47 protein-coding genes and 2 riboswitches (1 of these 49 running past the window's edge) are annotated in these 44616 nt (G+C 40.7%); of the genes, 6 read left to right on the forward strand and 41 right to left on the reverse strand.

Going from position 1 to position 44616, the window contains the following annotated elements; translation table 11 throughout:
* The 3 genes from TT13_RS03000 to TT13_RS03010 all read right to left on the reverse strand — a co-directional run.
* Positions 1 to 1245: the 5' portion of an RsmF rRNA methyltransferase first C-terminal domain-containing protein gene (locus tag TT13_RS03000; RefSeq protein WP_027698614.1), read on the reverse strand. It extends 159 nt beyond the left edge of the window; 1245 of the gene's 1404 nt are visible here — the first part of the coding sequence; the start codon lies at positions 1243 to 1245; its stop codon lies beyond the left edge, outside the window.
* A 191-nt stretch (positions 1246 to 1436) separates the two neighbouring features.
* Positions 1437 to 2255 carry a Cof-type HAD-IIB family hydrolase gene (locus tag TT13_RS03005; protein ID WP_027698615.1) on the reverse strand — a complete coding sequence of 273 codons (819 nt, stop codon included), beginning with the start codon at positions 2253 to 2255 and terminating at the stop codon, positions 1437 to 1439.
* A gap of 19 nt (positions 2256 to 2274) precedes the next feature.
* Positions 2275 to 2844 carry a xanthine phosphoribosyltransferase gene (locus TT13_RS03010; protein WP_027698616.1) on the reverse strand — a complete coding sequence of 190 codons (570 nt, stop codon included), beginning with the start codon at positions 2842 to 2844 and terminating at the stop codon, positions 2275 to 2277.
* A 118-nt stretch (positions 2845 to 2962) separates the two neighbouring features.
* Positions 2963 to 3057: riboswitch (purine riboswitch) on the forward strand.
* 53 nt (positions 3058 to 3110) lie between these two features.
* Between TT13_RS03010 and TT13_RS03015 the strand changes: the two genes are divergently transcribed.
* Positions 3111 to 4427 (forward strand): nucleobase:cation symporter-2 family protein, encoded by a 1317-nt coding sequence (locus tag TT13_RS03015; protein ID WP_045476507.1) that lies wholly within the window; start codon positions 3111 to 3113, stop codon positions 4425 to 4427.
* Positions 4428 to 4553: 126 nt separating this feature from the next.
* On the opposite strand, the gene TT13_RS03020 is transcribed toward TT13_RS03015, so the two are convergent.
* Positions 4554 to 5540 (reverse strand): aldo/keto reductase, encoded by a 987-nt coding sequence (locus tag TT13_RS03020; protein ID WP_027698617.1) that lies wholly within the window; start codon positions 5538 to 5540, stop codon positions 4554 to 4556.
* Between the two features lie 29 nt (positions 5541 to 5569).
* Complete coding sequence (locus TT13_RS03025) at positions 5570 to 6541, reverse strand: ribose-phosphate diphosphokinase (RefSeq protein WP_027698618.1); 972 nt, start codon at positions 6539 to 6541, stop codon at positions 5570 to 5572.
* Between the two features lie 112 nt (positions 6542 to 6653).
* Positions 6654 to 6742: riboswitch (TPP riboswitch) on the forward strand.
* 93 nt (positions 6743 to 6835) lie between these two features.
* Between TT13_RS03025 and TT13_RS03030 the strand changes: the two genes are divergently transcribed.
* The 3 genes from TT13_RS03030 to TT13_RS03040 are packed head-to-tail and all read left to right on the forward strand — an operon-like array spanning position 6836 to position 9475.
* Entirely contained in the window at positions 6836 to 7396 is a 561-nt protein-coding gene (locus tag TT13_RS03030; protein WP_027698619.1) for an ECF transporter S component, read from the forward strand.
* Entirely contained in the window at positions 7396 to 8814 is a 1419-nt protein-coding gene (locus TT13_RS03035) for an ABC transporter ATP-binding protein (protein WP_027698620.1), read from the forward strand. Before TT13_RS03030 ends, TT13_RS03035 begins: the two co-directional genes overlap by 1 nt.
* Positions 8801 to 9475, forward strand: coding sequence for an energy-coupling factor transporter transmembrane component T family protein (locus TT13_RS03040; protein ID WP_027698621.1), 675 nt, complete (start codon positions 8801 to 8803; stop codon positions 9473 to 9475). Before TT13_RS03035 ends, TT13_RS03040 begins: the two co-directional genes overlap by 14 nt.
* A 46-nt stretch (positions 9476 to 9521) precedes the next feature.
* On the opposite strand, the gene abc-f is transcribed toward TT13_RS03040, so the two are convergent.
* From abc-f to TT13_RS03165, 25 genes are all read right to left on the reverse strand, one after another.
* Positions 9522 to 11018, reverse strand: a complete 1497-nt coding sequence (gene abc-f / locus TT13_RS03045) for a ribosomal protection-like ABC-F family protein (RefSeq protein WP_027698622.1) — start codon at positions 11016 to 11018, stop codon at positions 9522 to 9524.
* 255 nt (positions 11019 to 11273) lie between these two features.
* Positions 11274 to 13097, reverse strand: a complete 1824-nt coding sequence (locus TT13_RS03050; protein WP_027698623.1) for an ABC transporter ATP-binding protein — start codon at positions 13095 to 13097, stop codon at positions 11274 to 11276.
* Positions 13090 to 14835, reverse strand: coding sequence for an ABC transporter ATP-binding protein (locus TT13_RS03055; RefSeq protein WP_027698624.1), 1746 nt, complete (start codon positions 14833 to 14835; stop codon positions 13090 to 13092). The genes TT13_RS03050 and TT13_RS03055 overlap by 8 nt, the downstream gene beginning before the upstream one ends.
* 119 nt (positions 14836 to 14954) lie before the next feature.
* The gene (locus TT13_RS03060) at positions 14955 to 15578 is read right to left on the reverse strand and encodes an ECF transporter S component (protein WP_027698625.1); all 624 of its coding nucleotides are present in this window, start codon (positions 15576 to 15578) and stop codon (positions 14955 to 14957) included.
* A gap of 65 nt (positions 15579 to 15643) precedes the next feature.
* Complete coding sequence (locus TT13_RS03065; protein WP_027698626.1) at positions 15644 to 16468, reverse strand: homoserine kinase; 825 nt, start codon at positions 16466 to 16468, stop codon at positions 15644 to 15646.
* A gap of 236 nt (positions 16469 to 16704) precedes the next feature.
* Positions 16705 to 18036 (reverse strand): FAD-dependent oxidoreductase, encoded by a 1332-nt coding sequence (locus TT13_RS03070; protein ID WP_027698627.1) that lies wholly within the window; start codon positions 18034 to 18036, stop codon positions 16705 to 16707.
* Between the two features lie 383 nt (positions 18037 to 18419).
* The gene (locus TT13_RS03075) at positions 18420 to 19070 is read right to left on the reverse strand and encodes a Crp/Fnr family transcriptional regulator (protein ID WP_027698628.1); all 651 of its coding nucleotides are present in this window, start codon (positions 19068 to 19070) and stop codon (positions 18420 to 18422) included.
* Positions 19071 to 19190: 120 nt separating this feature from the next.
* The gene (gene ndk / locus TT13_RS03080; protein ID WP_045476509.1) at positions 19191 to 19613 is read right to left on the reverse strand and encodes a nucleoside-diphosphate kinase; all 423 of its coding nucleotides are present in this window, start codon (positions 19611 to 19613) and stop codon (positions 19191 to 19193) included.
* Between the two features lie 79 nt (positions 19614 to 19692).
* On the reverse strand, positions 19693 to 20487 hold the full coding sequence (locus TT13_RS03085) for a hypothetical protein (RefSeq protein WP_052348520.1): 795 nt from the start codon (positions 20485 to 20487) through the stop codon (positions 19693 to 19695).
* Between the two features lie 116 nt (positions 20488 to 20603).
* A complete protein-coding gene (locus tag TT13_RS03090; RefSeq protein WP_027698630.1) occupies positions 20604 to 21269 on the reverse strand; it encodes an ABC transporter ATP-binding protein in 666 nt (221 codons plus the stop codon).
* 14 nt (positions 21270 to 21283) lie between these two features.
* Positions 21284 to 22720, reverse strand: a complete 1437-nt coding sequence (locus TT13_RS03095; RefSeq protein ID WP_027698631.1) for an ABC transporter permease — start codon at positions 22718 to 22720, stop codon at positions 21284 to 21286.
* 156 nt (positions 22721 to 22876) lie between these two features.
* The gene (locus tag TT13_RS03100) at positions 22877 to 23326 is read right to left on the reverse strand and encodes a universal stress protein (protein ID WP_045476512.1); all 450 of its coding nucleotides are present in this window, start codon (positions 23324 to 23326) and stop codon (positions 22877 to 22879) included.
* Positions 23327 to 23435: 109 nt separating this feature from the next.
* On the reverse strand, positions 23436 to 23711 hold the full coding sequence (locus tag TT13_RS03105) for a hypothetical protein (protein ID WP_052348521.1): 276 nt from the start codon (positions 23709 to 23711) through the stop codon (positions 23436 to 23438).
* A gap of 296 nt (positions 23712 to 24007) precedes the next feature.
* Complete coding sequence (locus TT13_RS03110) at positions 24008 to 25297, reverse strand: replication-associated recombination protein A (RefSeq protein ID WP_027698634.1); 1290 nt, start codon at positions 25295 to 25297, stop codon at positions 24008 to 24010.
* Positions 25298 to 25308: 11 nt separating this feature from the next.
* Complete coding sequence (locus tag TT13_RS03115; protein ID WP_027698635.1) at positions 25309 to 25761, reverse strand: YueI family protein; 453 nt, start codon at positions 25759 to 25761, stop codon at positions 25309 to 25311.
* Positions 25762 to 25772: 11 nt separating this feature from the next.
* Entirely contained in the window at positions 25773 to 26465 is a 693-nt protein-coding gene (locus TT13_RS03120) for a 5'-methylthioadenosine/adenosylhomocysteine nucleosidase (protein ID WP_027698636.1), read from the reverse strand.
* A gap of 117 nt (positions 26466 to 26582) precedes the next feature.
* Positions 26583 to 26867 carry a hypothetical protein gene (locus TT13_RS03125; protein ID WP_045476514.1) on the reverse strand — a complete coding sequence of 95 codons (285 nt, stop codon included), beginning with the start codon at positions 26865 to 26867 and terminating at the stop codon, positions 26583 to 26585.
* An 18-nt stretch (positions 26868 to 26885) separates the two neighbouring features.
* The gene (locus tag TT13_RS03130; protein WP_027698638.1) at positions 26886 to 27440 is read right to left on the reverse strand and encodes an NUDIX hydrolase; all 555 of its coding nucleotides are present in this window, start codon (positions 27438 to 27440) and stop codon (positions 26886 to 26888) included.
* Complete coding sequence (locus tag TT13_RS03135) at positions 27430 to 27648, reverse strand: cold-shock protein (protein ID WP_027698639.1); 219 nt, start codon at positions 27646 to 27648, stop codon at positions 27430 to 27432. The genes TT13_RS03130 and TT13_RS03135 overlap by 11 nt, the downstream gene beginning before the upstream one ends.
* A gap of 20 nt (positions 27649 to 27668) precedes the next feature.
* Positions 27669 to 28028 (reverse strand): DUF3397 family protein, encoded by a 360-nt coding sequence (locus TT13_RS03140; protein ID WP_027698640.1) that lies wholly within the window; start codon positions 28026 to 28028, stop codon positions 27669 to 27671.
* A gap of 377 nt (positions 28029 to 28405) precedes the next feature.
* On the reverse strand, positions 28406 to 28624 hold the full coding sequence (locus tag TT13_RS03145; protein ID WP_027698641.1) for a hypothetical protein: 219 nt from the start codon (positions 28622 to 28624) through the stop codon (positions 28406 to 28408).
* A 288-nt stretch (positions 28625 to 28912) separates the two neighbouring features.
* The gene (locus TT13_RS03150) at positions 28913 to 29620 is read right to left on the reverse strand and encodes a glucosamine-6-phosphate deaminase (RefSeq protein WP_027698642.1); all 708 of its coding nucleotides are present in this window, start codon (positions 29618 to 29620) and stop codon (positions 28913 to 28915) included.
* Positions 29621 to 29761: 141 nt separating this feature from the next.
* Positions 29762 to 31723 (reverse strand): threonine--tRNA ligase, encoded by a 1962-nt coding sequence (thrS, locus tag TT13_RS03155; protein WP_027698643.1) that lies wholly within the window; start codon positions 31721 to 31723, stop codon positions 29762 to 29764.
* A 334-nt stretch (positions 31724 to 32057) separates the two neighbouring features.
* Positions 32058 to 32273 (reverse strand): hypothetical protein, encoded by a 216-nt coding sequence (locus TT13_RS03160; protein WP_027698644.1) that lies wholly within the window; start codon positions 32271 to 32273, stop codon positions 32058 to 32060.
* Positions 32270 to 33844, reverse strand: coding sequence for a peptide chain release factor 3 (locus tag TT13_RS03165; RefSeq protein WP_027698645.1), 1575 nt, complete (start codon positions 33842 to 33844; stop codon positions 32270 to 32272). The genes TT13_RS03160 and TT13_RS03165 overlap by 4 nt, the downstream gene beginning before the upstream one ends.
* Positions 33845 to 34071: 227 nt before the next feature.
* Between TT13_RS03165 and TT13_RS03170 the strand changes: the two genes are divergently transcribed.
* Both TT13_RS03170 and ntdP read left to right on the forward strand, forming a co-directional pair.
* Positions 34072 to 34872: a RecX family transcriptional regulator gene (locus TT13_RS03170; protein WP_027698646.1), complete on the forward strand. Its 801-nt coding sequence runs from the start codon at positions 34072 to 34074 to the stop codon at positions 34870 to 34872.
* 84 nt (positions 34873 to 34956) lie between these two features.
* The gene (ntdP, locus tag TT13_RS03175; protein WP_027698647.1) at positions 34957 to 35508 is read left to right on the forward strand and encodes a nucleoside tri-diphosphate phosphatase; all 552 of its coding nucleotides are present in this window, start codon (positions 34957 to 34959) and stop codon (positions 35506 to 35508) included.
* Positions 35509 to 35679: 171 nt separating this feature from the next.
* Here ntdP and phoU read toward each other — a convergent pair whose 3' ends face one another.
* From phoU to TT13_RS03225, 11 genes are all read right to left on the reverse strand, one after another.
* A complete protein-coding gene (gene phoU / locus TT13_RS03180; RefSeq protein ID WP_027698648.1) occupies positions 35680 to 36354 on the reverse strand; it encodes a phosphate signaling complex protein PhoU in 675 nt (224 codons plus the stop codon).
* Between the two features lie 31 nt (positions 36355 to 36385).
* A complete protein-coding gene (pstB, locus tag TT13_RS03185) occupies positions 36386 to 37144 on the reverse strand; it encodes a phosphate ABC transporter ATP-binding protein PstB (RefSeq protein WP_027698649.1) in 759 nt (252 codons plus the stop codon).
* Positions 37145 to 37152: 8 nt separating this feature from the next.
* Positions 37153 to 37980, reverse strand: coding sequence for a phosphate ABC transporter ATP-binding protein PstB (gene pstB / locus TT13_RS03190; protein WP_027698650.1), 828 nt, complete (start codon positions 37978 to 37980; stop codon positions 37153 to 37155).
* A 14-nt stretch (positions 37981 to 37994) separates the two neighbouring features.
* A complete protein-coding gene (gene pstA / locus TT13_RS03195) occupies positions 37995 to 38885 on the reverse strand; it encodes a phosphate ABC transporter permease PstA (RefSeq protein WP_027698651.1) in 891 nt (296 codons plus the stop codon).
* A gap of 2 nt (positions 38886 to 38887) precedes the next feature.
* Positions 38888 to 39805: a phosphate ABC transporter permease subunit PstC gene (gene pstC / locus TT13_RS03200; RefSeq protein ID WP_027698652.1), complete on the reverse strand. Its 918-nt coding sequence runs from the start codon at positions 39803 to 39805 to the stop codon at positions 38888 to 38890.
* A gap of 36 nt (positions 39806 to 39841) precedes the next feature.
* Entirely contained in the window at positions 39842 to 40723 is an 882-nt protein-coding gene (locus tag TT13_RS03205; protein ID WP_027698653.1) for a phosphate ABC transporter substrate-binding protein PstS family protein, read from the reverse strand.
* A gap of 197 nt (positions 40724 to 40920) precedes the next feature.
* A complete protein-coding gene (locus TT13_RS03210; protein ID WP_052348522.1) occupies positions 40921 to 41877 on the reverse strand; it encodes a lytic exoenzyme target recognition domain-containing protein in 957 nt (318 codons plus the stop codon).
* 428 nt (positions 41878 to 42305) lie between these two features.
* Positions 42306 to 42485: a hypothetical protein gene (locus TT13_RS03215; protein ID WP_027698654.1), complete on the reverse strand. Its 180-nt coding sequence runs from the start codon at positions 42483 to 42485 to the stop codon at positions 42306 to 42308.
* Between the two features lie 148 nt (positions 42486 to 42633).
* Complete coding sequence (locus TT13_RS11600; protein ID WP_278279334.1) at positions 42634 to 42756, reverse strand: hypothetical protein; 123 nt, start codon at positions 42754 to 42756, stop codon at positions 42634 to 42636.
* A gap of 431 nt (positions 42757 to 43187) precedes the next feature.
* The gene (locus TT13_RS03220; protein WP_052348523.1) at positions 43188 to 44210 is read right to left on the reverse strand and encodes a GH25 family lysozyme; all 1023 of its coding nucleotides are present in this window, start codon (positions 44208 to 44210) and stop codon (positions 43188 to 43190) included.
* A complete protein-coding gene (locus tag TT13_RS03225) occupies positions 44210 to 44512 on the reverse strand; it encodes a hypothetical protein (protein ID WP_052348524.1) in 303 nt (100 codons plus the stop codon). The genes TT13_RS03220 and TT13_RS03225 overlap by 1 nt, the downstream gene beginning before the upstream one ends.
* Positions 44513 to 44616: the final 104 nt, after the last annotated feature.

Raw genomic sequence — 44616 nt, forward strand, 5'->3', positions numbered from 1 at the left:
CTTGAAATCTTTTAGCATAAAGGTATCGCCATGCACATACTTTGCCCATTCATCTTGATCAACCGTATAACGGTTAGTAAAAGCATCCGGATGAAAAGCTAATGCCAAGGCCAATGAAGGTTCAAACCGATTTTTCTTGACAGTTCCCAAATGTAACCCAGCGCGTAGTACCTGTAACCCTTTTAATTCGGGGGTACCAACTGGCAAAGCATAAATTTGATCACCAAAGGCCAAGAGCACCGGCTCATCATAGTCTGGCATATTAACTGTCTTAAAGGCATCCCAAAGGCGCCGTTGTTCTTTGGTTAAATTACTTTGGGCTAACTTTGGTTCCTTAATGACGTTATCCGCATCAGGACTTAACCGTAGTTTTGCAACGAAGTGCCCTTCACCATCGAGATGTTGTGGAAATAACCGCGCAGTTCCTGCTAAGACTGGATTGCCATCCGCCCAAGCTGGACGACCGTCATCAATCTGCGCTGGTTTATCCAACGGGATTAATTGTAATGCTGGGTATTCATTTAACAACCAAGCAATAATTTGCTCATCCTCTTCTGGTGCAAAGGTACAAGTTGAATAAATCAACTCGCCACCTGGTTTTAGCATTTTCAAGGTTGCTTGCAAAATTTCTCTTTGCCGACTGGCATTTTCAGCTGGATAACCTGGATGCCAGTATTGAATTGCTGCTGGGTCCTTACGAAACATCCCTTCCCCAGAGCAAGGTGCATCTAGGATGATTTTATCAAAATAGGCGGGGAAATGTTTGGCTAATTCGGCTGGTGCATGATTAGTTACTAGTGCATTTCGAACCCCAAAACGCTCAACATTCTCACTGAGAATTTGCGCCCGTTTACGAAAAATTTCATTTGAAACTAATAAGCCCGCTTGTTGCATAAACGATGCCAGATGAGTTGTTTTTCCACCTGGAGCTGCCGCTAAATCTAAAACTCGTTCACCGGGTTTTGGCTGCGCCACTTCACCAACATATTGGGCAGATGGTTCTTGTGAATAAATCACCCCATTTGTATGATCAACTGAATGCCCATTAACCGCTCCCAAACGGCCAAACCGACTCCAAGGCACCGTTCCCGTCACCTGTGTATCATAGAGGGTTACGTTAGCTTTTAGTGGGTTAAGCCGAAAAGCCTTACTAATCGGTTTTTCATAGGCAGCCAAAAAAGCTGAATATTCTGAGCCTAATAACGCTTGATAGCGTTCTTTAAAAGCCGCTGGTAATTGCTCAATCATAGCCAACATACTCCTTATCTTAAATACATACTGCTATCAATTCTAGCATTCACCAGCCTTTAAAAAAAGCTTTTATCAAAAGAGAATTTAATCTAGTTAATTAGCCACAAAAAAAGGATAGTAAAATCATCTGATTTTACTATCCTTTCAGTGAGCTTACGCTTTACCAACCACCAATAGATACCGTCTTACAAGGCCAAAGCTTGTTCCAAATAACGGGCTAATCCATCGGCTTCATTGCTATATTCAGTAATATCATTAGCAATTTTTTTCAAAGCTGGATTACCATTAGCCATTACAATCCCATGCTTAGCATACTCAATCATTTCAAAATCATTCATTTCGTCGCCAAAAGCGTAGACATCATCGGGATCAATATCATAGTGCTTTCGTAAATACTCTAGGCCGGTCGTCTTTGATATACCGGCCGCCGACACTTCAACTACATGCTGGTCACCCCAGGTTTTTACCGTAATGGCTTCATTACCGTAACGCGCTTGCAAAAATGCTTGGGCGGCCTGCATCTGTACTGGATTTTCACCATGTAAAATAATTGCGTTGACATCTTCACGTAGATTCTGTTTATTCAGTTGATGTAATTGATCGCGGTCACTTGGAAAAAATGCTAACTCACCCACTGGCCTTAAGCCCGTTGTCGCAGACCAAGCATGGTTTTTATTTTCAGCCGCTAGTAAATCAATCCCTAGGTCGGCGGCTTGATCAAAAATATCAAAGGCAAGGTCATGATTAATTAATTTAGAATACTCATATTCCCAATTTTCATGGGGCTTATGACCCAAACCACCGTTGAAATTAATCATTGGTGATTTTAAGCCTATATAATCATAAATACCCGTTGCCAAACGCGCTGGGCGTCCAGTCACAATTGATACAATATGTCCAGCAGCTTGGGCGGCTTGCAGCACTGCCCGCGTCTTATCTGAAACTTCACCAGCATTATTTAAGGTTGTATAATCTAGGTCAATTCCAATTAACTTTCTTCTCATCTCTTACCACCCTAATATGCTATGCAAAGATTACTTTGCCATCTTTAAAATCGGCAATTTTTGCCAATGATTCTAACCGAATCCCACGTTCATCCAAGATTTCATGGCCTGGTTGGAAGGCCTTTTCAATCACAATTGCGGCACCGACAACGCTTGCTTGGGCGGCATCCATAATTGCTAATAGGCCATTCATCGCCTGCCCATTTGCCAAAAAGTCATCCACTAGCAAAATCCGCTCACCGGCACTCAAGAACTTCTTGTCGATAATGATATGGTTCGTTTCCTTCTTGGTAAAAGAATATACATCTGCCATATAATTTTCATCAGTCATTGTAATTGCTGCCTTCTTCTTAGCAAAGACCAATGGCACCCCTAGTTCAGCAGCAGCAAAAACCGCTGGTGCAATCCCCGAAGTTTCAACCGTTACAATTTTATCAATTCGATCATGATCAAATAGCCGCGCAATCTCTTTACCAATCGCTTGCATCAACACTGGATCAATCTGATGATTCAAAAAAGCATCTACTTTTAGAATATCAGTCCCCAATACGCGCCCCTCTGCAGCGATTCGATTTTCTAGCATTTTCATGTTTGCAGCCTCCGATAAAATTGTTTTTCATAGAATAGCACACATTTATCAACCGCCACAAATTTTTTTATTAAAAAATACCCTTGCAGTCCAAGTCCATTTACTAGTATAATACTCGGCATAATATAAACAGTTTCGTGATATATATCCGGAGAATGGCCGGACGTTTCTACCCCAGACCGATTTGGGACTATCGCCAAAACCACACAACCATTCTGTGTCGACAGAACTTGTGTGGTTTTTTTATTTTATTTTTGGAGGACAATGTGAACACAGTTAGCAAACCCAATTGGGGTCAATCATTAGTTTTAGGTATCCAACACGTTTTAGCTATGTATTCAGGTGGCGTTTTAGTGCCGCTTTTGATTGGGGCCGCCCTACACTTTTCTGCACAACAGATGGCCTTTTTAATTTCAGCCGATATTTTCATGACCGGAATTGGTACTTTGTTGCAATTAAAGCAAATGCGCTTTACGGGAATTGCAATGCCCGTCGTCCTTGGCTCAGCAATTCAGTCGGTTACTCCGTTAATTAACATTGGCTCAACCCTCGGTTTCGGGGCTATGTATGGAGCGACCATTGCAGCTGGAATCTTTGTCTTTTTAATTGCTGGTCTTTTTGCCCGGCTACGTGCCTTTTTCCCACCAGTCGTAACCGGCTCACTTATCACGATTATTGGCTTTGCCTTAATTCCTGTTGGTATCCAAAACCTTGGCGGTGGTGATTTAACTGCGAAAAACTTTGGTTCAGCAACTAACCTGCTTGTCGGCTTTGTTACCATAATCATCATTATGGCAATTACCCTCCTCGCTAAAGGCTTCTTAAAGTCAATCTCAATCTTACTCGGTATCATTTTAGGAACCCTCTTTGCGGCAAGTTTAGGCGGTGTTTCCCTAGCGGCCGTGGGTCAAGCTGATTGGTTACACTTGCCTACCCCATTTTTCTTAGCAAAGCCAACCTTTCATAGTTCCGCCATTATCACAATGATTATTGTCGCAATCACCTCAATGATTGAATCAACCGGCGTTTACTTTGCCTTAGCTGACCTAACCGGGCGCGATTTGAGTCAAAATGACTTGGCACGAGGCTACCGTTCAGAAGGTTTGGCGGTGATTCTTTCGGGGCTTTTCAACACCTTCCCCTACTCAACCTTTTCACAAAATGTCGGGGTTGTTCGTTTATCGGGGATGAAATCACGTCGCCCAATTTATTTTGCCGTCATTATCCTATTACTAATTGGCCTAATTCCTAAGTTTGGCGCCCTTGTTACTGTCATCCCCAGCTCTGTCCTAGGCGCTGCAATGTTAGTTCTATTTGGAACCATTGGTGTTCAAGGAATTACCATCCTTAAAAAAGTCGATTTGAATCAAGAACGTAATTTATTAATTGTGGCCCTTTCAATTGGTAGTGGGATTGGTGTAACCGTCTATCCACAAATCTTCCAACAGATGCCAACAGCCGTTAAGCTAGTGATAACTAATGCGGTTGTAATTACTTCAATTGTCGCCGTCCTATTAAATGCGCTTTTGCCAAAAACTAAGCCTAGCAATGATAAAATCGCTGGTCTTGCTGAAAATAACTAAATAATGCCCTGCAAAATTTAAAGGGGTGGCAATCAAAACACAGTTAAGTGTTTGATTGCCACCCCTTTTTCTTGCACTAAAGCTAAACAAAAAAACGACTGAAAAACTTCAGTCGCTTCTTTATCTTTAACCTAAGATTGCATCAATCTGACCAAGCTCGGCTTCAGTAAAGTCCATATTAGCTGTGAACTTGATGTTATCTAACAAATGTTCAACTGAAGTTGCCCCAGTAACAATTGAAGCGACGCGATTATCACGCAATAACCAAGCCATTGCCATTTGATTCAAGCTTTGACCACGTTGGGCTGCTAAATCATTTAGGCGATTAAGCTTGCGTACCGCAGCGGGAATATCGGCTTTAATGAAGTCATTTGAGCGATGTACGGCTATATCAGCCGGAATACCATCCAAATAACGATCAGTCAACAAGCCCTCAGCCAAGGGACCATAGGCAATCAAACTAGCATGATTCTCGCCTAAGGTATCTAACAAACCAGTGGTCTCAGCATCTCGGTTTAACATATTATATGAAACTTGATTACCAATAAATGGTGTGTGTAGTTCAGCAAAAATCTTAGCGATTGCTGCTGTTTGTTCAGTTGTATAGTTTGAAACTCCAACATAGAGTGCTTTGCCTTGGCGAACCAAGAGGTCCATTGCTTCAGCTGTTTCGCGTAAGTTAGTATTTGGATCCCAGCGATGAGCATAGAAAACATCGACATAATCCAAGTGCATCCGCCGCAATGACAAATCTAGGGCTGCAACCAAGGTCTTCTTACCAGAAAACTCCCCCAAAGGACCAGGCCACATGTGGTAACCAGCTTTAGTAGTAATGATTAATTCATCACGGTAAGGCTTCAAATCCTTCTCGTACACTGCCCCAAAGGTTTCCTCAGCCGTTCCATTTGAAGGCCCATAATTAGAAGCATTATCAAAAGAAAAAATTCCATTATCAAAAGCCTTTAAAATTACTTCACGCGAATTAGCCAAGGGCTTTTGGTCACCCAAGCCCCGCCATAGACCAAATGAAACAGCGGGTAAAATCAAACCACTATCCGCAACCCGTCGGTAAGGCATCTTTTCATAACGTTGTTCATCAGCTGCATAAACCATCTTTGCTTTTCCTCCACTAACTAGATAAATTAAATATTAATTTCAGGCCGTCGTGGGCTTTTAAATAGCCCCTCAATTGGTGTATTATCATGAATCCGTTGAATTGCCTCTGCAATCAATGGTGCAACCGTTAAGCGAGTCCACTTAGCAAATGGCTCAGTCTTAGGCCAGCCTAAAGAATTAGTTGTCACAATTGTTGAAAGATATTCATCATTTGCCAACCGCTCAGCTGCATCACCTGACATAACTGCATGGGTTGCGACCCCAATTACATCAGTCGCACCAGCATAGTGTAAAGCACGCGCTGAAACTTGCATCCGTTTACCCGTATCGATAATATCATCAATAATAATCGCCCGCTTACCACGAACGTCCCCGACAATCGTATCCGTCCCCTTTGGATTTTCAAGGGCAGCTCGGTCATTAATGACACCCCAAGGTGCATCCAAAAGCTCAGCAAATTTACGCGCACGACCGGCTCCGGTATGGTCAGCCGAGACAACCACAATATCCTTGGTCATCTTGCGTTCGAAAAAATAATCAGCCAGTAATGGTGCTGCTTGTAGATGGTCAACTGGAATATCAAAGAACCCTTGAATTTGTGCGGCGTGTAAATCAAGCGCAACCACACGATCAACTTGGTTCATCTCCAACATTGATGCAATCAACTTAGCGGTAATTGGCTCTCTAGAACGGGCTTTGCGGTCTTGTCGTGCATAACCATAGTAAGGTAAAACCACGTTAATGGTCTTAGCTGACGACCGGCGTAGTGCATCCACCAAAATCATGATTTCCATGAAAGCATCATTAATCGCCTCAGCAATTGGTGCAATGATATAAGCATCATCCCCGCGCACTGATTCTAAGACTCGTTCATAGACTTCGCCATCCGCAAACCGTTGAATGTCAATCGGTGTTAATGGCAAATCTAGATATTCAGCAATTTCTTCGGCTAAGCTATGATTAGCAGTCAAACCAAATAACTTAATTTCTGACTCCATGGAATCCTCCAAAAATTTTATTATCTCTATTCTACCGTAAATTACTTTCTGACGGAAACATTTATCTTACACTTGCGTAAGCTTACGCACTATTTTATACTAGCCATAACGAATATGTGAGCTGGGGTGCCCTATGGCTGAGACTTACCCATTGAACCTGATCTAGTTAACACTAGCGTAGGGAGCTTGGATTCATTAATACGGATGTATATGAGCCCACAAGAAACCAGCTAAGCGGTTTTTTGTGGGCTTTTTTCCCACCACAATTCGAAATATATTTAGGGGGTTTGCACCGTGCAAACAATTAATCAAAAGAAGGGTCGCTGGACTCTCAAACAAGTTATTTTCTTGGCTATCATTGCCATTTTCTTTGGCTTCATCTATGAGGCATGGTCTTTTGCCTATTACGCCTTGGCAGCTACCCCATTAAAAGCGGTGGCTAATGATGCCACCATTGGGGTTTGGCTAATGGCTGGACCGCTGGCTGGTGTCTTATTGCAACGGATTGGGGCTAGTACCCTAGGTGAACTTTTAGCTGCCACCATTGAAATGCTATTATTTTCAAGCTGGGGTGTCGGTGTTCTGATTTCTGGTTTGATTCAAGGAATTGGGTCTGAACTTGGTTTCACCCTCACCGGTTATAAAAATTGGGGACGCCTTGGTCTAACTCTATCAGTTATCACGAGTACTTTAGTTACTTTCTGTTACGACCTTTTTGCATCCGGTTATGCGCAATATTCACTAAGCTTTTTACTCGTTCTTTTCTGCGTTCGCTTAATTTCAATTGCCTTTTTCTCTGGTGTGCTTGTCTACTGGATTAAACTCCTTGTCGAAAAATCAGGATTAATTAAGTAATGGCCACATTAGACGTTAAAGACCTTAGCTTTCGTTACAGTGCTGACCAAACTGAACTACTTAAAAACATTAACTTTGCACCCCAGCCAGGTAGTTTCAATCTATTAATCGGACCTTCTGGTAGTGGTAAATCAACCCTTTTAAAGTTAATTACCGGACTATACCCCCAATTTGGCGGGCAAATTAGTCAAGGTAGCATTCTGCTTAATGGTCAAGCCGTCGGCCCCATTGTCCCTTTTGAAAGAGCAAAACACATTGCCTTACTCTTTCAAAATCCCTCCCGTCAGTTTGCTATGCAAACGCCCTTAGAACAGCTCACTTTTAGTCTAGAAAATCTGCAACTGCCAGCTGAGCAAATCTTACAACGGGTACAAGTTGCCTTAGAAGAACTTGGCCTTTGGGCTTTACGCAACCGTGATTTACAAACCCTCTCTGGTGGTGAACAGCAACGGGTTGCCCTGGCTAACATCTTAGCGCTTGATAGTGACATTATCGTCCTTGATGAACCTTTTGCTAATGTTGATCCAGCCAGCCGTTTAGCGCTTTTGGATCATCTAAAACGTTTGCAGGTGGTTAATAAAAAAACGATTATCTTATCAGATCACGATTTATCCGGCTATCTAAACATCGTTGATCAAGTCTATGCCCTGGATAATCATCAGCTTATCACCCAATCATTAGATGTTATCAAAGCTTTTAAAGGTGCCAATCTCAATTGGTCACAAACTAAACCAATGGCTGGTCCAAATCAAATGACCTGGCAGGAACTAACCTTAACCGTTGGTGACCGTCAATTACTCAAAGCTAATACTGGTCAACTCTCCCAAGGTAAGCTTGGTTTGCTAACCGGTGCCAATGGAATTGGTAAATCAACTTTTTTCAAGGCTTTAGCTCATTTGAAAAACTATACGGGTAAAATTTACTTTGACCAGCAAACTAGTGAGCACATTAAATTGCGCCTTTGGTCCAAAAAAGTTGCCCTACTTTTTCAAAATGCACAAGATCAGTTTATTAGTCTAACGGTGGCCCAAGAACTTGCGCTTGCCCGTAAGCATTCACAGGAACCGACCTATTGGACTCAAGTCCGTCTTGACGCAGCAGTTGATGCTTTAAACTTGACGCAGGTACTTGAACAATCGGTTTATCTTTTATCTGGTGGTCAGCAAAAAAAGTTGCAAAGTTTGCTCATGCTAATTACTGCCCCACCAGTCTTACTTTTTGATGAACCCTTAGCTGGCTTGGACTTTACTTCCAGTCAGGCGCTCTTGGCCCTCATCAAAGAAACGCTTAATCAGTTGACACTAACGGCCTTGATGATTTCACACCAACGAGCTGGTCTACAACCTTTCGTCGATTATGAATTATGCCTAGACCAGGCCCAAATTAGCTATGTTGGAGGCAACCATGATGCACTTTAGATTAAATCCAACCGTCTTATTAGCAACGATTTTAATTTTGGGTCTGATGATTACCTTTACGCAATCTACTTTTATTAACCTGGCATTAGTAGGGTTAGCCTTAGCTTATTTGGCTTTAAATCGGGTAGCGTTTAAAAAAGTTGTGTTGATTCTACTTTTTGTTCTTCCCCTGGCTTTTGGAACATGGTGGTCATTTATCCTTTATGGTACTGGTGATACTTGGCATAGTGCCTGGCTCTTCGCCACTCGTATCTATGCTTACGTGGCTTTGGGCTTAACATTAACTTTGACTTGGCCCGTCAAATTACTTTTATTTTCGCTAACCCAAAGCGCCCATCTTTCGCCGACCTTTGCCTACGGCCTTTTAGCCCCTTTTAATCTTTTACACAAACTTAGACAGCAAATTAAACTCATTTTCTATGCGGGTCAAGTTCGTGGGGTGCCTTATCATTTCTGGCAAGCGCGTTTATATTTAAAAATTATCGTTGTTGCCCTAGCTTGGTCGAATGATTTAGCTGAGGCCATGACTTCGCATGGCTTTTCAGAAGGCTTTGCTCGTACTAATGTTACTAAAATATCGTTACCCCGTTGGCAATGGCTTTGCCCCCTTGTCATAGCGGGACTGCTACTTTCTGTAGCTTTAATTTTACGGCCTTGGTAGGCAAAAAAAGCGTAGAACTGACTTCTACGCTTTTTTTGTGCATTCATCAATTATTTGGCGCTTCCAAGCTAACTTCCTTATCAGCAAGGGCTTGGATAAAGGCTGGATTATGCTCAATCAAAATCATTGTCACTGCATTTTCCTGCAATAAATTTATCAATTGCTCTTGATTCACTAAGTCTAGATAATTTAGAGGCTCATCCCAGATATAAAGTTGCGCTGGCTTACTAAGACTCGCGGCTAAGATAACTTTTCTTTGCTGACCAACACTCAACGTTTCAATTGGTTGTTGGAAATGTTGCCGCTCTAACCCTAATTTTCGTAAGTTGGTTAGCAACCGTTCATATTCAATCCCATTAGCTTGTGCGTAGCTCGCTAAATCACCTTTATTTTGACTAAACTGACTAACGACTGACAATTGGAGGTTTGATGCTAACTGATACTCCCCATCTGTAAAACCTTGAAATTTAGCTAGTAATAATGCTAATAAACTACTTTTACCAATACCGTTAGGTCCTGTTAGAGCAACAATTTCACCTGGCAAAACCTTGAAATTTAATGGTTTAAATAACGGCTGCCCTGCAACATAACCTAGAGTGAAGTTTGTGAACTCAGCGATGATTTTATGATGCGTTGTTAAAGACTCGATTTCCAACGCATCAACAGATTCAACGTTTTGTAATAGTTGTTCCTTTTTTCCAAGTTCTGTTTGCAAACGCTTTTCTAAATTCTTCGCTTTTTTCATAGTTCGGGCTGCCCGTGCGCCAATGTAACCATTATTTACAATTGCGCCAGACCCCTTAACATGGGGGTTACCGTATTTATCGGCCTCCCGATTATTTGCCCAATTTGTCTTTTCACGGGCCGTTGCTTTCAAACGACTAACATCCTTTTTTAAACGTTCGTTTTGTGCCTGTTCGTACTTATCCTGGCGCTCCTTTTCCGCCAAATAAGTTCCATAATTCCCCTGATAAAGTACTACCTGATTTTGTTCAATGGCCAAGATATGGTCACTAACTTGATCTAAAAAGCTTTGGTCATGGGATACCACAATATAACCACTTTTACCTTGTAAATACCTAGCAACCTGTTGGCGACTTGCTTGATCTAAATGATTCGTTGGTTCATCTAATAGTGGAAAGTTAGTTGATTCAATAAATAACAATGCCAACAAGCACTTCGTTTGTTCGCCACCAGATAAACTCGCAAAGGGCCGATTTAAAACACCAAGGTCAACGACTAATTTACTTAATTCTCGTTCAAGTTGCCATGGTTCAAAATCAGCTAAAGCGGCTAACACCTCACTGGTCAAGGCCTGCGGATTATCAATTGTTTGCGGGAAATACCTAAATGGCAACTTACTTGGTTGGATTGCTGGGTGCTTGATTGCACCTGTTAACAAATGTAATAAGGTTGTTTTTCCACGCCCGTTACGGCCAACCAAACCTAACCGCCAGCTATCATCCAGATTAATATCTGTATGCTCAAAAATAGTGTTTGCAGCATAGCTAAAACTCAAATCATTAATTGTAATTCTCGACATAAAAAACGCTCCTAGATTTACTCTAGCAGCGCACAAAAAAGCCCATTAGCGGGTGAAAAATGCGCACAACTAAAGAAAATACCTTCCGATTCACCCCTTAGGGAATGAATCAACTTGCAATTTTTCTTTAGCTTACTTGCGCAATGGCTTCCACCTCATTCATAAAATTTATATTAGTATAATAACTTATTGCGTCATCACCGTCAAGAAAGTCGTAAATGCCGTTCCACTTAGCCTTGTACCGCTTAAATTCAGCTATATGCTAGCCCATTGTGAGTTATACAGGTCAGCATAAGCCCCATTTGCGGCTAGCAAATCTGTATGCGTACCCCGCTCAACAATTGAACCATGGTTCATAACCAAGATTTGATCAGCATCGCGAATTGTCGAAAGACGGTGCGCTACAACAAAGCTTGTTCGACCCTTCAACAAGCGACCCATTGCAGCTTGAATCTGATGTTCAGTCTGTGTATCAACCGAACTAGTTGCTTCATCCAGGATTAGAATTTCAGGATTAGCAATGAAGGCCCGGGCAATCGTCAATAATTGCCGCTGGCCTTGTGAAATATTGCTACCCTCCTGATTCAAAACCGTTGCATAACCATCTGGTAGACTCATAATAAATTCATCGGCATAGGCCATTTTAGCAGCTTCAATTACCTCAGCATCACTGGCGGCTAAGTTACCGTAACGAATATTTTCCATAATCGTTCCCGCAAATAACCACGTTTCTTGCAAAACCATGGCAAAGTGGTCACGTAAATCATGCCGGCTAAGATTGCGAATATCTTCACCCTTTAAACGAATTACGCCGCCCGTTGGATCATAGAAACGTTCAAGTAAGTTGATAATTGTCGACTTACCAGCACCCGTTGGACCAACAATTGCAATGACTTGGCCAGCCTTAACTTGCATCGAATAATCTGTTAATAAAGGCTGATCAGTAACATAGTTAAAAGCAACATTCTCAAAACTAATAATTGCATCATCTTGGACCCGCTCGGCTCCCGTCTGATCCACCATTTCGGCTTCATCAAAAACTTGAAAAATTCTTTCAGCTGACGCAACCGTTGCTTGAATTGTATTAATCAGATTTGCAATTTGCGTAATTGGTTGAGCAAACTGATTTGAATATTGTAACATCGCCTGCACATCACCCAAACTAGTCGTCCCAGAGATGACCTTGATTCCACCAATCACCGCCATTGCCAAATAATCTAAATTATTCAAAAAGCGCATCGAAGGAAAAATGATGGTTGAAATAAATTGGGCCCGCCAAGCGGCATGATAAAATTGTTCATTTTGTTGTTCAAAACTATCAATCACGCGTTTTTCTTGATTAAAAGTCTTAACAACCGTGTGACCGGCAAAGGTTTCTTCAATTTGATTATTGAGTTCACCCAAGGCCGCTTGTTGCCGGCGAAAAAGCTTTTGTGAAAGTGGCGCAATTGTGCGAACTAAAATCAAAGACAATGGTACTGTGACAAAGGCCACCAACGATAGCACCAAGTTAATTGTAATCATGAAATAGATAACGCCGACAAAAGTTAAAATTGAAGTAATCAATTGAATCAAAGCTGAGCTCAGAGAACCCGCAATGTTATCCATATCATTAACCATTCGTGACATTAAATCACCATTATTATGTTCGTCATAATAACTAACCGGTAACTTGGTCAGTTTCAACTTAAATTCTTTACGCAAGGTATACACAGTACGTTGTGCAATCCGCGTCATAATCCATTGTTGGATTACTGAGCAAACGAAGGCCACTAGGTAGATTATGGCAACAACCAGTAAAATTTGCATTAACTTAGGATAGTCAATCGTTAGATGCCCCGTCCTAAAGCTATTTTTAACGCCAGTAAAAACAACATCAGTTGCACTACCCAAAATTTTAGGCGCGCGAACCGATAGAATTACAGCTGCCGCCGCCACAATGATTGAAAAAATGACCCCAAAACGATCACCTCGTAAATACCGGAATAATCGTAAAACAGTTGTCCAAAAATGAGTGGCTTTATCTGGCGTGCGACCTAGACCACCACGCCCACTCCGGCCACTTGTATAACTACGCATTCAGTCCCACCTCCTTTAAATCAGCTTCTGACAATTGACTGCGCATAATTGCACGATAGGCAGCATTATCATTTACCAAATCACGGTGCGAACCTAAACCAACGACCCGGCCATGTTCTAAAATTAGAATCTGGTCGGCATCAATTACCGTCGCAATTCGTTGTGCTACGATAACTTTAATCGCCTGCGCTAAGCGCTGCTCATGCTGAATTGCTTGGCGCAACTTAACATCTGTTTTAAAGTCCAAGGCAGAAAATGAATCATCAAAAATATAAACGTCCGCCTGCTTAATCAAAGTTCGCGCAATCGCTAGCCGCTGACGTTGACCGCCTGAGAAATTAGCTCCACCCTGTTCGACCTTCATATCAAGCCCACCTTGTTCTTGTACAAAATCATCAGCTTGCGCTAGCCTTAAAGCGGCCCACATTTGCTGATCATTTGCTTCTGGTTGACCAAATAACAAGTTTGAACGCACCGTACCAGAAAACAAGACGGCTTTTTGCTGGGTAATTGCGACTCGTTCATGTAATTCAGCCTGTGCTAAATCTTTATTATCAACGCCATCTAAACTAATCACTCCACTGGTAACATCAATTAAGCGCGGAATTAGATTAACCAAGGTTGATTTCCCGGCACCAGTACCACCGATAATAGCCAGTGTTTGCCCGGCTTTAAGTGAAAAATTCACCTGCTCTAAAGCGGCCCTTTTAGCACCGGCAAAACAATAACTAACGTCATTAAAGGCTAAACTACTTGCCTGCCCAGTCAGTGCGGTGGCTTTGGTTGGGTCTGTAATTGAATTTTTTAATGAAAGGACTTCGTTAATTCGACTCGCTGAAGCCTGTGCTCTAGGAATCATCACCATTACCATCGATAATTGCATAAAACTCATCAAAATTTGGGTTGCATACGTTAGAAAGGCCACTAGGTTACCCACTGGCATCAAATGCGCACCAATTAGCTTAGCACCAAACCAGACAATTCCAATATTGGTAAATGATAAAATCACCGTCATCAAAGGTGATAGCATGGCAACTGTTGTAAAAACGACTTGGGCATTATGCGTCAAATCACGGTTAGCATCATCAAATTTGTTAACTTCGTAGCCATCCCGATTGAAAGCCCGCACAACCCGCACCCCGGTCAAGCCTTGTTGAAAGAGTAAATTAATCCGATCAACTTTATCCTGCATAACGCGAAAGCGCGGAATTGAAATTCGCATATTGATTAACGTTACAATTGCCAAAAGTGGCAAGGCAACTGCAAAGACGAGGGTTAACTTTTGATCTAAACGCCAAGCCATAATAAAGGCCCCCACAAAAAGTAGTGGTGACATCATCATCATCCGCAAGGCGGTTTGAAAGACATTTTGCAGTTGGGTAACGTCATTTGTTGTCCTAGTAATTAAGGTTGCATCACCAAATTTTTCAACATTATCGTTATCTAAATAAGTTACCTTATTAAAAAGAGCTTGCCGCACTTTTTTACCGAGGCGCTGACTTTGCGTTGAAGCAAAGAAGACATTTAGAATTGCCCCACTTAAACCGATAAAGACAATGGCCAGCATCAGGCCACCCATGTGCCAGATAAAGGGAATATTCCCCTTAGCAATTCCATCATTAATAATTTTAGATGTAATTGTGGGTAAAGATAAATCGGCCATAACCTGCACAATCAAAAATAAGATTGCCAGGCTCACTGGCCCAAGCTGTAAGTATTTTTTCCCGATTTTAAACATTATTTTAAATCAACACACTTTCTATAAATTACAATTAGCTACCATTCTCCGATATTTAACCATAGCAAAAGCCCTAAATTAGCCGCGTAAAACGCGTTATCTTCAGGGCCCCAAAATAACTATTTAATATTTCGTTGATAAACCGTTAATACTGGAATTCCAATCAACGGTACTAAAATTGCTCCAGTAATAATTTCAAAAATCCCATTAAAGCCCGCAATCGAAATAACTAACCAGTTAGCTAAGCCTGATTTGGGAATCCCCGTAAAACTCGTGTGCATAACCGTAAAACCAATCCAGGTCGACAGCAACACAAAGAAAGTATTGATAAAAGCTGCTAGGCCGCCAAAAAGGCTTAACCAGATTGCTTGTTGCTTCATCGAGCGGTGCTTAATTAATAAATAAAAGTAGCCAATCAGTAAACCAACTAGCATTCGTGGCACAATTGCTGTGATTGGATTACGAAAAATTAAACCACCAATACTAGCACCCATCGGTCCAGTCCACGCATTCCACAATGAGTAGGCTCCCCAGACGAAGCCCAACCAAGCACCTGCTCTTGGTCCTAATACCATGGCCCCAATGGCCACTGTAAAGGTAATAATCGTCACAGCTGCGCCAATTACAAAGGCCCCAATTGGTAAAGTCCCCAACCATGGTATTACTGATTGAACTAAAATAATTGCTGTAAAAAGTGCTGTCAAAACTAAACTACGACTATTACCAGTCCGTGTTTTTTGCATTACCCATATCTCCTAAATCAATTAGATTAAGCTCCCCTTTAGCATGCTTATTAATAATAAGCATCTTAGTTTATTATCCCCTCTTTAGCAAGTTCAAGCAACTCAAACTCACCAGCTAAATCATCAACATATGCTAATGCTGCCAATAGGTCTGCACTTAACTCCTCTGGTACTAGGGTTACAATTAAATCATTGACTAAAAATGTGCCATAAATATCTAAAGCACTCGTTAATTGCCGTAACCGGACTAACTCAGCTGGCAATTCATCAAGCAAAAAATCAATTTCCAATAACTTACCCGCCAGCTCTTTTTGTTGATTCTGCCAAGCAGTAATCAACATATTGCCTGCCGCCCCATATTGTGCAAGTTGGGTTGCACTAAAACTCTTTTCGGACTTATTAGGCTCAAGCTTAGTTGTCCGATAGAGTAATACTTGATAGGCTGGTAACACTAAGCCACTAGCATAAACTTCATCAGCATCAAAAAAGCTGCTTGTTACCCCGCCTAAAATTGCAGCGGTAACCCGGCTGGCATCATTAAAAGTTCGGGCCGCCAAAGTTAACATGGTATAAGTATCAAGGTTTGCTGCCCCAAGCAGGCGGGCTAATTCGATTCCCGCCAATAGTGCCGCCTGCTCTTCACCCAAACTAGCATCTAACTCAGAATGAATTTTTAAATGCTGCGCTGGTAAGTCTGCTACCAATTTTAAAGCGACGGCCACTACATAATTATGTTCGTCACTTTCATAATACTTATCACTATCACTTTCAATTTGCCATTGTTCAGCCGCACCTAAAAGCTCAACCGTAAAATATTTTGCTAGCGCAATTCCCAAAGAATTGTGCCCCGGGCCAAACCCGCCTAAAGTTCCAGGAATTTTTATTTGCATTAGACATCCCACTCCATTGTCAAAATCTAGTTTAAAGATTTTTTTATTATAACATGGGAAGACCATCTAAGATTTGTAGTCTAACGCCTATTACCAGCATTATCCTCAGCCTAGATTAAAATAACCTCAATTTAATCTATTTATAACTACTAATTAGTTAATTCAATAAAAAAAGGCTGGGCAACAAGACCCAACCATTTTTTCATTAACTTAATTTAACCTATCGACTAGTAAAACTACTTAGCAGCGGCTGCCATAGCAACGGCCCCAATGTAATTAACTGGTTGATCAAAGTTTGGCTGGAAGAAGAAGTCTGCAAAGGCTAATTCGTCAACCGTCATCTGATTTTGAATTGCCAAAGAAACCACGTTAGCAGCTTGTGAAATATCATGGTGTGACATGAAGGCCGCACCTAATACGCGACGGCTCTGCTTATCCCATGTCAACTCAACTAATACCTTGTCATTAGTTAGCATAAACTCAGCACGATAGTTCTCTTCAATACTTGTATGCTCAACATCAAGTCCACGTTTAGCCGCAGAAGCTGGATTCAACCCAGTTGAAGCCATCGCTGTATCATATAACTCAACAGCTGATGTTGATTGTGTTCCCATATAAGCGACATTCTTGCCGTCAATATTTTTACCAACTAGTAATCCTTGGCGAACAGCATTAGTTGCAAGTGGGATATAATCATTAGCTTGTGTTGGATTGTAGTGAATCGTACTTGCATCTCCAGCTGCAAAGACACCAGGTACAGATGTTTCCATGTACTTATCAGTAACGATGGCACCATTCTTTAGCATCTCAACTTGACCCTTAAATAGGTCAGTATTTGGCCGGAAGCCAATTCCAAGAATAGCAATATCACCTTCATACTCGCCCTTAGTTGTCTTAACAATAATTCCATTATCAATTTCTTCAAAACCAGTAATAAATTGATTAAGCGCAAGTTCTACTCCGTGCTCAACATAACTTCGTTCAATTCGATCAGTAAACTCAGCAGAGAAATTATTAGCCATGACGCGATCAGCACCATCAACCAAAACAACTTCCTTACCAGCCAATGACATTTGCTCTGCAAGTTCTGCCCCGATGTAACCAGCACCGATGACAACAACTCGCTTCACACTATCTGCAACTTCTTTAAGGCGATTAGCATCATTCCAGTTTTTAGCGTAATAGACCTTTTCGCTATCCAACCCAGGCAAATCAGGAATAACTGCTGCTGACCCAGTTGCAACCACCAACTTGTCAAACTGCTCAGTAATTTCCTCACCTGAAATCAGGTTCCGATAAGTAAGGGTCTTAGTTGCTAAATCAGCAGCCGTAACCACATGCTTCATCTTCATATTGATTCCCTGCTCAGTCAATGACTCAGGTGACTCATAGAACATGTTCTTTGGATCATTAACATTGTTACCAACCCAAAGCGCAATTCCACATGATAAGAATGAAACTGTATCATTCTTTTCAAAAACAGTCACATCATAATCAGGGTGTTCACCCTTAATTGACTTGGCTGCAAAAACACCAGCGTGTGTTGATCCAATAACTCCGACCTTCATGGCAATGCCTCCATATTATTTTCAATTCAATCTTTCTCTCTCTTAACCCTATGACTATATTGTAAGTGGTCTTTTTCACAATGTAATTGACATAAATCAATTATTTATTTTTTTACATTTTAAACAAATTTGTAAACTAACTTATTTTTGGAAACTATTTAGCATAAAGCAGTTAATCGACTTATTTATAGTATAGTAAATCATATGTTTCATCAGAACACACTTGATTAAAAAATATTATGCTAAACTTCACATTGGACTTTATTCAGTATATGTGGCCGTTAAATTAGTAACGAACACTCATACAAGCTTAGTTATCCGCCATTTTTCCAAAAAAAAAGCAGCAATTAAACCTTGCTTGCTCACTTTTTAATGAATCATTTTTAAATCAATAAATCAATTTGGCCTCGATTACCACGCTGTAGCCGTCCTTGCTGCTCTAAAGCAGCTAACCGGCGACTTAAGGTTTCTGGGACGGTCCCCAAATATGCAGCCAAATCCTTCTTAGAAATTGGTAGTACAAAACTATTTTTCCCAAGTTCCTGTGCTAAATCCAATAAATAGTTCCACAGGCGCTCCTCAACGGTTTCGGCTAACAACCAAGCCCTTTGCTTGCTAAGCCGAATTAATTTATAGGCCATATTCATACTCAACTGCCGACTCAACTGCGGGTACACATCCAAAAGGACCACTAAATCATCACGTGCAATTCGTAAAATAGTACTGTCTTTTGTCGCAATTAAACTAGTATCCATTAAGTTTTGGGTTAATACTTCTTCTTCACCCTCAACATCACCAGCTCTTAAAAAATATAGGGGTTGTTCTCGGCCAGAACTAGTAAGTTGAATCACCTTTAATTCACCGTTGACAATTAAGGTTAGCGCCGGATAATTGGTAACCATATTCGTAATTTGATCACCTTTATCAAGATGTGTATAGCGGGCAACATTAGCAATCGCCAACAAACCAAGCTCATTAATTCCTTGAAAAAGAGCAAACCCACTTAGTTGGGTAATCTTATTTTGGTCTAACATCATGCACTCCTCCCCATCTGCTATATTTTACCATTTTTATTAAGCTTTCGTTGCCTGAGCTGACACAAAAAAAGTTGATGTACAACAAAGTGTGTCCATCAACTTAGCTATTTAAATATCTTAATCTATGTCACCAAACCAAATTTTTATTTCTCGTTCAGCATTTTCAACACAATCGGAACTGTGCACAACATTTTCAATGCCGTCACCAGAAAGTTCTTTAGCTAAATCACCGCGAATTGTGCCTGGGAGCGCTTCAGTCGGATTAGTTACCCCGGCCATTGTTCGAAAAGCTTTAATTACATTCACACCAGATACCACTAGCGCGACTAAGGGTGAACGCTCCATATAAGCAACCAAAGTTGGGAAATATGGCTTATCTACCTTATCTGAATAATGCTGGGCAAGTTGTTCATCAGTCGCCTGAACCATTTTTAAGGCCTCAATCTCATAGCCTCGACGCTCAAGACGACTAAGTACCTCACCAATATGCCCATACTCAACACCATCAGGCTTAACTAAAATTAATGTTCTTTCTAGCATAATACCACCCTCGAAAATTAATGAAATCGCTTACAGTAATATTGTAAACGATTCATTCGGCTTTGCCTAGGGTTGAGTATTATTTACGACCAAACAATGCATGAAAAAAACGTGAAAGCGGTGAACGCTTCTTATGATTTTGTTTTCTAGATCGTTCCATTTTCTCTTCTTGCATATTATGGTTGTCGCGACGAGCTTGACGAGCAATTACTCGTGCAGCAGCCATTTCCTCTTCATCAACAACTGGTTCAACTGCTACTGGCTGTGTGTCTTGTCCAACCAAGCTTGGCTGTGATGCTTGACTAACATAAGCTGCAATAATTTCATCAGTTAAAATTGGGACTGTTGTCGTTTCGGTAGTAACCCCAACGGTAATGTCACCAACACCCTGTTCACCAGTAATTGGATTAGTTGCAATCACATGTAACATGTTGGCTGTCACATTATCGGGAACTTCAATTTCAAATTCGTTATTTTGGTCTGGCACAATATAAATTGGCTCTTTTTTTTCAGCAATCCATAAAACAATCTCAAGTTTTGCTTGATTAACACTACCTTCTAAAAAGCGACGACCACCCCGGGTAGCCAACACCCCAGTTACCACTGGGGTAGGCGCTTTAATCTCAGTCTCAACAATTGACAAAGAATCACTATTTTCTGGCAAAACAGCTGTTACTTTTACCATTCCCTGTGTTATGTGGGCTGGTACCGGAACCAAAAAATCACCGGTTCCATCAACATTAACGTTAATTTTTTGATCATTTGGTAAAGTTACCCTAACAATTGCATGATAGGGTGAAACATGGCCTAAAATTGTTGTGCCACGACTATTTGTTAACGCTGACGCCACTAAGGCGATATTTTCATTACTCATACGCGGTCTCCATCTATTTTCTACTTATTTCATTGTAGCCTTTCTAAGAAAAAAATCCTAATCAGCAAGTGGCTGATTAGGATTTTTGCTAAACTATTTAGACAAACTTATGACTTTTAGGCTTTGACCTGAGTAAACCGCTGTTTTTCTAACAGAATTTTTTTATCAGCTTTCAGCGCTAAGGCTTGATCATGCGTAATCAAAATAACAGTTTTACCATGTTGATGGGCCAAATTCTGAAAGAGTTCAATGATTTTCAAAGAATTATCATGATCTAAATTACCAGTGGCCTCATCGGCTAGCACAATTGGTGCATCCACTGCCAAGGACCGGGCAATCGCCACCCGTTGTTGCTCACCACCAGAAAGTTTTTGTACACTTTTAACCGCTTTTTGCTCATCAATCCCCACTTGGGCTAAAACATCGAATATATATGCTTTATCTTTTGCCCGGCTTGATTGTGTAATTGCGAGTGCCGTTGCTAGGTTTTGGTAGGCTGACATGGTTGTTAATAAGTTGTAGGCTTGAAAGATTGTTGATACTTCATGCCTTCGATAAGCTGTCAAGCCAATTTGCTCAATTGCTTTACCATTAACCGCAATCTCACCGGTGGCAGGTAAGTCAAGGCCCGCTAAGAAGGACAATAAAGTTGTCTTACCAGAACCAGATTCTCCCACAATTGCATAAAATTTGCCATCTTCAAAGGTTAGATTTACATCCCGATATAACGCTTCATCAGGATTAGTATACCAGTGACTTAAATTTTTAACTGTCAATGTCATTAAAAACTTCCTCCTTAATCATCCTGCAATATTTTCTTTGGTTGTAAGCGTAAGATCGTTGAGCTAGCTCCCGCGACCGACAAGACCGCAATCAGTAATGCTACACCACCTAATTCTAAAATAGTTCCTGGTGTGATTACCGTTTGTAAGCTTTGCTTATTAGCTAGGCTGCCACTAATTTGATGGTTATTAAAGCCCTGTCGACCACCGGCTTGCATATTGCCAGGAACTGCTCCAGCACCATTTGTACCCGTCTGATTATTCTGAGCTGCGCTAATCGATTGATTAACTAATTGCTTACCAACAACGCCACTCATTGCTTGTCCAGAAGCAGTCGCAATCCCTAAGCCAATTGCAAGAATTACAATCAATTCGACAAAATATTGACCTAAAATCTTAATTTTACTTTCACCAAGTGCGACTAAGATTCCACTCTCGTGACGCCGCTCGCGAGTCATTAAGATGATGATTAAGCCCAAAATCAAAGCGCCAGCAACTGTCACAACCCAAACAATTTTATTTGCATAACTAGCCACGGTCTGCATTTGCTTAGCTGTCTGCTCATAGGCGGTACTATCAGAAGTTAGTTGCATCTGCTTAGTATTAATGTCCTTCGTAGCGGCCTTAACGAATGCTTGGGTCTTAGATGAATCGGCCATCGTGAAGCTAACGTTTGAGACTTGGTCTGGTGTATTTTTAACGGTATTTACCATTGTATAGTTAGTATAAATTGTATTAGCTGGGTCCCGGAAACTATCAGCACTATCGCTAGTAGTATCAGCGTAAATACCAACCACCTTAAGCTTATAAGTGCTAGTATCATCACTATCATTAGTGTATTTAACCGTCACGGTTGAACCCACTTTCAAATTATTACTCTTAGCTAATTCTTGTGAAATCACAGCATTATTAGAATTTTTGTCACTCGTTTCAATTCCCCGGCCATTTTTAATTTTATTGCTACCGCTAGTAAAATCACTGTTGCCAGCCGTTGTGCTAACACCAGACAAACTGATTGCAGCGTTGTCATTGTTAAACTGACCACCTTGACCACTATTATCACTGGTAATAGCTGAAAAGCCACTCGCTGCAACCTGGGCGGTATTAGTAATGTTATACGAAGCCACATTGGATAGCTGAGCAATCTTTTCAACCGCACTTAAGCTAGTTGTGTACTCAGTCATCTTAGGCCGATTACTACCTGAATTACTTGACGACGATACCGACGACATCTCAGATTGCATGGCTTTAAAAGCGGCCTCCCGATTAGTTGATAAGGTCACAGTCGAACCAACTGAGTTAGTTGCCGTCTTAGCAGCCTGCAATGCTGCGTTTTGAATAATTAAGCCAGTCATTACAAAGAGCAAAATAACAGCGGCGGTAACGATTAATAAAAGTGTTCGCCCTTTTTTTGCCCATAGAGTAATGCCTGCACGTTTGATAAAGTTCATTCACTTCACCTGGCTTTCTATGAATTTATATCTTGTATAAACAATATCGCTAGAACCTTTGTCGGTACTTAATAGAAGCTTACCGATTACTTAAGTTACTTTTCAAAAAAAATAAGCAAGGCCAAAGCCTTGCTCATCAAGATAAATTTATATTAATTATTTAGCACGTACAATCAAAGTATCAATCTTAGATGTCCGGGTTACATACTCAGTTACCGAACCGATTAGTAATCGCTCAATGGCATTTAACCCCGTTGCACCAATTACAATCAAATCTGCGCCAAACTTCTCTGGAGCTTGGTGAGCAATTACATCTTTAGGTGAACCATACTCAATTGAATAATCAACGTTTACCAAACCCTCTTGCTTAGCGTCTTCTAGATAGGCTTGCAGAGTCTTTTCAGCTGTTGCTGAAACTTGTTCAACCATCGTTGTCCGGAAATCAGCGACATTTTGGAAGGCCCGCGTGTCGATGACATGCAAAATATGCAATGATGCTCCGTCACCATTTCGCTTAACAACTGAAATTGCCTTTCGTAACGCAGCTTCAGCTTCCTTAGAACCGTCAACTGGTACTAAAACGTCCTTGTAGTTCAACTCATCCATAATCAAGCCTCCTAAAATCGTTCTTATATAATATAAGTTAATTATACAACTGATTCATACTTTCCAAAAGGAAGTTTCAGCGATGCTTTCATGAATTTTTTATGATAGCCTATTTAAACATCCGTTGACTAATTGAAACTGCCATGGCGGTTGTCAATAGCGTACCAACAATTACAAAGAGCGTCGTTGGTAGTGGGGCATCTCTATAAATTGCACTTGAAACTAAGATTGCCAATGCCGTTAGTAATAACAAACTACCGTAAATACTTGGGACTAAGCCTAATTTTTCGGCTGATAAGCCAAATAAATTATGGCGATGGCGCAATAGATAAACCGCCAAAATCAAAATAATGCAGGCAAAGAGCCCAAAAACAAAAACAATCATCATCAATCTCCTTAATCTGCAAAAGAAAACCTCACGATAGGCTTAACCTATCGTGAGGTACGAACACTTGCTTAACGCCGTTGGTTTTTCAACAAAAATGGCTCCAAGTTTATGGACGTGGGTAATTAAGCTGATTCTCACTCATACTAGTAACCTAGTGTATCTGCAAGAACCACCCGCCCTCCCCTAGAAGTTGGTTGTAAAGCATTTATTGTATAGGTGAAATTCTCGTACGTTCAAGTAATTCGTCTGAGATAATTATACACGTTTTTAGTGTAAATTATAAGCATTAGGCCTTACTTTTTACGTAACCCTGCCTGCTGTCCCTGATGTAATTTTTGATAACGTTCGAGGTAAGCTGACTCAACTTTTGAATTTCCCTTTGCTTGCCAATATTGTCGATCTTTGATTCGATCTGGCAAGTATTGTTGGGCAACCCAATCACCCTGATAATCGTGTGGGTAAATATAGTCAACGCCATGATTAAGCTTAGCGGCACCTTTATAGTGTGCATCCTTTAAATGATCTGGAATTACCCCTGCTTTGCCTTGCCGAATATCGGCCAAGGCTGCGTCAATTGCTAAGTAAGCCGAATTTGATTTTGGTGATAAAGCTAATTCGATTACTGCATTAGCTAAAGGAATCCGGGCTTCTGGAAAGCCCAAGCGCTCGGCAGCTTGAATCGCGGTAATTGCGCGGGCTGCTGCCGCAGGATTAGCTAAACCAATATCTTCATAAGCAATTACGGATAACCGTCGCATAATGCTTGGCAAGTCGCCGGCTTCAATTAGGCGTGCAAGGTAATGCAAGGCGGCATCTGTATCCGAACCCCGAATCGACTTTTGTAAGGCTGAAACAACATCATAATGCCCGTCTCCATCTTTATCAGCCGTCAACGCCTTTTGCTGTACGGTTTCTTCAATAATTGGTAAATCAATCTTAATTTTGCCATCACTATCTGCTGGTGTTGATCTAACCGCTAACTCCAAACCATTTAGTGCTGAACGCAAATCACCATTAGTTGCATAAACCAATTGATTCATTGCCGCAGGTGCTAAATCAACTTGATAGCTACCCAAGCCCCGCTTTTCATCAGTTAAAGCCCGCTGAATTGCTAACTTCACCTCATCCTCAGCAAGGGGTTTTACTTCAAAAATCTGTGCTCGGGATCTAATCGCCGGATTAATTGTGATATAGGGATTCTCAGTTGTCGCCCCAATCAAGACAATCGCGCCTGATTCGAGATGAGGCAATAAAAAGTCTTGTTTAGTTTTATCCAGACGATGAATTTCATCTAACAAAAGGACCACGGTCCCCGACATCTTTGCTTCAAGGGCAATTTGCTGTAACTCTTTTTTCCCATCAGTAGCAGCATTTAGCATACGAAAGGCATATTTAGTCGAACCAGCAATTGCAGAAGCAATTGATGTTTTTCCGGTCCCAGGTGGGCCATACAAAATCATTGATGAAAGCATCTTTGCTTCCACCATCCGCCAAATTATCTTGCCTGGGCCAACTAAGTGTTGCTGTCCAACAATCTCATCAATATTAGTTGGCCGCATGCGATATGCTAAAGGTTGCTGCATCCTATCCCCTTCTATTTACCGAATAACCGGTCATACCAATGGGCTTTTTTGCTTGGCGCTTTCGTTTCTTCTACCAACTTTACCTGATCTTCAATGGCAATATCTTTGATATTCACCGCCTCATGCGCAGTCAAAACTACGGCAAGATCTTTAGGCTCAGTATGGTAGGCTGCATCAGTCACCAAAGTAAAGGCCACACCATAGTAACTAGCCAGTTTAATGTATTTATTAACCAAATCAATGGGTAAATTACCATTAATTAATAAGGTTGCATCTTCATGGTCTAACAAGCTACGTTCCCAGAGTGGTAAATAGTCAGCTTGACCAAAAGTCGCCACCGTCTGTGTCATATATACCCGTTCACGAAAGGTCCCCAAATAATGCCGCTTTTCGTCAGGATTAAGCTGTTTCTTCCCATATATTCCATTCTGTAAGTGCGGATCAAGCCCCTCTAACTCACTCATTTAAACTCCCCCTATTGTGCTTTGAAAAACTTTACTAGAACTTCAGCTGATTGTCGACCAGCTTCAACGATAAATTCATCAAAGGTTAGTCCAGCTTCTCCATTAGCATTATCTGAGATTGCACGGACTACTGCAAATGGAATATCAAAATAATGGGCCGTCTGCGCAATTGCAGCCCCTTCCATTTCAGCCGACTGGGCCTCAGAAAAATGGGTTAGAATTGCTTTTTTCTGTTCATCACTAGCAATAAAAGAATCACTGGTAATAATCAAGCCACGCTCAACTTTGGTATTCAAATCGTTTTTAAATAGCTCAACTAAAGCTTTTGATAAACCTTCATCTGCCTGGTAACGGGCAGGTTGCTGTGGTACTTGCCCATAAGCATAGCCAAAAGCACGGGCATCTGCATCCGCATAGGCTAATTCACTGGCAACTACTACATCCCCAATCCGCAAATCTGCTCCAAGCGCGCCGGCAGAACCAGAATTAATCACCAAATCAACGGCAAAATTAGTTAATAACAATGTCGTTGTAATTGCAGCTGCAACCTTACCAATTCCAGCTTCAACAATGACCACATCTACACGGCCGATTTTACCGTGATAAAAAACCTTACCAGCAATCACCGACTGTTTTTGTTCATCCATTGCTGCAACTAGTGCGGTCATTTCCTCTGGCATTGCATTAATAATTCCGTATTGCATAAATACTCCTTTTTTATCCTAAAAGTTGCTCCACAACTTTCCCAAAATTCATTAAACCACCCAGCTACTAGTAAAATACTAGCAAGCCATAACTTATATTTGACCGGTTACTAAGCCTTATAAGAAAAATAAAATGAGGTAGACGAAGATAATCGCTACCAATAAAATAATAATCGCTAAATTTAAACGATGTTTTAACCTTAGCCGTTTCCCCTCTACGGTCAACTTACGCGTTACCGGGTCCAAAGGATACTTACCTTTGTCGGTTGCTTTAAATTCATGACGGGTCAAAACACGATCAGTTGGCTGCTCATCACCACTTAAACGACTGATTCGGTGCAAGGTATCCTCAACTGGTTCCTCGCTTTGAGGCGTCTTTTTAGACCAAAATTTTAATTTCATAGGCACCTGCCAACCTTTTTAGCCCTGGATGGTTTTCCAATATAGATAAGCCATCACCGTTTTTGCATCATTCATTTGACCATTTTCAAACAATTCAGTTGCCTTAGCAAAGTCCCAATAAACTAATTCAATTTCTTCATCATCATCTTGGGGTAGTGCTTGCTTAACTGGACTAAGGTCAGTTGCTAAATACAAAGTCATCTTTTCATCTGAAAAACCAACTGAAGTGTAAAATGTGGTGATTTCACGCAAATTACCGGCTTCCAACCGAGTTTCTTCATTTAATTCACGCTTAGCTGCATCTAAAGTATTCGTATCTCGACTATCAAGCTTACCGGCTGGAACTTCATAAGTTACTGCTTGAATTGGTGCACGCCATTGACGCTCAACAATCATTTGATTTTCTGCGGTTAGCGCTAAAATAGCAATTGCACCACTATGGTAAACAATTTCACGAGTTGATTGACGCCCATCAGGTAACTCAACTGTTTGTTCTGTTACACGGATAATTTTCCCTTGAAATTTATCGTTTTCGCTCAAAACTTTCTCAGCAAATTCAGCCTCATCCTTCATCAGTAACCACCTCAACTCCTGCTGCTTGCGGACCACGAACCCCGCTCACAATCATCAATTTAACCTCACTACCTGGGAGTAAGTCCCGTACACCCGCACTCTCAATTCCTGAAAAATGTACAAAGACATCATCTTCATTTTTTACTTCAATAAAGCCAAAACCCTTTTCACTATTCCAGGTTTTAACAATTCCATCAATTTTTTGCATTATAGACCTCATTTTCTAACTTAAATTACGCTAATTATTGCTAAGATACATAGTAGGCCAAAAGAAGCTAAGCTCATCAAACGCCACCAAATCTTGAAAAAGTAGCGAAAGGTAAAGCGTTGTGATACAAAGCCCTGCCATAATGCAATACCCATTCCCCAGAAAGTAAAGACTAATAGTAGGGGACTCAATATGTCACTATGCCAACTTTGAAAACTAATACTTTGGATTACCCACAAAAATATTGGCAATAAAAGGTCGAAACTCTTAATCCGGCGTTTTAGCTGGTGCCGTAAGAAACTCCTTCGACCAAACAATAAAAATAACCAAAAGACACTCAAAATTATGATTGAGTTTGGCCAAGTGACAAACGTAAACATGTCGCCCCCCTTTTGACTTCTTTATCCATTATACCCAGAAATAACTTAATTTTCATTTAATCATATATTCTAATAGTAATTATTATTTAAAGGTGCATATCACACCGCCCCCTGTGTCATAAGTCGATTATCTGTTATAATGGTTGCAATATTAGGAAAAGAGATGCTTTCATGGCGAAATATAGTAAAAAGAAAAGTTCTCCCCTACAAATTATCATCCGAATATTTGTAATCTTTATGCTTTTCTTATCCCTGTCAGGGATTTTCATTATGTTATTCCAGGTTTTCCAATAAAGCCTGACCGACATTATCCAGCAAAATACCTTAACACGTAAAAAGGGAACATCACCATGATGTTCCCTTTTTTTGGCCAATACTTAACCAAGCGTAATCGTACTAATATTCATTACTGTGTATGAAATGTCATACTTATCTTGACGATCAAACTGGCCCTTTAAGACCAACTTAGCTTCAGCCAATTCACTAGATGATGGCATTGCCTCAGTTGACTCAATAGTCACTGTCCGATAGCGCCAATCTGTTGTTGTCCCATCGTTAACTTTAAATCCTAAAGTAAATAAGTGTTGATAAGTCATTTGAGTACTCCTCTTAACATGTTTTTCCTATTTTAGCCCAAACCCTAAAGGCCTGTCTATACTCAAAGCAATAAAAATCAACCAGAAAACCGTAATTTTGACCTAATTCATCTGTTTTTTCATATGATAATCATGATAATTTTTAATTATGACAATAAAAAACGCCACTATAACTGGTTAGGTCATAGCGGCTAAGAGAGAGAAAGAGAATTGGTTGTGTATAGGTTTAACCCCTACGAGTATTATTGTACGATATTGTTCAATATAATTCAAGCGTCGGTGCTCAAATTAATTATTTTTAAGTTTGCTGGCGGCGGCATCATCGATAATTACAATTACATCCGGGTGATTTTGTAGTGCACTTGCTGGTACGGCTTCCGTAACAGGCCCCTCAATCATAGCGGCAACAGCATCAGCTTTGGCTGCACCATAAGCCATAATTAAAATTTGTTGGGCTTGCATAATCGAAGCAATCCCCATTGAATAAGCAAAATGAGGTACCTCAGCTTCATTTGCAAAGAAACGCGCATTTGCTTGAATTGTTGATTCAGTCAAGCTTACCTCATGCGTTTGCGTTGAAAAAGCCGTACCGGGTTCATTAAACCCAATATGTCCATTTTGACCTAAACCTAGCAATTGTAAATTAATTGGATTGTCCGCAATAATTTGGTCATAGCACTTTGTTTCACTAGCTGCTGGTGCCAAACCATCAGGTACATAACTCGCTTTAAAAGGCTTTTTGCTAAAAAGATGCTCATTCATAAAATAGTGATAGCTTTGTGGGTGATCAGCTGCCAACCCTTTATACTCATCAAGGTTTATCGATGTTTTCTCACTCAAATCAAGATCTGAATTAGTTATTTCATCATAAACACTGATTGGTGTTGATCCAGTTGCCAACCCAAAGACCTGTGCTCCTTGTGCTAAAGCATCTGCAAAAACTTTAAACCCAGCCTTGCCCCCCGCAACCTGATCTTTAACCCGAATAATCTTCATCATGCTTAATCCCTCGTTTCTTCTAATTGGTATAGACCAAATTATAGACCAATTCCTAGACCAATTCAAGTATTCTAAGCCTAAATTTGTAAATATCCAAAAAAAAGAAATGAACAACTAAGTGTTCATTTCTTTAAAGTTTTATTCAGCTGCTTGCTCTACTGGTCGTGAGTAATTAGCAACATCGGCATGCAATGCTGCGTAGAAGTCATCAAGTGACATAACTTGCGTATCAGTTGAACCAAAACGACGTACGGTAACGGAACGGCTATTAACCTCTTCATCACCAATTACAAGCGTGTAAGGTACACGATCCTTAGCACTTTCACGAATCAAGTAGCCTAGCTTTTCATTCCGGCCATCATAATCTGCCCGGAAATTCTCTGCTACCAAATGGTCAACAATTTCATGTGCATAGTCAGCATGTGCTTCACGATTAACTGGGATTACACGAACTTGATGTGGCGCCAACCAAGTTGGGAAGGCTCCCTTATACATTTCAGTCAAGTAGGCCGTGAAACGCTCCATCGTTGAGATAACACCACGGTGAATCATCACTGGGCGATGCTTTTCACCATCAGCACCAACATATTCAAGCTCAAACTTCTCTGGCAAAAGGAAGTCAAGTTGGATTGTTGATAGTGTTTCCTCACCACCAAGGGCCGTCTTAATTTGAACATCAAGCTTTGGACCATAAAAGGCGGCCTCACCCTCAGCTTCAAAGTAATCCAACTCCATGTCGTCCATAACGTTCTTCAACATTGCTTGTGAGCGTTCCCACATCTCATCATCGTCGAAATACTTTTCAGTATTCTTAGGATCACGGTATGACAAACGGAAACGGTAGTCAGAAATGTTGAAATCAGCATAGACATCAATCATCAAATCCAAGATTTGCTTAAATTCGTCCTCGATTTGGTCAAGCGTTACGAACGTGTGACCATCATTCAAAGTCATTTCACGCACACGGGCCAAACCAGTAAGCGCTCCAGACTTCTCATAACGGTGCATCATACCTAATTCAGCAATTCGTAGTGGTAACTCACGATATGAACGTGGTACGTGCTTATACACTTGAATGTGAGATGGGCAGTTCATTGGGCGTAGCTCTAAGAATTCGCCATCGCCCATGTCCATTGGTGGGAACATATCATCTTGATAGTGATCCCAGTGGCCAGATGTCTTATATAGTTCAAGGTTTGACAAGACTGGTGTATAGACATGTTGATAACCTTTTTGTAGCTCACGGTCAACAATGTAACGTTCCAAAGTTCGACGAATTGCAGCCCCGTTTGGTAGCCAAACTGGTAGTCCTGACCCAACTTCTTGGCTCGTGAAGAACAAATCCATATCCGCACCAATCCGGCGGTGGTCACGTTCCTTGGCTTCCGCCCGCCGTTGTAGTTCAGCATCTAGATCTGCCTTAGTCCAAAAAGCGGTTCCATAAATCCGTTGTAGCATTTGGTTATCAGACTTACCACGCCAGTAAGCCCCAGCGACTGATGTCAACTTGAAGAACTTAATCCAACCAGTTGAAGGGACAAGTCCCCCACGGTCCAATTCAACGTGTTCCCCTTGTACTGCCACTGTAATATGTTCATCAGCTGGCAAATCATTGATCAATTCAATCTTAAATGGATCATCTTTGAACATTTCCAAAGCTTCCGCCCGCGTAATTTCATGCGAAACAATTGGTAGATTTTCATCAACAATTTTTTTCATCATGGCTTCAATTTCTGGGAATTGTTCAACTGAAATCTGATTACCATCTGCATTATCAGTATCATAATAGAAGCCATTATCAATGGCTGGGCCGACCCCAAAGTGCATATTGGGGTATAAACGCTTTAATGCCTGTGCAAGTAAGTGCGATACTGAGTGCCGTAACAATTGTAGACCTTCAGCGTCATCTTTGGTAATTAGGGCAAAATCACCATCTGTTTTGATGGCATCATTCATTCCAACGTATTGACCGTTCAACTTGGCTGATACGGCTTTTTTAGCTAGGGACTTAGAAATCCCCGTTGCAATTTCTAGTGGGGTTGTCTCGGCTGGAAATTCCTTGACTGCGCCATCAGGAAAAGTAATTTTTACATCTGCCATAATGTTCTCCTTAACAATTTAGTGACTAATTTTAACGTTAATAAAAACGTCCCATTGCACAAAAATGCAACGGGACGTTTACACGTGGTACCACCCGAATTTGCAGGATATAAACATCCTACCTCTTCACCCCTTAACGCGGGAAACGAAGTTGTTTCGACAACTCACTTCAGAAGTAGTACCGATCAATCACAAAGGTCTGCTTACACCAATCCAGACTCGCTTAACACTTGTTTGATTCATCAACATGTCTTCATCAACGTTTTTATATAATTTTAAGTATACTCACCTAATTAAAAAAAAGAAAGTAGTAAATTACTACTTTCTAGAAATTTTAGTAGATTATTAGCATCATCAAAGCGACTACTAATACATATACAATATACAAGCCAAAGAGCCAGTGGAGTGCGTTAAACAACTTTGGATATGAATGTAGCAAGGTATGGCCTGCAAAATATAGACCAGTTGGTAGCACAAGAACTGCGGCAATCGCCTCAAAGCCCAATGACCAAGCCCCCGAAAATGGAAGTAATGATAATATCATACTCATAGTTTTGTCTCCAATTCTACATCAGGATACTTATCCTTGAACCAACGTTCAGCAAAAGCATTTTCAAACAAAAATACTGGTTCGCCATTACGGTCACGCACCAAGAGGTTTCGTGATGATGCCATTCGTGAATCAAGTTGATCTGGATTAACCCAGCGCGCTGTCTTAGCGCCCATAGCTTCAAGCGTAACTTCCGTATTATATTCATTTTCCATTCGGAACTGGAAAACTTCAAACTGCAACTGACCAACCGCTCCTAGAATGTACTCACCTGAATCCCAAGCAGTATACATCTGAATCGTACCTTCTTGTACCAGTTGGGTTACACCCTTATGGAAAGACTTTTGCTTCAAAACATTCTTTGCTCGTACGCGCATAAAAGTTTCTGGCGTAAAGGTTGGTAGTTCTTCGAACTCTAATGCTTTTTTACCAGCATAGATTGTGTCCCCGATTTGGAAATTACCGGTATCATAGATACCAATAATATCGCCCGGATAAGCATTTTGCACATTCTCTCTTGAATCCGCCATAAATTGCGTCACATTTGATAGGCGCAACTTCTTATTTAAGCGTTTGAGTGTTACATCCATACCACGTTCAAATTCACCTGACACAATACGCACAAAGGCAATCCGGTCACGATGGTTTGGATCCATATTTGCTTGAATCTTAAAGACAAAGGCTGAGAATTGTGGATTAGCTGGTTCAACTAACGTACCATCAACCGTCTTTTTAGCAACTGGTGCTGGCGCATAATCCATGTAGGTCTCAAGAAAGGTCTCAACTCCGAAATTCGTAAGCGCTGAACCAAAGAAAACTGGCGTCAACTCACCACGCAAAATAGCGTCCTCATCAAATTCATTACCAGCATCTTGTAATAGTTCAACTTCATCCTTTACTTCATCCCAGAGTGGATTAGTTTGTAAGGCATTAGCAGCTGCCAACTCATCACCAGCAGCAGCATCCAATGGAAGGAAACGCTTTGCACCGTCTGCTGGCCGATATAATTCAACCCGTTTATGATATAAATCATACAAGCCAGCCAAAATTTTTCCTGAACCAATTGGCCAGTTCATTGGATAGGCTTGGATACCCAGTGTTGATTCTAGTTCATCGACCAAATCAATTGCTGGCCGGCCATCGCGATCTAACTTATTGAAAAAAGTAAAGATTGGAATGTGCCGCTCTTTAACAATTTCAAATAATTTCTTAGTTTGTGGCTCAATACCCTTGGCAGAATCAACGACCATGACAACTGAATCCACCGCCATCAGCGTTCGATAGGTGTCTTCTGAGAAGTCCTCGTGCCCTGGTGTGTCCAAAATATTGATGCGCTTATCACCAAAATCAAATTGTAAGACTGATGATGTAACCGAAATACCACGCTTTTGTTCGATTTCCATCCAATCTGACTTGGCAAAGTTCCCCTTGCGCCCCTTAACAGTTCCTGCTTCTCGCACAACCCCACCAAGTAAAAGCATTTGCTCCGTGATTGTTGTTTTACCGGCGTCAGGGTGCGAAATAATCGCAAACGTTCGTCTAGTTTGCAGCTCTTCTTCTAAATTTGCCATCTTAATGCGCCCTTAATATCTTAAAGTAATCTTATTTTTCTTAACAATTTAGTATATCTAATTTCCGCTTTCTTAACAAGGCTCTGCCAGCACTTTTGTTGGGGCGCCCTAGCTGAACAAACCCCTTTGTACCCAAGTTTTTTCTCTTAATTTACTAATTAAAATAACAGTAACTGACTTGCTTATCGGATAAATTAACTTTAAACTTAAATCCAGGAGTAATTATTATGAAAAAAGTAACTCGTGTTAGTCAACAGCGACGGCCTGGACGCTACAATATTTATTTAGATGATGAATTTGCCTTAGCCGTTGATGAAAAAATTCTAATCCAATTTGATCTTTTCAAAGGGACCGAAGTTGATGACGAAATGCTCGAAGAAATCCAAATGGCTGAATTTGAGCAAAAAGCCTACATTAAAGGGCTCACACTAGCCACGGGGCGCTTAATTGCTAAAAAACAACTCGTTTTGAAACTTAAAAAAGCTGAGTTTCCAAATGATATTATTTATCGGGTGATCAACCGCCTTGAAGAGGCTGGTATCTTAAATGACCAAGCCTTTGCAGAAGCTTATGTTGCAGTTAGTTCAAGCAATGGAAAGTTAGGTCCGCGTGGTATCATGCGCAAATTACGTTCTTTTGGCGTTGACTCTGATGTAATTGCTGAGGCCATGGAAAGTTATGTTGATGAGGACCAAGATGAACACATCGTACAACAGGTCAATCAACTATTTGCAAAATACCAAGGTCAATCGCAATTTATGGCCCGCCAAAAGGTTAGTCAAAAACTGATTCAGAATGGCTTTGATAGTGACCGTTTCGAACCAATCATTCAAGACTATTTGGCTGAATTGGACAGTGATGACAAAGCTGACATTGAATGGGCTAACTTAGACCGTGAAGCCCAAAAGGCCGCTGACCGTTATGCCCAGTACACTGGCTGGGATTTCACACGCCGTTTTAAAAGGGCTTTATTCCGGCGCGGCTTTCGGGCTGATTTGATTAACAAATGGCTTGAAGAAAACAAGTAGGATGTCTCCCGCTTGGTAAACTTTGTGTGGTACAATTTAAGACGATACTCGGTTTTATGCTGCAGAAAGGCTCAATATAATATTATGAAAGATGGTCGTTTACCTCGCGAAGGTGATTTCATTACGATCAAGAGCTACAAGCACGACGGCAGCCTCCACCGAACATGGCGTGACACAATGGTCCTAAAGACCAGCGAGAACGCAATTATCGGGCTTAATGACCATACCCTCGTTACCGAAGATGACGGCCGACGTTGGGTTACGCGTGAGCCTGCAATTGTATACTTTCATCGTAAATATTGGTTCAATATTATTGCGATGATTCGAAATAATGGTGTTTCTTATTACTGCAACTTAGCGTCACCCTTTGTCTTGGACAAGGAAGCTTTAAAATACATTGATTATGACCTTGATGTTAAAGTCTTTCCTGATGGTGAAAAGCGCCTCCTTGATACAGATGAATATGAGTTGCACAAAGAACAGTGGCAATATCCGAGTGATATTGATTTTATTGTCAAAGAACACGTTAAAATATTGGTGGATTGGATCAACACACAGGAAGGTCCATTTTCGCAAGCATATGTCGACTTGTGGTTCCGACGTTATCAAGAAATCAAACGCCGTGATGATCGTTAAACATAGCTGGGCTCATCTACCAGTCAAAGATAAAAGCTAGTACATCATATGGTGCACTAGCTTTTTTATTTCAAAAAATAAGAGGCTAGAACAAAGACCTTTATAAGGGTTTTGTTCTAGCCTCTTATTAGAAGCGGTTTACTTTAATTCTTTGTTTTTCATTAACACGCGTTAGATAAACGATGACTTACCTGGGTTTAATTCGACAATCTTACCCGTCCGCTTATAAATAATCCACTCAGCAATATCCGTTACATAGTCTGAGGTTCGCTTTAAGTAGCCACCAATGACTAAGTAATCGGTTGAGCTTGTAACTAACTCAGAATCGGCTTTCATGCTCTCAATTACAAGGTCACGAATTTTGGCGGTCCGTTGAGAAACATCCAAAGCAATTTCTGCCAAGGTTTGTGAACCACGGGCATCATCATTCACATAATAAGTCAAAACTTCTGAAACCATCTTGGCAACAACTTCACCCGTTGAACCAATTAGTTCTTCAATTTCAGGTACCCGCTTGGTACCCTTAATGGCAATTGTTGATAAAGCAATGTTACGGGCGTTATCGCCTATGCGTTCTAGCACTGAAACGGCCTTTAAAATGGTTACAATTTCACGTAAATCAGTGGTAACTGGTTGGTACAAAGCAATCATTTCAAATGTTTTCTTCTCTAAAGCAATCTCTCTTTGGTTAATTGCTTTATCATCCTCAATAATCCGCTCCGCTGCTTCACGATCATGGTCCAAAAAGGCCTGAACAGCTTCATGTAAACGTTCAGCAACTAATAGCCCCATCTCCTTAAAAGATGTATCTAAATCTGCTAATTCTTCATCAAATAGTCGACGCATAGTGAACCCCTTTTGTATATTTATTTATATTTTACCCGAAACGGCCGGAAATGTAATCTTGTGTTTCTTGTTGATCTGGATCAAGGAAAATTTTCTTGGTGTTATTAACTTCGATTAGATTGCCATTCATAAAGAAGGCTGTCCGGTCAGAAATACGTGAAGCCTGGGACATTGAGTGCGTTACCACAATCAAGGTGTACTTATCACGAATATCTAGCAAAGTATTTTCAACTAAATGGGCTGAGACTGGATCTAAGGCCGAAGTCGGTTCATCCAGTAATAAAATTTCGGGTGAAGTTGCTAAAGCACGAGCAATCGAAACCCGCTGTTGTTGTCCACCAGATAATGATAGAGCCGACTTATGCAAAGTATCTTTAACTTCGTCCCAGACAGCCGCTTGCTTTAGTGAAGTCTCAACGATTTCATCAAGTTCAGCCTTGTTATGCATACCTGAAATTCGTAAACCAAAGGCAACATTATCGTAAATTGAAAATGGAAATGGATTGGGTTGTTGAAAGACCATCCCAATTTGTTTACGCAGTTCAACTTTATCAGTGCTTGGCGAATAAATATCCGCTCCTTTGAATAGAAATGTACCGTTGACCGTTACATTATCAGTTAAATCGTGCATCCGATTTAGGGCCCGCAAATAAGTTGATTTTCCAGAACCAGATGGGCCAATTAAGGCCGTAATTCCATACTGATCATAATCCAGATTAATCCCGTGTAAGGCCTCTTTTTTCCCATAATATAAACGGACATTTTCTGTTGTTAATATCTTATCTGTCATCTTAACCCCTAACCAAAGTTTCCATTCACATAATCAATTGTTCGCTGTACCTTAGGCCGTGTGAAAATCTTACGTGTCAAATCATATTCAACGACCTTCCCCATGTGGAAGAAGGCGGTGTAATCGGAGATTCGGGCGGCTTGTTGCATATTATGCGTAACAATAATAATTGTGTAATCATCTTTGAGTTTCAACAAGGTATCTTCAATTTTAGATGATGAAATTGGATCCAAAGCTGAAGCAGGTTCATCTAGCAAAAGAATATCTGGCTTCATGGCCACTGCCCGGGCAATGACCAAACGTTGCTGTTGCCCACCAGATAGCGCTAAGGCTGATTTATTTAAATCATCTTTAACTTCATCCCAGAGGGCTGCTTGCTTTAATGAAGTCTCAATTAGTTCATCTAAGGTTGCTTTATCCCGGATACCATGTTGCTTTAAAGCAAAAGTAATATTTTCATAAATTGATTTAGCAAATGGATTCGGCCTTTGGAAAACCATGCCAATATGCTTACGCATCTCATAAACATCAATATCTGATGAATTTATATCAAGTCCCCGATAGATAATTTTACCGTCAACTCTGGCAACGGCATCATTCATTCGATTCAAAGAACGTAAGAAGGTTGACTTACCTGAACCAGAAGCACCAATTAAAGATGTAATCTTAAACCGTTCAAATTTTAAATCAGCGTCTTGTAACGCTAATTTGTCACCACCATAATAAACTGCTAAATCATTCGTCGCCAAAGCGACTTCATGCTTAGTTTCGTCCATTTCATAGATGTAACGTTCTGGCATTTCATCATTAAAAACCAGTTGTGTCGTTTCAGTCATTTCTCACAGACCCCTTATTTTGATGCTGTTAAGCGACGATACAAAACTTTTGAGAAGTAACGTGCCGCAAAGTTGAACAATAACACTGCAATAATTAAGACCGCTGATGCACCAGCAGAAACTGCGGCGGCATCTGGCATAATTCCTTCTGAGTTAACCTTCCAAATGTGCACCGCCAAAGTTTCAGCTGGTCGCATAAGGTTTAATGGGCTGGAAACGTTAAAGGGATTCCAGTCAGTCCAATTCAACGCTGGTGCTGATTGACCCGCAGTATAGATTAAGGCAGCGGCTTCACCAAAGACCCGACCGGCTGAAAGCACAACTCCGGTAACAATTGATGGCAAGGCAGCTGGCAAAATCACATGTCCCACTGTGGTCCATCGCGACAAACCTAAAGCTGAACCGGCTTCTCTTTGTAAATCAGGAATTGTCCGTAAAGACTCTTCAACTGAACGAGTTAGCAAAGGTAAGTTAAAGAAGGTTAAGGCAACCGCACCAGATAGGATTGAAAAGCCTAATTTGAATTGAACCACAAATAAAAGGAAACCAAACAAACCGACAACCACCGAAGGTAATGATGATAAAATTTCAATCGCAGTTCTAACCAAGCCAGTTACATAGCTCTTAGGCTTAGCATATTCGTTAAGATAAATACCAGCGCCCAAGGCAATTGGTAATGAAATAACCATCGTTAATAATAATAGATAAATTGAATTAAATAGTTGAATTCCAATTCCCCCACCCGCTGTAAAGGCGGTCGCTGGCGCCGTCAAGAAATGCCATGATAGATGAGGCACACCTTGTACTAGGATATAACCGAGCAGCGCTGCTAAAATTAAAATTACTAAGCCCGCAATGATATATAAAACAATCGTTGCAATCTTATTTGCTGTTTTCGCCTTCATGCTTAGATGGCTCCTTTCTTACCAATTGCCCGCACAACCAAATTAAAGAACAGTGACATCATCAAAAGAATTAAGGCCAAAGACCAAAGCGCATTATTTGGTAAAGTTCCCATGACAGTATTACCAATTCCTTGGGTCAAAACTGATGTTAGTGTCGCTGCTGGTGATGTTAAGTCCTTTGGCATCAAGGCTGCATTACCAACCACCATTTGTACGGCCAAAGCTTCACCAAAAGCCCGCGCCATTCCAAAAACGATAGCGGTCAAAATTCCAGGAGTTGCTGCCCGCAAAATCACCTTATAAATCATTTGCCAACGTGTTGATCCTAGAGCCAAGGCTGACTCGCGATAGTGACGTGGTACTGATTTCAAAGTATCGACGGTCATTGAAGTAATTGTTGGTAGAATCATCACAAACAAGACAAGTGACCCGGCCAAGATTCCAAACCCTGATCCACCAAAGATTGACCGCATTACCGGTACGATTACAGATAAACCAATAAAACCATAAACAACGGAAGGAATTCCAACTAATAGTTCCGTTACTGGACCTAGAATTTTAGCGCCACGTTTGGGTGAAATTTCAGTCATAAAGATGGCTGTTCCAATTGCAAAAGGTGTTGCAATTAAAGCTGATAACAAGGTTACCAAAAATGAGCCAACAATCATTGGAGCTGCCCCAACCATTTGGTGACCGGCTTTATCAAGCTGACCAGGCGCCCAGTGTGAGCCAGTCAAAAATGACCAAAAATTAACTTTATCAACAAAAAAAGTTGCTAGACCCTTAGTTGCCACAAAGTAGAAAATTGATAGCACAACTAAGACGATTAATGCAAGGGCTGACAATGACAAATAACGTCCGAACTGTTCAACTTTACTTGCCTTAGATTTTTTTAAAAGCGATTCACGGATTTCATCCATGTTCGATACTCCTCTTCTTATTCATCATCATTAAAACTAGTTATTTGGTTGTAAGTGGGTTAATTTTCCATCCGCTGATCGCTCGACCTGCATATCATGAATTGAGATATAACCTAATTGCGGTACCAAAGTTGATTGAATTTTTGGTGAGACTAAATATTGTAAAAAGTTTTTAACTGCACCCTTAGGTTGGCCCTTAGTGTAGATATGCTCATAAGACCAAATTGGCCAAGCGCCAGTTTCAACATTGGCATTCGTTGGCTTTATACCATTTAAGGTTGGTACATCAACCGTCTTATCTAAGTAAGAAAAGGCGGCATACGAGATTGCACCAGGGGTTGAACTAACAATCGAGCGAACCATTCCTGAAGAATCTTGCTCTTGGGCTTCGGCCGATTGTGCACCGTTTAACCCCCACTTTTCAAAGGTTGCACGGGTTCCCGAACCAGCAACCCGGTTAACTAGGACAATTGGTAGGTCATTTCCACCAACTTCACGCCAGTTTGTAACTTGTTTCGTAAAGACTTTCGTTAGTTGTTCAGTTGTTAAATTTTTAATGCCAGCTGCCTTATTAACTAAAGGCGCCACACCAACTACGGCAATTCGGTGATCAACCAAATTTTTTGCATTGATGCCGGCTTTTTCTTCGGCAAACAAATCTGAGTCACCTAAGTCAACAGCCCCGGCTTGAATTTGCGCCAAACCAGTACCAGTTCCGCCACCCTGTACATTTATAAAAACACCAAAGTTCTCTGCTGCAAACTGCTCACCAGCCGCTTCTACTAAGGGCTGTAGGGCAGTCGAACCAACTGCTGTAATATTTGTGCCACTTTCTTTACTCCGGTTAGAGTATCCAAAAGCTAATAGGCCCCCAGCAATTAGGACAATTGCTGCGCTTATTAACCAACTGCGCTTCATACGAACGCCTCCTATTTTTATCTCAACTACTATTAACTATTATCCCTTGTGAATGTAAAATTTTTGACGGGGTTATGTAAATCTTTTCTTTACATTCCAGCTCTTTGGCAAGTTTCTTTAAATTAATCCAACAAAAAAGCGCATGCTTACAAATAAATGTACGCATGCGTCGTTTAATTTTTAATTATTTTTACCGACTAGGCAATTTCTTTTAAATAACTAGTTAAGACCCAGAAACCATAACCGGCATTGTAACCTACTGGCACAATGAAACTATAACTTTGTTTATTAGTTGCATTAATATTTTGACTAGTGATTACAAAATTAACGTTAAAGCGGAAATATGAACCAACTTGAATGATTTGATCGTCAGTCTTATGTTCACCAGTGCTATCGTATTCATCAACCAAAGCGGTTGGTACACCGTTATTGGCCCAAGTAAATTGGTCTGCACCACCAACTAGGACATAGCTAGCTAATTGGTCAATACCGCCACTAGAAACAACTGCATCCGCAATAAATAGATTACCCTTTTGTTCATCATCATTGCGATAGGGCGCTACCGTTGCGCCAACAACAATACCCTTGTCCGGCTTAGGTTGACTAGCAGTTCCATTAAAGACATCCTGCTTTAATTGCTCATACGATACACCCCAACTAGCTAAGAATGGCAAAGGATCAACGTGATCAGAACCATGCCCCGTTGCTGACGCATAGTTATGTGTCTTAATTCCTGGTGTAGCACTAGTATCTAGGGTGAAATCCGTCAACCCAGCTTCCACTGCCAATTGCCGTGTCAACTCAATGTAGATTTGATAAGCAGCAAAGAATTGTTCCCGATTAGTGATAGAACCTTCTGCAAATTCAATGGCTGCATATGCTTCCCAATTCCAATCACCGCCAACATCATAAGCACCACCATTGGTTGCCATCACTTGCCAAGCTTCGGCTTGCTTAGTCTTGGGATTCCAGCCAACAATGTGCGTATAGTTGGCCGACTCATAATTTGTTGCTAAATAATTCTTTTCACCCTCAAGTGAATCAGTAATGTTTCCCGTCGAATGTAGATGAACTTGTTCAAAAGGTGGTTTTGCGTGCCCCTCATCTAATGCGGGCCGTCCAGGTACTACAATATGCTCAATTACTTCAACCATGATAAAAATCTCCTTAATAATGTATGTTGTTGATCAACACATTTATAGTACGATGCTTTAATTATCACTAACTTTTCAATTCACAGTCGATTTAAGCTCAATTACTGTGCAGCAAGCTTGCACTTCATAAACTCGAGCGGTTAATTGATATTTAAGCTATCAACAAACACAAAAAAGGCCTGTTTCATTTGTAACACACTTTAGTACCTCTAAACGCCGATATATCAACATCGAAATCCGTTGTATTATGCAAAGGACTCACTAAAGGACTCACTACTTTTTGTAAGTAAAAAGCATCTGAATCTCATTAGAAATTCAAATGCTACCTAATATAAATAGATTCTAAAATAACCCTCATCGAATAATGTCGTCATTCTATCTTGAATGGCGTTTTTTATTCTATACGGTAATTAAAAAATACATATAACTTAATCAAGTCCTTGTTCTCTATCCTTAATTAATTGTTTTAACTCTACAAGGTCTTCCTTTGTTGCTAAATTACGAATAAAAGAACGTGCATAACTCCGATATTGTAGAAACTTCGCCCGTTCTTTATTTTGACTTTGCCAACGTTTATTACGTTCCGTTTGTGTACTCTTCTCTGTCATGACTTTACCAACCCAACGATCAATGTAATTATTTGAATAATTATCATAAGCATAAGTAGTTTTTCTGTTCTATTAAGTTTTTTCATAAATGTGTGTTAATATGGATACACCAAAGAAGGTCATTGCTGACCTTTCTTTGACAAGAGCCCTATTCAAGCAACTCTTTGATAAATGCGAGTAGTGAGATTCCAACTCCGACTAACGCTAATTTATCTGACCTTGACCAAGGCTCTTTTTGTTTGCGCTTGGCATGCTTAGGCTTGTATCTCATATCCTCCTCCTTTCTATATATTAATAATACTATATATAGTACAAAAAGTCAACACTTTTAGGCAAATTAGTTTAATTAAATTTATATATTCTCATTATCGATATTACCATCATACAAGTTTTCTAAAATTTTACCACTAACAGCGATAAACGTTGATATATAGCTATTTAAATTCTCTAAATTTCAAAATATATTGTTGCGATAAATTATGATATATACTTTTGTATGTAAAAACAAAAAAGCCTCACCAAGTAGAAATTAATCTACCTAGTGAGGCTTTTCTTACTGATTAAAATGGGCGTACTAATCAGCTGTTGTTTATTCAATTGCACTTAGGAGTATGCTGTGAATTTTAAGTAGTTGGGTTGCTACTAAACATATGGTAATCCTAGTTGCTTAACTCAAGTTTAAACTGGTCAAATTCGACTAGTTTAAATCTTAGTAAGCGTTGTAGCATCTAACCAAAGTGTACCATATCCGTCTGTATCAACCTTAACGCCATTTGATTCAGCATTGACTTCTAAGACCGTCCACGGCTCTGCCTTCTTGAACTTAGCATATGAGCCTACTTGTAAGACTTGGTCTTGTCCTTCAGCGGATAAAGTCCCAACAGTTACTTCATCAACAATTGCTGCTGGCACACCGTTATTTTCCCAATTAGCATCATTTCCACCAGCCAACTCATAAGAAATGAATTGCCAGAAATCATGTACCATCTTCAATTCGTCAACCCGATAAATTTGGTCAGTAAAACTAAAATTATCACCAACGTTTAATACCTGGTCTACAACCTTATTTAGTTGTGGTTGAGGACCGTTATTAATATCTGGGTTAGCTATGTCCTTACCGGCGAACTTGTGCCAGGCGTCGGCATCCATGTAGGCAATGTCTAAGTCCAGATTACCAGCGTAACCATTCAAAGCACCACTTGAACTATATTGGAACAATGCTGGTTGTCCCCAAGCTCCCCAACCGGTGTCATCAGTCCATGGGTCGCTAAGATAGCCTGTCCGGGCATAATTAGCGTATTGAGCAGCCCACAAGCCATAATCTGGCGCTACAGCCGACCAATCCATTTGATTAATCGTGCACTTTGACATGTAAATCAATGGTGCAACACCCGTTAGCTCCTTAACACGGTCTAAGAATACCTTAGCCCCATTCGAGCCAAGAGCTAATCCACCAGCCTCGAAGTCTAACACTAGCACTGCTTCACCAACATAGCCGCCAACATTATTAACAAAGAACTCTGCTTGTGCTCGTGGATCATCAGCTGTCATAAAGTGATAAACACCTAATAGTTTACTTGCTGCCTTTGCTTGTTGATAATGTTGGTCAGCTACAGGGTTAATGTAATTAAGCCCCTCCGTTGCCTTTACGATAACAAAATCTGCACCAATTACCCCTACATTTAAGTCTGCTTGATAATTTGAAATATCAATACCATTTAACATTATGCTTCCTCCTTAATAGTCTTGTTTGCCTTTAGCAATACTGCTTGAATTTGTGCATCAGAAAAGCGCCCCTGCAAATTATTTGCTGCGAGGCGCTTTTGAATAAATGTTGTGGCTAAGTTAATGTTTTCGCCAGCTTGATTATCGGCCCAAGTAATTGCTTGTTGGGCCCATGTTGCTAGCATTAACAAATTCTGATTCTTGGTATGTGCTTTAATTGCCTTTATTGCAAATAAAGCAACAGCCGTTAGCATTCCGCTGTTATATAGAAAGAATAATATATCAGTTAGATTATTTTTCACTTTCAGTCTCCTTAAATTCTAGTGCATAAATACGCTTCTCATGATTATCCAATCGCTCATCAGTAGTATGTTCAAGTTGCTCAAATTTACCGCTTAATCTATCC

It is taken from the genome of Weissella oryzae SG25, assembly GCF_000691805.2.
GTDB lineage: Bacteria > Bacillota > Bacilli > Lactobacillales > Lactobacillaceae > Weissella > Weissella oryzae.

What these genes read in the sequence shown, in the direction of transcription:
- TT13_RS03115 (WP_027698635.1), bottom strand. Translation starts at nt 25,761, where the DNA reads ATGAGTGAGTTAGAGGGGCTTGATCCGCACTTACAGAATGGAATATAT.
- TT13_RS03095 (WP_027698631.1), bottom strand. Translation starts at nt 22,720, where the DNA reads ATGAACTTTATCAAACGTGCAGGCATTACTCTATGGGCAAAAAAAGGG.
- TT13_RS03065 (WP_027698626.1), bottom strand. Translation starts at nt 16,468, where the DNA reads ATGCAAATAAAAATTCCTGGAACTTTAGGCGGGTTTGGCCCGGGGCAC.
- TT13_RS03160 (WP_027698644.1), bottom strand. Translation starts at nt 32,273, where the DNA reads ATGAGTATGATATTATCATTACTTCCATTTTCGGGGGCTTGGTCATTG.
- TT13_RS03205 (WP_027698653.1), bottom strand. Translation starts at nt 40,723, where the DNA reads ATGAAGCGCAGTTGGTTAATAAGCGCAGCAATTGTCCTAATTGCTGGG.
- TT13_RS03075 (WP_027698628.1), bottom strand. Translation starts at nt 19,070, where the DNA reads ATGTTAGACCAAAATAAGATTACCCAACTAAGTGGGTTTGCTCTTTTT.
- TT13_RS03100 (WP_045476512.1), bottom strand. Translation starts at nt 23,326, where the DNA reads ATGGATGAGTTGAACTACAAGGACGTTTTAGTACCAGTTGACGGTTCT.
- pstA (WP_027698651.1), bottom strand. Translation starts at nt 38,885, where the DNA reads ATGAAGGCGAAAACAGCAAATAAGATTGCAACGATTGTTTTATATATC.
- TT13_RS03140 (WP_027698640.1), bottom strand. Translation starts at nt 28,028, where the DNA reads ATGTTTACGTTTGTCACTTGGCCAAACTCAATCATAATTTTGAGTGTC.
- TT13_RS03090 (WP_027698630.1), bottom strand. Translation starts at nt 21,269, where the DNA reads ATGACATTGACAGTTAAAAATTTAAGTCACTGGTATACTAATCCTGAT.
- phoU (WP_027698648.1), bottom strand. Translation starts at nt 36,354, where the DNA reads ATGCGTCGACTATTTGATGAAGAATTAGCAGATTTAGATACATCTTTT.
- pstB (WP_027698649.1), bottom strand. Translation starts at nt 37,144, where the DNA reads ATGACAGATAAGATATTAACAACAGAAAATGTCCGTTTATATTATGGG.
- TT13_RS03210 (WP_052348522.1), bottom strand. Translation starts at nt 41,877, where the DNA reads ATGGTTGAAGTAATTGAGCATATTGTAGTACCTGGACGGCCCGCATTA.
- TT13_RS03125 (WP_045476514.1), bottom strand. Translation starts at nt 26,867, where the DNA reads ATGAAATTAAAATTTTGGTCTAAAAAGACGCCTCAAAGCGAGGAACCA.
- TT13_RS03050 (WP_027698623.1), bottom strand. Translation starts at nt 13,097, where the DNA reads ATGCGTAGTTATACAAGTGGCCGGAGTGGGCGTGGTGGTCTAGGTCGC.
- TT13_RS03055 (WP_027698624.1), bottom strand. Translation starts at nt 14,835, where the DNA reads ATGTTTAAAATCGGGAAAAAATACTTACAGCTTGGGCCAGTGAGCCTG.
- TT13_RS11600 (WP_278279334.1), bottom strand. Translation starts at nt 42,756, where the DNA reads ATGAGATACAAGCCTAAGCATGCCAAGCGCAAACAAAAAGAGCCTTGG.
- TT13_RS03040 (WP_027698621.1), top strand. Translation starts at nt 8,801, where the DNA reads ATGATGCACTTTAGATTAAATCCAACCGTCTTATTAGCAACGATTTTA.
- TT13_RS03150 (WP_027698642.1), bottom strand. Translation starts at nt 29,620, where the DNA reads ATGAAGATTATTCGGGTTAAAGATCAGGTTGCGGGGGGCAAGGCTGGG.
- TT13_RS03005 (WP_027698615.1), bottom strand. Translation starts at nt 2,255, where the DNA reads ATGAGAAGAAAGTTAATTGGAATTGACCTAGATTATACAACCTTAAAT.
- TT13_RS03025 (WP_027698618.1), bottom strand. Translation starts at nt 6,541, where the DNA reads ATGGAGTCAGAAATTAAGTTATTTGGTTTGACTGCTAATCATAGCTTA.
- TT13_RS03035 (WP_027698620.1), top strand. Translation starts at nt 7,396, where the DNA reads ATGGCCACATTAGACGTTAAAGACCTTAGCTTTCGTTACAGTGCTGAC.
- TT13_RS03220 (WP_052348523.1), bottom strand. Translation starts at nt 44,210, where the DNA reads ATGTTAAATGGTATTGATATTTCAAATTATCAAGCAGACTTAAATGTA.
- TT13_RS03170 (WP_027698646.1), top strand. Translation starts at nt 34,072, where the DNA reads ATGAAAAAAGTAACTCGTGTTAGTCAACAGCGACGGCCTGGACGCTAC.
- TT13_RS03215 (WP_027698654.1), bottom strand. Translation starts at nt 42,485, where the DNA reads ATGACAGAGAAGAGTACACAAACGGAACGTAATAAACGTTGGCAAAGT.
- TT13_RS03110 (WP_027698634.1), bottom strand. Translation starts at nt 25,297, where the DNA reads ATGCAGCAACCTTTAGCATATCGCATGCGGCCAACTAATATTGATGAG.
- TT13_RS03010 (WP_027698616.1), bottom strand. Translation starts at nt 2,844, where the DNA reads ATGAAAATGCTAGAAAATCGAATCGCTGCAGAGGGGCGCGTATTGGGG.
- abc-f (WP_027698622.1), bottom strand. Translation starts at nt 11,018, where the DNA reads ATGTCGAGAATTACAATTAATGATTTGAGTTTTAGCTATGCTGCAAAC.
- thrS (WP_027698643.1), bottom strand. Translation starts at nt 31,723, where the DNA reads ATGGCAGATGTAAAAATTACTTTTCCTGATGGCGCAGTCAAGGAATTT.
- pstC (WP_027698652.1), bottom strand. Translation starts at nt 39,805, where the DNA reads ATGGATGAAATCCGTGAATCGCTTTTAAAAAAATCTAAGGCAAGTAAA.
- TT13_RS03135 (WP_027698639.1), bottom strand. Translation starts at nt 27,648, where the DNA reads ATGCAAAAAATTGATGGAATTGTTAAAACCTGGAATAGTGAAAAGGGT.
- TT13_RS03130 (WP_027698638.1), bottom strand. Translation starts at nt 27,440, where the DNA reads ATGAAGGATGAGGCTGAATTTGCTGAGAAAGTTTTGAGCGAAAACGAT.
- TT13_RS03120 (WP_027698636.1), bottom strand. Translation starts at nt 26,465, where the DNA reads ATGCAATACGGAATTATTAATGCAATGCCAGAGGAAATGACCGCACTA.
- pstB (WP_027698650.1), bottom strand. Translation starts at nt 37,980, where the DNA reads ATGACTGAAACGACACAACTGGTTTTTAATGATGAAATGCCAGAACGT.
- TT13_RS03085 (WP_052348520.1), bottom strand. Translation starts at nt 20,487, where the DNA reads ATGAGTAATGAAAATATCGCCTTAGTGGCGTCAGCGTTAACAAATAGT.
- ntdP (WP_027698647.1), top strand. Translation starts at nt 34,957, where the DNA reads ATGAAAGATGGTCGTTTACCTCGCGAAGGTGATTTCATTACGATCAAG.
- TT13_RS03060 (WP_027698625.1), bottom strand. Translation starts at nt 15,578, where the DNA reads ATGCAAAAAACACGGACTGGTAATAGTCGTAGTTTAGTTTTGACAGCA.
- TT13_RS03105 (WP_052348521.1), bottom strand. Translation starts at nt 23,711, where the DNA reads ATGATTGTTTTTGTTTTTGGGCTCTTTGCCTGCATTATTTTGATTTTG.
- TT13_RS03070 (WP_027698627.1), bottom strand. Translation starts at nt 18,036, where the DNA reads ATGAAGGTCGGAGTTATTGGATCAACACACGCTGGTGTTTTTGCAGCC.
- TT13_RS03020 (WP_027698617.1), bottom strand. Translation starts at nt 5,540, where the DNA reads ATGGTTTATGCAGCTGATGAACAACGTTATGAAAAGATGCCTTACCGA.
- TT13_RS03165 (WP_027698645.1), bottom strand. Translation starts at nt 33,844, where the DNA reads ATGGCAAATTTAGAAGAAGAGCTGCAAACTAGACGAACGTTTGCGATT.
- ndk (WP_045476509.1), bottom strand. Translation starts at nt 19,613, where the DNA reads ATGCTAGAAAGAACATTAATTTTAGTTAAGCCTGATGGTGTTGAGTAT.
- TT13_RS03145 (WP_027698641.1), bottom strand. Translation starts at nt 28,624, where the DNA reads ATGACTTATCAACACTTATTTACTTTAGGATTTAAAGTTAACGATGGG.